The sequence below is a fragment of the Pseudomonas marincola genome (assembly GCF_900116605.1).
Taxonomy (GTDB): Bacteria; Pseudomonadota; Gammaproteobacteria; order Pseudomonadales; family Pseudomonadaceae; genus Aquipseudomonas; species Aquipseudomonas marincola.
This window is the reverse complement of sequence record NZ_FPBC01000013.1, coordinates 57,672-113,128: the sequence shown is the minus strand read 5'-3', so window position 1 is coordinate 113,128 and position 55,457 is coordinate 57,672. Positions and strand designations below refer to the sequence as shown.

General features: G+C 58.2%; 58 protein-coding genes and 1 pseudogene (2 of these 59 cut by a window edge). 31 read left to right on the top strand and 28 right to left on the bottom strand.

Translation table 11 applies throughout. The features are described from left to right. The 3 genes from BM395_RS18615 to BM395_RS18605 all read right to left on the bottom strand — a co-directional run. Nucleotides 1-337: the 5' portion of an acyl-CoA dehydrogenase family protein gene (locus tag BM395_RS18615; protein WP_090514736.1), read on the bottom strand. It extends 1,313 nt beyond the left edge of the window; 337 of the gene's 1,650 nt are visible here — the first part of the coding sequence; it begins with the start codon at nt 335-337; the stop codon falls past the left edge of the window. Continuing rightward, nucleotides 327-974: a TetR/AcrR family transcriptional regulator gene (locus BM395_RS18610; RefSeq protein WP_090514733.1), complete on the bottom strand. Its 648-nt coding sequence runs from the start codon at nt 972-974 to the stop codon at nt 327-329. Before BM395_RS18610 ends, BM395_RS18615 begins: the two co-directional genes overlap by 11 nt. 128 nt (nt 975-1,102) lie before the next feature. Further along, the gene (locus tag BM395_RS18605; protein WP_090514731.1) at nt 1,103-3,487 is read right to left on the bottom strand and encodes a hybrid sensor histidine kinase/response regulator; all 2,385 of its coding nucleotides are present in this window, start codon (nt 3,485-3,487) and stop codon (nt 1,103-1,105) included. Between the two features lie 240 nt (nt 3,488-3,727). On the opposite strand from BM395_RS18605, the gene BM395_RS18600 reads away from it, so the two are divergent. The 5 genes from BM395_RS18600 (at nt 3,728) to BM395_RS18580 (ending at nt 7,801) form a co-directional block, all read left to right on the top strand. Then, a complete protein-coding gene (locus BM395_RS18600; RefSeq protein WP_069900770.1) occupies nt 3,728-4,522 on the top strand; it encodes a hydroxymethylpyrimidine/phosphomethylpyrimidine kinase in 795 nt (264 codons plus the stop codon). Between the two features lie 13 nt (nt 4,523-4,535). Next, nucleotides 4,536-5,165: a thiamine phosphate synthase gene (thiE, locus tag BM395_RS18595; RefSeq protein ID WP_090514728.1), complete on the top strand. Its 630-nt coding sequence runs from the start codon at nt 4,536-4,538 to the stop codon at nt 5,163-5,165. A gap of 50 nt (nt 5,166-5,215) precedes the next feature. After that, nucleotides 5,216-6,505, top strand: coding sequence for a glutamate-1-semialdehyde 2,1-aminomutase (gene hemL / locus BM395_RS18590; protein ID WP_069900768.1), 1,290 nt, complete (start codon nt 5,216-5,218; stop codon nt 6,503-6,505). Then, on the top strand, nt 6,505-7,116 hold the full coding sequence (locus BM395_RS18585) for a hypothetical protein (protein ID WP_069900767.1): 612 nt from the start codon (nt 6,505-6,507) through the stop codon (nt 7,114-7,116). Before hemL ends, BM395_RS18585 begins: the two co-directional genes overlap by 1 nt. A gap of 139 nt (nt 7,117-7,255) precedes the next feature. Further along, on the top strand, nt 7,256-7,801 hold the full coding sequence (locus BM395_RS18580; protein WP_069900766.1) for a tetratricopeptide repeat protein: 546 nt from the start codon (nt 7,256-7,258) through the stop codon (nt 7,799-7,801). A 63-nt stretch (nt 7,802-7,864) separates the two neighbouring features. On the opposite strand, the gene BM395_RS18575 is transcribed toward BM395_RS18580, so the two are convergent. Continuing rightward, nucleotides 7,865-8,188, bottom strand: coding sequence for a DUF1820 family protein (locus tag BM395_RS18575; protein ID WP_090514726.1), 324 nt, complete (start codon nt 8,186-8,188; stop codon nt 7,865-7,867). A gap of 128 nt (nt 8,189-8,316) precedes the next feature. Between BM395_RS18575 and miaB the strand changes: the two genes are divergently transcribed. The 5 genes from miaB (at nt 8,317) to lnt (ending at nt 13,882) form a co-directional block, all read left to right on the top strand. Continuing rightward, complete coding sequence (gene miaB / locus BM395_RS18570) at nt 8,317-9,645, top strand: tRNA (N6-isopentenyl adenosine(37)-C2)-methylthiotransferase MiaB (protein ID WP_069900764.1); 1,329 nt, start codon at nt 8,317-8,319, stop codon at nt 9,643-9,645. A gap of 217 nt (nt 9,646-9,862) precedes the next feature. Next, nucleotides 9,863-10,867 carry a PhoH family protein gene (locus BM395_RS18565; RefSeq protein ID WP_069900763.1) on the top strand — a complete coding sequence of 335 codons (1,005 nt, stop codon included), beginning with the start codon at nt 9,863-9,865 and terminating at the stop codon, nt 10,865-10,867. Next, a complete protein-coding gene (gene ybeY, locus BM395_RS18560) occupies nt 10,860-11,318 on the top strand; it encodes an rRNA maturation RNase YbeY (RefSeq protein ID WP_090514765.1) in 459 nt (152 codons plus the stop codon). Before BM395_RS18565 ends, ybeY begins: the two co-directional genes overlap by 8 nt. Before the next feature lie 50 nt (nt 11,319-11,368). After that, nucleotides 11,369-12,208: a CorC family transporter gene (locus tag BM395_RS18555; RefSeq protein ID WP_069900762.1), complete on the top strand. Its 840-nt coding sequence runs from the start codon at nt 11,369-11,371 to the stop codon at nt 12,206-12,208. A 153-nt stretch (nt 12,209-12,361) separates the two neighbouring features. Next, nucleotides 12,362-13,882, top strand: a complete 1,521-nt coding sequence (lnt, locus tag BM395_RS18550; protein WP_090514723.1) for an apolipoprotein N-acyltransferase — start codon at nt 12,362-12,364, stop codon at nt 13,880-13,882. A gap of 3 nt (nt 13,883-13,885) precedes the next feature. Here the strand turns inward: lnt and BM395_RS18545 are convergent, their stop codons facing one another. After that, complete coding sequence (locus BM395_RS18545) at nt 13,886-14,662, bottom strand: YdcF family protein (RefSeq protein WP_090514720.1); 777 nt, start codon at nt 14,660-14,662, stop codon at nt 13,886-13,888. 113 nt (nt 14,663-14,775) lie between these two features. Next, nucleotides 14,776-15,219 carry a hypothetical protein gene (locus BM395_RS18540; RefSeq protein ID WP_090514717.1) on the bottom strand — a complete coding sequence of 148 codons (444 nt, stop codon included), beginning with the start codon at nt 15,217-15,219 and terminating at the stop codon, nt 14,776-14,778. Between the two features lie 339 nt (nt 15,220-15,558). Here BM395_RS18540 and leuS point away from each other — a divergent pair, with 339 nt between their 5' ends. The 5 genes from leuS (at nt 15,559) to BM395_RS18515 (ending at nt 21,533) form a co-directional block, all read left to right on the top strand. Continuing rightward, nucleotides 15,559-18,165 carry a leucine--tRNA ligase gene (gene leuS, locus BM395_RS18535; protein WP_090514715.1) on the top strand — a complete coding sequence of 869 codons (2,607 nt, stop codon included), beginning with the start codon at nt 15,559-15,561 and terminating at the stop codon, nt 18,163-18,165. A gap of 58 nt (nt 18,166-18,223) precedes the next feature. Then, entirely contained in the window at nt 18,224-18,841 is a 618-nt protein-coding gene (locus tag BM395_RS18530) for an LPS-assembly lipoprotein LptE (RefSeq protein WP_090514712.1), read from the top strand. Between the two features lie 20 nt (nt 18,842-18,861). Continuing rightward, the gene (holA, locus tag BM395_RS18525) at nt 18,862-19,908 is read left to right on the top strand and encodes a DNA polymerase III subunit delta (protein ID WP_090514709.1); all 1,047 of its coding nucleotides are present in this window, start codon (nt 18,862-18,864) and stop codon (nt 19,906-19,908) included. 98 nt (nt 19,909-20,006) lie between these two features. Then, the gene (arfA, locus tag BM395_RS18520) at nt 20,007-20,165 is read left to right on the top strand and encodes an alternative ribosome rescue factor ArfA (RefSeq protein WP_069900755.1); all 159 of its coding nucleotides are present in this window, start codon (nt 20,007-20,009) and stop codon (nt 20,163-20,165) included. A 72-nt stretch (nt 20,166-20,237) separates the two neighbouring features. Further along, nucleotides 20,238-21,533 (top strand): lytic murein transglycosylase, encoded by a 1,296-nt coding sequence (locus BM395_RS18515; RefSeq protein ID WP_090514707.1) that lies wholly within the window; start codon nt 20,238-20,240, stop codon nt 21,531-21,533. Between the two features lie 133 nt (nt 21,534-21,666). Here the strand turns inward: BM395_RS18515 and lipA are convergent, their stop codons facing one another. From lipA to BM395_RS18455, 12 genes are all read right to left on the bottom strand, one after another. Beyond that, complete coding sequence (lipA, locus tag BM395_RS18510; RefSeq protein ID WP_069900753.1) at nt 21,667-22,659, bottom strand: lipoyl synthase; 993 nt, start codon at nt 22,657-22,659, stop codon at nt 21,667-21,669. Continuing rightward, nucleotides 22,659-23,306 (bottom strand): lipoyl(octanoyl) transferase LipB, encoded by a 648-nt coding sequence (lipB, locus tag BM395_RS18505; protein ID WP_090514705.1) that lies wholly within the window; start codon nt 23,304-23,306, stop codon nt 22,659-22,661. Before lipB ends, lipA begins: the two co-directional genes overlap by 1 nt. Beyond that, entirely contained in the window at nt 23,306-23,584 is a 279-nt protein-coding gene (locus tag BM395_RS18500) for a DUF493 domain-containing protein (RefSeq protein WP_069900751.1), read from the bottom strand. The genes lipB and BM395_RS18500 overlap by 1 nt, the downstream gene beginning before the upstream one ends. A 64-nt stretch (nt 23,585-23,648) precedes the next feature. Further along, nucleotides 23,649-24,809, bottom strand: a complete 1,161-nt coding sequence (locus BM395_RS18495; RefSeq protein ID WP_069900750.1) for a D-alanyl-D-alanine carboxypeptidase family protein — start codon at nt 24,807-24,809, stop codon at nt 23,649-23,651. 125 nt (nt 24,810-24,934) lie between these two features. Then, the gene (locus BM395_RS18490; RefSeq protein ID WP_090514702.1) at nt 24,935-25,942 is read right to left on the bottom strand and encodes a septal ring lytic transglycosylase RlpA family protein; all 1,008 of its coding nucleotides are present in this window, start codon (nt 25,940-25,942) and stop codon (nt 24,935-24,937) included. Continuing rightward, nucleotides 25,942-26,952 carry a lytic murein transglycosylase B gene (mltB, locus tag BM395_RS18485; RefSeq protein WP_090514699.1) on the bottom strand — a complete coding sequence of 337 codons (1,011 nt, stop codon included), beginning with the start codon at nt 26,950-26,952 and terminating at the stop codon, nt 25,942-25,944. Before mltB ends, BM395_RS18490 begins: the two co-directional genes overlap by 1 nt. A gap of 17 nt (nt 26,953-26,969) precedes the next feature. Beyond that, nucleotides 26,970-28,073 carry a rod shape-determining protein RodA gene (gene rodA, locus BM395_RS18480; RefSeq protein ID WP_170827776.1) on the bottom strand — a complete coding sequence of 368 codons (1,104 nt, stop codon included), beginning with the start codon at nt 28,071-28,073 and terminating at the stop codon, nt 26,970-26,972. Nucleotides 28,074-28,107: 34 nt separating this feature from the next. Continuing rightward, nucleotides 28,108-30,012, bottom strand: a complete 1,905-nt coding sequence (gene mrdA / locus BM395_RS18475; protein ID WP_090514697.1) for a penicillin-binding protein 2 — start codon at nt 30,010-30,012, stop codon at nt 28,108-28,110. Nucleotides 30,013-30,025: 13 nt separating this feature from the next. Further along, nucleotides 30,026-30,493, bottom strand: a complete 468-nt coding sequence (gene rlmH / locus BM395_RS18470; protein WP_069900745.1) for a 23S rRNA (pseudouridine(1915)-N(3))-methyltransferase RlmH — start codon at nt 30,491-30,493, stop codon at nt 30,026-30,028. 12 nt (nt 30,494-30,505) lie between these two features. After that, nucleotides 30,506-30,877 carry a ribosome silencing factor gene (rsfS, locus tag BM395_RS18465; protein WP_069900789.1) on the bottom strand — a complete coding sequence of 124 codons (372 nt, stop codon included), beginning with the start codon at nt 30,875-30,877 and terminating at the stop codon, nt 30,506-30,508. A gap of 37 nt (nt 30,878-30,914) precedes the next feature. Continuing rightward, entirely contained in the window at nt 30,915-31,559 is a 645-nt protein-coding gene (nadD, locus tag BM395_RS18460; protein ID WP_090514693.1) for a nicotinate-nucleotide adenylyltransferase, read from the bottom strand. Then, a complete protein-coding gene (locus BM395_RS18455) occupies nt 31,552-32,820 on the bottom strand; it encodes a glutamate-5-semialdehyde dehydrogenase (protein WP_090514690.1) in 1,269 nt (422 codons plus the stop codon). Before BM395_RS18455 ends, nadD begins: the two co-directional genes overlap by 8 nt. Before the next feature lie 376 nt (nt 32,821-33,196). Here BM395_RS18455 and BM395_RS18450 point away from each other — a divergent pair, with 376 nt between their 5' ends. Next, nucleotides 33,197-33,913: a DNA-3-methyladenine glycosylase gene (locus BM395_RS18450; RefSeq protein ID WP_090514685.1), complete on the top strand. Its 717-nt coding sequence runs from the start codon at nt 33,197-33,199 to the stop codon at nt 33,911-33,913. Beyond that, nucleotides 33,910-35,229, top strand: coding sequence for a bifunctional DedA family/phosphatase PAP2 family protein (locus BM395_RS18445; RefSeq protein WP_090514682.1), 1,320 nt, complete (start codon nt 33,910-33,912; stop codon nt 35,227-35,229). The genes BM395_RS18450 and BM395_RS18445 overlap by 4 nt, the downstream gene beginning before the upstream one ends. 20 nt (nt 35,230-35,249) lie before the next feature. Here BM395_RS18445 and BM395_RS18440 read toward each other — a convergent pair whose 3' ends face one another. From BM395_RS18440 to BM395_RS18430, 3 genes are all read right to left on the bottom strand, one after another. After that, the gene (locus BM395_RS18440) at nt 35,250-35,840 is read right to left on the bottom strand and encodes an LON peptidase substrate-binding domain-containing protein (RefSeq protein WP_069900740.1); all 591 of its coding nucleotides are present in this window, start codon (nt 35,838-35,840) and stop codon (nt 35,250-35,252) included. Between the two features lie 69 nt (nt 35,841-35,909). Next, nucleotides 35,910-36,626: an LrgB family protein gene (locus tag BM395_RS18435; RefSeq protein WP_090514679.1), complete on the bottom strand. Its 717-nt coding sequence runs from the start codon at nt 36,624-36,626 to the stop codon at nt 35,910-35,912. Further along, entirely contained in the window at nt 36,623-36,985 is a 363-nt protein-coding gene (locus BM395_RS18430) for a CidA/LrgA family protein (RefSeq protein ID WP_090514676.1), read from the bottom strand. The genes BM395_RS18435 and BM395_RS18430 overlap by 4 nt, the downstream gene beginning before the upstream one ends. 245 nt (nt 36,986-37,230) lie before the next feature. Between BM395_RS18430 and BM395_RS18425 the strand changes: the two genes are divergently transcribed. From BM395_RS18425 to BM395_RS18395, 7 genes are all read left to right on the top strand, one after another. After that, entirely contained in the window at nt 37,231-37,686 is a 456-nt protein-coding gene (locus BM395_RS18425) for a MaoC family dehydratase (protein WP_090514673.1), read from the top strand. 149 nt (nt 37,687-37,835) lie between these two features. Beyond that, on the top strand, nt 37,836-39,500 hold the full coding sequence (locus BM395_RS18420) for a C13 family peptidase (protein WP_090514669.1): 1,665 nt from the start codon (nt 37,836-37,838) through the stop codon (nt 39,498-39,500). A 74-nt stretch (nt 39,501-39,574) separates the two neighbouring features. Next, nucleotides 39,575-40,216: an oxidoreductase gene (locus BM395_RS18415; protein ID WP_069900735.1), complete on the top strand. Its 642-nt coding sequence runs from the start codon at nt 39,575-39,577 to the stop codon at nt 40,214-40,216. 13 nt (nt 40,217-40,229) lie between these two features. Then, on the top strand, nt 40,230-40,580 hold the full coding sequence (locus BM395_RS18410) for a DUF5629 family protein (RefSeq protein ID WP_090514666.1): 351 nt from the start codon (nt 40,230-40,232) through the stop codon (nt 40,578-40,580). Next, nucleotides 40,577-41,188, top strand: a complete 612-nt coding sequence (locus tag BM395_RS18405; RefSeq protein WP_090514663.1) for a class I SAM-dependent methyltransferase — start codon at nt 40,577-40,579, stop codon at nt 41,186-41,188. The genes BM395_RS18410 and BM395_RS18405 overlap by 4 nt, the downstream gene beginning before the upstream one ends. A 65-nt stretch (nt 41,189-41,253) precedes the next feature. Further along, nucleotides 41,254-41,739 carry a YbaK/EbsC family protein gene (locus tag BM395_RS18400; protein ID WP_090514660.1) on the top strand — a complete coding sequence of 162 codons (486 nt, stop codon included), beginning with the start codon at nt 41,254-41,256 and terminating at the stop codon, nt 41,737-41,739. A gap of 57 nt (nt 41,740-41,796) precedes the next feature. Next, nucleotides 41,797-42,072 carry a peptide methionine sulfoxide reductase gene (locus BM395_RS18395; protein WP_090514657.1) on the top strand — a complete coding sequence of 92 codons (276 nt, stop codon included), beginning with the start codon at nt 41,797-41,799 and terminating at the stop codon, nt 42,070-42,072. Between the two features lie 3 nt (nt 42,073-42,075). On the opposite strand, the gene BM395_RS18390 is transcribed toward BM395_RS18395, so the two are convergent. The 3 genes from BM395_RS18390 to mpl are packed head-to-tail and all read right to left on the bottom strand — an operon-like array spanning nt 42,076 to nt 44,362. Continuing rightward, nucleotides 42,076-42,360, bottom strand: a complete 285-nt coding sequence (locus tag BM395_RS18390; RefSeq protein WP_090514654.1) for a YceK/YidQ family lipoprotein — start codon at nt 42,358-42,360, stop codon at nt 42,076-42,078. A 16-nt stretch (nt 42,361-42,376) separates the two neighbouring features. Then, nucleotides 42,377-43,009, bottom strand: a complete 633-nt coding sequence (ubiX, locus tag BM395_RS18385; protein WP_069900729.1) for a flavin prenyltransferase UbiX — start codon at nt 43,007-43,009, stop codon at nt 42,377-42,379. Continuing rightward, nucleotides 43,010-44,362, bottom strand: coding sequence for a UDP-N-acetylmuramate:L-alanyl-gamma-D-glutamyl-meso-diaminopimelate ligase (mpl, locus tag BM395_RS18380; RefSeq protein ID WP_090514651.1), 1,353 nt, complete (start codon nt 44,360-44,362; stop codon nt 43,010-43,012). Nucleotides 44,363-44,556: 194 nt separating this feature from the next. On the opposite strand from mpl, the pseudogene BM395_RS23640 reads away from it, so the two are divergent. From BM395_RS23640 to BM395_RS18370, 3 genes and pseudogenes are all read left to right on the top strand, one after another. Next, nucleotides 44,557-44,703: pseudogene (locus BM395_RS23640) on the top strand (phosphonoacetaldehyde hydrolase); the annotation flags it as partial. 126 nt (nt 44,704-44,829) lie between these two features. Beyond that, on the top strand, nt 44,830-46,350 hold the full coding sequence (exaC, locus tag BM395_RS18375; protein WP_090514648.1) for an acetaldehyde dehydrogenase ExaC: 1,521 nt from the start codon (nt 44,830-44,832) through the stop codon (nt 46,348-46,350). A gap of 196 nt (nt 46,351-46,546) precedes the next feature. Continuing rightward, a complete protein-coding gene (locus tag BM395_RS18370; RefSeq protein ID WP_069900726.1) occupies nt 46,547-47,002 on the top strand; it encodes a GNAT family N-acetyltransferase in 456 nt (151 codons plus the stop codon). A 58-nt stretch (nt 47,003-47,060) separates the two neighbouring features. On the opposite strand, the gene BM395_RS18365 is transcribed toward BM395_RS18370, so the two are convergent. Continuing rightward, nucleotides 47,061-48,680 carry a serine/threonine-protein kinase gene (locus BM395_RS18365; RefSeq protein WP_090514645.1) on the bottom strand — a complete coding sequence of 540 codons (1,620 nt, stop codon included), beginning with the start codon at nt 48,678-48,680 and terminating at the stop codon, nt 47,061-47,063. Between the two features lie 110 nt (nt 48,681-48,790). Here BM395_RS18365 and BM395_RS18360 point away from each other — a divergent pair, with 110 nt between their 5' ends. The 3 genes from BM395_RS18360 (at nt 48,791) to BM395_RS18350 (ending at nt 51,852) form a co-directional block, all read left to right on the top strand. Further along, the gene (locus BM395_RS18360) at nt 48,791-49,633 is read left to right on the top strand and encodes a M90 family metallopeptidase (RefSeq protein ID WP_090514642.1); all 843 of its coding nucleotides are present in this window, start codon (nt 48,791-48,793) and stop codon (nt 49,631-49,633) included. Nucleotides 49,634-49,711: 78 nt separating this feature from the next. Continuing rightward, nucleotides 49,712-50,239 (top strand): inorganic diphosphatase, encoded by a 528-nt coding sequence (gene ppa, locus BM395_RS18355; RefSeq protein ID WP_069900723.1) that lies wholly within the window; start codon nt 49,712-49,714, stop codon nt 50,237-50,239. A gap of 407 nt (nt 50,240-50,646) precedes the next feature. Next, entirely contained in the window at nt 50,647-51,852 is a 1,206-nt protein-coding gene (locus BM395_RS18350; protein WP_023443659.1) for a tyrosine-type recombinase/integrase, read from the top strand. Between the two features lie 189 nt (nt 51,853-52,041). On the opposite strand, the gene BM395_RS18345 is transcribed toward BM395_RS18350, so the two are convergent. Genes BM395_RS18345 through BM395_RS18335 form a run of 3 tightly spaced genes read right to left on the bottom strand, consistent with a single transcriptional unit; the run spans nt 52,042 to nt 54,820 of the window. Continuing rightward, complete coding sequence (locus tag BM395_RS18345; protein WP_090514637.1) at nt 52,042-52,722, bottom strand: hypothetical protein; 681 nt, start codon at nt 52,720-52,722, stop codon at nt 52,042-52,044. Then, nucleotides 52,719-53,846: a hypothetical protein gene (locus tag BM395_RS18340; protein ID WP_090514634.1), complete on the bottom strand. Its 1,128-nt coding sequence runs from the start codon at nt 53,844-53,846 to the stop codon at nt 52,719-52,721. The genes BM395_RS18345 and BM395_RS18340 overlap by 4 nt, the downstream gene beginning before the upstream one ends. Next, nucleotides 53,843-54,820: a PD-(D/E)XK nuclease domain-containing protein gene (locus BM395_RS18335; RefSeq protein WP_090514631.1), complete on the bottom strand. Its 978-nt coding sequence runs from the start codon at nt 54,818-54,820 to the stop codon at nt 53,843-53,845. The genes BM395_RS18340 and BM395_RS18335 overlap by 4 nt, the downstream gene beginning before the upstream one ends. A gap of 348 nt (nt 54,821-55,168) precedes the next feature. Here BM395_RS18335 and BM395_RS18330 point away from each other — a divergent pair, with 348 nt between their 5' ends. Beyond that, a protein-coding gene (locus tag BM395_RS18330; RefSeq protein ID WP_090514628.1) for a hypothetical protein crosses the window boundary here: on the top strand, nt 55,169-55,457 show its 5' portion. Its footprint extends 41 nt past the window's final position; 289 of the gene's 330 nt are visible here — the first part of the coding sequence; the start codon lies at nt 55,169-55,171; the stop codon falls past the right edge of the window.

Here is a 55,457-nt window from a genome sequence, read left to right as displayed (position 1 = left end):
CACGCGGTTCGGTCCACGGCGCAGATGGCAGACCATGCTCAATCGCCGCACTCATCAGTTGATGGTACGAGGGATGAAACTCAACCAGATCGATGCGGTGACCATAACGGTCATGGCTTTTGAACACGGGCTTGTTTTCGTTGGCGAGAAAGCCGGCGGCCATCAGCTCGCCACCGGCCAGCGCGCCATAAGCATCCAGCCGGTCGTGCGCCCACCCCGCACCAAAGCGCCGGGTCCACTCTTGTAACGGCAGGTCCACGCGGTACAGATTGGCGCCATCCAACGGAGGCACCTGATTGAACACTTCGTGGGTTTCAGCCTGTAATTCAACGCTCATGATAGGGCTCCTTGGCGCCAACGGCACGCAAACAAAAGGTGACTAAACTTTGGCTCACTTCGGCCAGTTGCAGGCTCTGCTGGCCGGCTTCGCGGGCCGAGCGGGCATTCGGTGACAGCGGGCCTACCAGTGATTCGGCAATTGCACCGACCAGGCAGGCGGCTGCCAGAGCGTAATGGCTGACGTCAAAAACGCCCTGCTCCGTGCCTTCGCGCAACAGATCAGTGAATAATTGAGCATAGGCTTCGCGGAAGATCAGACGCTGTTCATCGACCTCTGGCTCGACCGGTTCGGCGATTAGTGCGTAGGCCAGCTGTCGGCTGCTCCAGGCGCGGGCGGCGAATTGCTCCAAGCCATTAACCAGACGCTCGACCGGCGTGCCGCCGAGGGCGAGTGTCCGGTTGAGCGCGTTGATTTCATGCTGACTGGCGCGGGCAAACAGCTGGGCCGCCAGCTCGCCCTTGCTGCGAAAGTGGCGGTACAAGCTACCGGTAGCAACGCCGGCATCTTCGGCCAGAGCCTGCATGGTCAGCGCGGCAAAGCCACCCTCGGTGACGCGGGTGTGAGCGCACAGCATAATGCGCTCACGCAACGCTTGATCGCGGCTGATACGGTGCGCCGTGGTGCGATAGGCCATAATCTGAATCCTGATTCACTTAATGTCAGTGAATCAGGATTCAGATTAATGAGATAGCGGCATTTACGCCAAAAGACCCATCATCTGCGCCGCAAACTGCGCGCGATAATGCGCAATGTGACGCTGCGCTAGTAGGGGCGGGTCAACAGCCAGGCCTGCAAAAGCTGGCGCAATTGCTCGAAGTTAAGCGGCTTGGCCAAATAGTCACTCATGCCGGCGGCCAGACAGCGATCACGGTCGCCCGCCTGACTGTGCGCCGTCACGGCCAGCACAGGCAGCTCTTGGCACGCGGGCATTTGACGCAACGCCCGGCAAACGGCAAAGCCATCCATACCCGGCATCTGACAGTCGAGTAAGACCCCATCGATGCGCTCGCGACGCAGCACCTCCAGCGCTTCGGCGCCGCTGCCGGCAGTAAGCACCTGATAGCCCAATTTGAGCAGCATGCCGCGAATGACCAACTGGTTGATCGGATCATCCTCAACCACTAAGACTTTGCAGTGCTGCGGCTCGCGAATCGACGGTAATGTTTGCCGTGCATGCGGCGAAGCATTTTCTGCCGCCGGCAAATCCATCAGCACGTCCAGCGTGAAGCAGCTGCCGCGCTCGGCCTGCGGTTGATAACTGAGATGGCCCTTGAGCAAATCGGCCAGTTGCTGGCAAATCGACAAGCCGATGCCCAGTCCGCCGTATTGCCGGGTGAGCGAGCCGTCCTGCTGCCAAAACGACTGAAACACCTGCCCCGGCGTGTCTACTTCAATGCCGGCGCCGGTGTCGATCACGCGAAAACTCAACGCTTGCACCGACTCGTTGTTGGCCGGTGCTACGCCACGCACGACTGATAAGCAGACCGAGCCTGTGGCAGTGAATTTGATGGCATTGTCGAGCAGGTAGGTGAGCGCACGCTTGAGTTTGTCGGCGTCCCCTTCAAGGGTGTCGAGCAGCGTTTCATCCACGTCGAGCTTGAACTGCAAATTCTTCTCACTGGCCCTGCCGGCATGGAGTTGGTACAGCTCATTGAGCAGGCCGCGCAGACTGAACACGCGTTTTTTCAGGTGCAGCTTGCCGGCCTGGAGTTCGGTGTGCACCAGAATATCGTTGACCATGTGCATCATGTCGCGCGCAGAGGCGGCGGCAGTTTGCTGATACTGCTGAGCCTCGTTATCGAACTCCAGGGTTTTCAGCAGTTCCAGAGAACCGATAACGCCATTCATTGGCGTACGCAATTCATGCGTGACCGTCGCCAGAAACTCATCCTTGAGCCGGTTACTGGTCGCCAGTTGACTGTTCAACGCAGCCAGTTGTGAGGTCGACTGTTGAAGAATCCGCGCGCGCTCTTCCTTCAAGGTGTTGATGCGGTCAGCCAGCGCCAGAGACAACAACGCGACCTCCAGTGCCGAGCCAATCTGGCTCGCGTACATGGTCAGGAACACGTTGGGCAGGAAGCCCAGCACCATCAGGGTGTTGACCATGCCGCCGATTAGGAATGTCGACCAGGCCACGATGAAGTAACGCGCAACCCTCATGCCACGCAGCCCGGCAATGATACCGGCGGCGAAAATCACCACGATAAACACCAGCGACAGCCCCGTAGCCAACCGCAACGACAAGGCATAGCTGTTGGTGAGGGCCATGAACATCACACCGGCGCCGGCCAGCATCATGGTCATCAGACAACGATCCACCCAGCGACTGTGCAGCCGGGTTTGCAGAAAGCTGCGGGCGAACTGGCTGCCGAACAAGACCGCCGAGCCGATCAACAAGGGCGTGGAAATGTTGGCCCACCACGGATTATCGGGCCACAGGTACTGCACGCCAGCGCCATTTACCGACACCTGATACATGCCGAACGAGGCGATGTAGAGAATGTAATAGAGGTAGCTGACGTCGCGAACGCTGAAGAAGATGAACAGGTTGTAGATCATCATCACCAGCAGCACGCCGTAGATGATGCCCAGCACATAGATGTGCTCAGGTTGAGACTCAATAAAAGCGGTGGTCGACCACAGGGTCAACGGCACCTGAATCGAGCCCTGACTCTCGACCCGCAAGTAGTAACGGGTCGACTCGCCAGCTGGCAGGTGCAGCGCGTAGAGGTAATTGTGTTGTTTGATCTGCCGACTGCTGAACGGCAAGGCATCGCCACTGCGCTGCAGCAGGCTGTAGCCGCCCTGCTCGTCACGGCCATACAGGTCTACATGGTCGAGCGGTGGATACGCCAGCTCCAATAGCCAGGTACGATCTCTGACCACCTTCTGCGGCTGGTAATCCAGATCAATACGCAGCCAAAACACCGAACGCGAATACCCCGCATTCAGTACGTTTTTATCATGCGTTCGAAAACTTCCGGCCATGGCAGGCGAATCGATATCGTCGATCTTCAACTCGCCGCGCACATCTTCGAATACCGAAATTTGCGGGCCAAGGGTCAACGATTGGGTTGTCTCGTCAAAGACCACCGCACTGGCAAATGTTGGCAGAACCGCCAATAACAGCATCACGATAAAACGCATACAGCCCGTCACAGCCTAAATGAAAGTGATATCGCCGTGCGCAGGGGCACGGTAACTGGCCAAGGTCGGCAAAAGCCCGACACTCTAGCACAGCCTTTAGAGAGTTAAATGCGCATTGCTGCCTGCCGCGCCTGCGCTTTGATTTCAGGGCCAAACCACGGCCTTGTGCAGCCGCTGCCAAACAATTTGCTGATGCCTAAAAGGGCGCAAATCGTTTGATTAATGATAAGCTCGCGCTCCATGAAAACACCGACCTCACGCCCCGTAGTGCTTTGCGTGTCTGGCCATGACCCCAGTGGCGGCGCCGGACTGCAAGCCGATATTGAAGCCCTGCTCGCCCAAGGCTGTCACGCCGCGCCTACCGTGACCGCTCTCACCGTGCAGGATACCGTCAACGTATCTGACTTCCGCGTGCTCGACCGCGAGTGGGTTCTGGCGCAAGCAAACGCTGTGATTGCCGACCTGCCTGTTGAGGCGATTAAGCTGGGCATGCTGGGTTCGGTGGAGATGGTCGAAACCGTCCTCGAAATCAAAAACAGCCTGCCCAATGTGCCCATGGTCTGCGACCCGGTACTGCGTGCGGGCGGCGGCGGTGCGCTGGGCAAGGATGAAGTCGGCTACGCCATGCGCGAACGTCTGTTCCCGGCATCCCTGATCGCCACGCCGAATCTGCCCGAAGCGCGTATTCTCGCCGAGCTGCCTGAAGGCACAGCCGATGAGTGCGCTGAAAAACTTCTGCCCTTCATCAAGCACCTGCTGATCACCGGCGGTCACGGTGATGAGAAGGAGGTGCACAATCGCCTGTACTCACGCGACGGCAGCCAGCACACCTTTACCTGCCAGCGCCTGCCCGGCAGTTACCATGGTTCGGGCTGCACGCTGGCCAGCACATTGGCCGGACGCATCGCGCTGGGCGAGGAATTGGTCAGCGCCGTGAAGTCGGCACTCGACTACACCTGGCGTACGCTGCGTGATGCCGAGCAACCGGGCCATGGCCAATACATTCCGCGGCGCCTGCCATTGGATGCAAGCTGAAGGAGGGTATCTGATGAAACTGCAGGGACTCTACGCAATCACCGACAGCCAACTGCTGGCTGACGGCAAAATGCTGCCTTATGTAGAGGCTGCGCTGCGCGGCGGCGTGACACTGCTGCAGTACCGCGATAAATCCAGCGATGACGCCAAGCGTCTGCGCGAAGCCCAGGAGCTGCGTGATCTGTGTGAGCGTTACGGCGCCAACCTGATCATCAACGACGACGCCGAACTGGCAGCGCGCCTCGACGTCGGCCTGCATTTGGGCCAGGGCGATGGCTCACTCGCCGCCGCCCGCGCACTGCTCGGCCGCAAGGCGATCATCGGTGTGACCTGCCACGCGCAGGTCGAACTGGCGGAAATCGCCGCCACCGAAGGCGCCAGCTACGTCGCGTTTGGCCGGTTCTTCAATTCCAACACCAAGCCCGGCGCACCTGCCGCCAGCATCCAGACCCTGACTGAAGCCAAATCGCGCTGTCACCTGCCGATTGTCGCCATTGGCGGAGTGACGCAGGACAACGCCGGGCAATTGATTAGCGCCGGCGCCAGCATGATTGCCGTGATACACGCCCTGTTCGCAGCCGAGAGCAGCGATGAGGTCGAATCCCGTGCCCGCGCCTTCAGCGATCTGTTTGCCACTGTCTGATTAATTACGGGCGCCAACCGCGCCCTGCTCACACTTTTTGAGAGGCCATTATGTCCCGTTCGGAAACCCTGTTTGCCAATGCCCAGAAGCACATTCCTGGCGGCGTAAACTCACCGGTCCGCGCATTCAAAAGCGTCGGCGGCACACCGCTGTTCTTCAAAAGCGCATTGGGCGCCTACATTACCGATGAAGACGACAAGCAGTATGTCGATTACGTCGGTTCCTGGGGCCCGATGATCCTTGGCCACAGCCACCCGGAAGTGCTTGACTCGGTGCGCAGCCAGCTTGAACACGGCTTGTCATTTGGCGCGCCGACCGCCATGGAAACCGAAATGGCGGACCTGGTCTGCGAGCTGGTGCCATCCATGGAAATGGTGCGCATGGTCAACTCCGGCACCGAAGCCACCATGAGCGCTATCCGTCTGGCGCGTGGCTTTACCGGCCGCGACTCAATCGTCAAATTTGAGGGCTGTTACCACGGCCACTCCGACAGCCTGCTGGTAAAGGCCGGTTCCGGCGCACTGACTCAGGGCGTGCCAAGCTCTGCCGGCGTTCCTGCCGACTTCGCCAAACACACCCTGACGCTGCCCTTCAACAATATTGAAGCGGTTAAAGAGTGCCTGGAGAAATCGGGGCAGAACATCGCCTGCATCATCGTTGAGCCGGTTGCCGGCAACATGAACTGCGTACCGCCAGCCCCGGGCTTTCTGGAAGGCCTGCGCGAGCAGTGCGACAAGCACGGCGTGGTGCTGATTTTTGACGAAGTCATGAGCGGCTTCCGTGTATCCCTTGGCGGCGCGCAGGCGTATTACGGCGTGACGCCGGACCTGACCACGTTCGGCAAGATCATCGGCGGCGGCATGCCGGTTGGCTGCTTCGGCGGCAAGCGCGAGATCATGAGCCACATCGCCCCGCTGGGCCCGGTCTATCAGGCCGGTACGCTGTCGGGTAACCCGCTGGCAATGGCCGCAGGTCTGACCACTCTGCGCCTGATCAAGCGTCCTGGCTTCCATGACGAACTGACTGACTACACCAGCCGCCTGCTGGCGGGCCTCAAAGAGCGCGCACAAGCTGCCGGTATCGACTTTGTCACGACTCAGGCGGGCGGCATGTTCGGCCTGTACTTCTGCGACAAGCCAGACATCATCAGCTTTGAAGACGTCATGAGCAGCGACATCAATCGCTTCAAGCGCTTCTTCCACCTGATGCTTGAGGGCGGCGTGTACCTGGCACCGAGCGCCTTCGAAGCCGGCTTCACCTCCATCGCCCATGGCGACGCCGAGTTGAAGCTGACACTGGACGCGGCTGAAAAAGCCTTCGCGCAGATGCAGAACGACTAATGGGCGAAACCTCGCTACTGCTCGGCGCTGCACTGGCGCTGGTGTGTGCCAGCAGCGCGGTGGCAATTGGCCTGACGCGCAAGCTGCACACCGAAGCCGATCAGGCGGGACTGTTCTGCGCCCTGCTCGGCTTTGCCATTACAGCGGCGGCCGGTGCCAGCATTGCGCTGCCCGGCGCGCAGTCGGCGTTGCTCTGGCTGAGCCAGGCGGCGCAGTTTCTGGCGCTGCCGCTGATCGCCGCTGCCGCGCTGGCACTGAGCCGGAGCTGGACGTGGAGCCGGCCGAACTGGGGCCGTATCCTGCTCGGTCTGTGTGCATTCTTCGAGTTATTCCGGCAAATGCACCAGTTGGAGAACTACCGCCTGCTGATCAGCGTGATCAGCCTGCTGCTGATTGTCTATGCTGGAGCTGTACAGTGGCCGCGCCGAATGCCGGCATTGTTAGGTGTTGCCTCGGCCGGATTGCTGTTACTGGCCGGTTTGAGCGCCGCTAACCGGCTGAACCCGGGCCTGATCAGCGCTAACAATCTGACCTTGCTACTGCTGACACCGGCCTCTGCGCTGCTGGCGAGATTGTTAGTAATCCTTCCGGGACAGCGCAAACCGGAGTAAAACTAGGCAAGGACACGTAGGCTGAGCAGAAATATGGCAAAGGCTTTGTATCAACCGCCCCGCTTATTTCATAATGTGCTGCACAGCTCAATTTTCAGGCATTGCGCCTACCGCCTACCCTCGAGGTAATTGGATTTTCATGAAATGCTCCGGCCGCACCCTGGTACTGGGATGCTTGCTGCTTTTGCCTTTATACGCATCTGCAGACGGAAACTCTTTACTGATTCCGGCAACGGGCAGCTGCTCGCTTAATACGGCGCCTGAAGACCTGCCAAATGCCCTGACGGCGTGCCGTCAAGCAGCGCAGAACGGCGACCGCCAGGCTCAATTCGAACTGGGCGAGTATTTCTATGACGGTAAGCGCACCCCGCGTGACCTTTCGCAAGCACTCAACTGGTTCCAGCAGGCCTCGTTACAGGGGCACGCGCAGGCGCAATATCGTCTGGGCATGATGTTTTACCGCGGTGAAGGTGTGCCGGCGAATAACGTGCAGGCTTATATCGTTCTGAAAATGGCCGAGATCAATGGCTCGGACGACGCCATGGACAGCGCCGACCTGCTCTCTGAGCAAATGCAGCGCAAAGAACTCGAAACCGCCAGCCAGGTGCTGGGGCAGATCTTCCGCAATTATCTGCAAGAGTTGCAAAACCAGGCCGGAAGTTCACCCTTCGCGCCTCTGCCTTGAACCCTGAAACCCTGAAACCGACCGTTCAGGGTTTTCTGTCTACACGCCAACCAGCAAGCTGTGTTACTTCTCGGGCATCGGCATCGGGAACGGCATGACATTACTGCTCGCCTTGGCTTCGCTGATCTTCGGCGTGCCCAACCGCTCGACTTCATCGATGCGGATAATCGAGTGCATGGGCACAAAGCTGCGCACTACGCCATCAAACTGCGCCTTGAGCTTCTCTTCACTCGGATCAACCACTACCTGGGTGCGTTCACCGAAGATGAACTCTTCAACTTCAAGAAAGCCCCACAGATCACTCTGAAAGATCTGCTTGGCGTACATCTCGAAGACCTGTCCCTGATTGAGGAAAATGACCTTATAAATAGGCTCGCGCTTGCTCATGAGTGGCAGTCTAGACTGTGAAAATTGGAGGGCGCAAATCATAGCACAGCCATCGAGCAGTCAATGCTAGGAACACAACCCCATGGGCCTTATAATGTGCGGTTCGTCGAATCACTCTTTGAGCCCGCATGACCAAGAAGCTTTATATCGAAACCCACGGTTGCCAGATGAACGAGTACGACAGCTCGCGCATGATCGACCTGCTGGGCGAACATCAAGCCCTGGAAGTCACGAAACGTCCTGAAGATGCGGACGTGATCCTGCTCAACACCTGCTCCATCCGCGAGCGGGCCCAGGACAAGGTTTACTCCCAGCTCGGCCGCTGGCGTGAACTGAAACTGGAAAACCCCGATCTGGTAATCGGTGTTGGCGGCTGCGTGGCCAGTCAGGAAGGCGAGGCCATTCGTGACCGCGCGCCCTATGTAGACGTAGTGTTCGGCCCGCAAACCCTGCACCGTTTGCCCGAAATGATTAACGCTGCGCGCACCACCAAATTGCCGCAAGTGGATATCTCATTCCCGGAAATCGAGAAATTCGACCGTTTGCCAGAGCCGCGCATCGACGGCCCGACCGCTTATGTCTCGGTCATGGAAGGATGCAGCAAGTACTGCACATTCTGCGTTGTACCTTATACCCGTGGTGAAGAAGTCAGCCGCCCGCTACGCGACGTGCTATCGGAAATCGTTCATCTGGCTGAAAACGGCGTGCGCGAAGTCACCCTGCTCGGCCAGAACGTTAACGGTTATCGCGGCGAGACCAGCAATGGCCAGATCGCCGACTTTGCCGAACTGCTGTATGCCGTCGCGGCAATCGACGGGATCGACCGGATTCGCTACATGACCTCGCACCCGCTGGAGTTCTCCGATGCGCTGATTCAAGCGCATGCGGATATTCCAGAGTTGGTGAAGTACCTGCATTTACCGGTGCAGTCCGGTTCCGACCGGATTCTGGCGGCGATGAAGCGCAACCACACCGCGCTTGAGTACAAGTCGCGCATCCGTAAATTGAAGGCCGTGGTGCCGGATATTCTGATCAGTTCCGACTTCATTATCGGCTTCCCCGGCGAAACCGAAAAAGACTTCGAACAGACTATGAAGCTGATTGAAGACGTGCGCTTCGACTTCTCCTTCTCGTTCGTTTACAGCGCCCGCCCCGGCACGCCGGCTGCGGATCTGGCCGACGACACGCCCGAAGAGCTGAAAAAGCAGCGCCTGAAAATCCTGCAGGACCGCATCAGCCAGATCGGCTCGGAAAACAGCCGGCGCATGGTTGGCAGCGTGCAACGCATTCTGGTCAGCGACTACTCGCGCAAAGACCCGGGCATGTTGCAGGGCCGCACCGAGAGCAATCGGGTGGTCAACTTCCGCTGCGATAATCCGGGCCTGATCGGCCAATTCGTCGACGTCATGATTGACAGTGCTCAGCCCTACTCACTTCGTGGATCTCTGCTCAACTGACAAGAGTGCCCGACCGAACCTTTTGCGATCCGGCTGCAACAACGGATTTCACCCTACGCGGCAAGCAGGCCAGCGGTACTTTTCCGCCCGCTGCATGTCGCGTAGTCTGAATCTGCCCAGATCGCGAAAAGGCGCCTGCCATCTGCCGCTTTCGCGCGCCAGCTGGTAGGGTTATTCTTGACTCATCACCCAGCCGACTGGCGGCCAAAAGACGACCTTGAATACACCTATAGAACCTAATCGTTTTGTCCTCGAACCCTTTGAATCAGAGCGGTTCGCCAACCTTTGTGGCCAATTTGACGAAAACCTGCGCCTGATCGAAGAGCGCATGGCCATCGAGATCCGCAATCGCGGCAATCAATTCGAGCTGGTCGGCGAACCCGAGCAGACCAAAATTGCCGAGCAGTTGCTGCGGCGCCTGTACCGCGAAGCCAAATCCAGCGAACTGTCACCAGACACCGTGCACCTGTTCCTGCAGGAATCCGGTCTGGAAGAGATGGCGAACCCGGTGGCAACAGCCAGCGTAGCCTTGCGCACACGCAAGGGCATGATTCGCCCGCGCGGTATTAATCAGCAGGCTTACGTCAAATCGATTCTTGAGCACGACATCAACTTCGGCATTGGCCCGGCCGGTACGGGTAAAACCTATCTGGCAGTCGCCTGCGCAGTCGATGCGCTCGAACGTGAACAAATCCGCCGTATTCTGCTGGTTCGCCCCGCGGTTGAAGCCGGTGAAAAACTCGGCTTCCTGCCGGGCGACCTGTCGCAGAAAATCGATCCGTATCTGCGCCCGCTGTATGACGCACTGTACGAGATGCTTGGTTTCGAGCAAGTGGCCCGACTGATCGAAAAGCAAGTGATTGAAGTAGCGCCACTGGCTTACATGCGCGGCCGTACGCTGAATAACAGCTTCATCATTCTCGACGAAAGCCAGAACACCACGCTGGAACAGATGAAGATGTTCCTCACGCGTATCGGCTTCGGCTCAACCGCAGTCATCACCGGTGACATCACTCAGGTCGACTTGCCGCGTGGCACAAAGTCCGGTCTGACCCACGTGATCGAAGTGCTGCGCGATGTGCCTGGCATCAGCTTCACCCACTTCAAGCCCAAGGACGTGGTGCGCCATCCGTTGGTTCAACGCATTGTTGAAGCCTACGAGCGCTTCGATAGCCAGGCCGAAAAGAAATCGAGCGATGAGCGCAATAATGGCAATGCTTGAACTCGACCTGCAAATTGCCAGTGACGCGCCCGACCTGCCCAGCGAAGAGCAGTTCCGCAGTTGGTGCAGCGCTGCCCTCAAGCAGCGTACGGCAGATTCGGAGCTAACCATCCGTTTGGTCGATGAACCTGAAGGGCGTGAACTCAATCACACCTATCGCCAGCGCGATTACGCCACAAATGTGCTTTCATTCCCTGCAGATGTTCCAGATGAGATGCTCGACATCCCGCTGCTGGGCGATCTGGTCATTTGCGTGCCGGTAGTGGCGCGCGAAGCGGTCGAGCAGAACAAGAGCCTTGAGTCGCACTGGGCGCACCTGGTGATTCATGGCTGCTTGCATCTGCTCGGTTATGACCATATTGAAGACGATGAAGCGCTCGAGATGGAAAGTCTCGAACAAGTTTTAATGGCCGAACTGGGTCACCCGGACCCGTACGCCGACCATGATTGATACACCCATTGCATGATCTCCCACCTAGAAAGGATCCTGAGTAAAACGCCATGAGCGAAGACCGATCGAGCAACGAGCAAAAGACCTGGCTGGACAAGCTGACTCAGGCTTTTGCTCATGAGCCGAAAAACCGCCAGGAGCTCCTCGAAGTCCTTCGAGAAGCGCATCAAAACAAACTGCTCGACAGTGAGGCACTGGCAATCGTCGAAGGCGCCATCCAGGTCGCGGACTTGCAAGTTCGCGACATCATGGTCCCCCGCTCACAGATGATCAGCATCAAATCGACCCAGACGCCTAAAGAGTTTCTGCCCTCGATCATTGATGCCGCGCACTCGCGCTACCCGGTAATCGGCGAAAGCCTGGATGATGTCATCGGCATCCTGCTGGCCAAGGATCTGCTCCCGCTGATCCTGGTTGAAGACCAGCAGAGCTTCAACATCAAGGATCTGCTGCGTCCTGCCACCTTCGTCCCCGAATCGAAACGCCTGAATGTGCTGCTGCGCGAGTTCCGCGCCAACCACAATCACATGGCCGTGGTGATCGACGAGTACGGCGGTGTTGCCGGGCTGGTGACCATCGAGGACGTGCTTGAGCAGATCGTCGGCGACATCGAAGATGAGCACGATGTCGAGGAAGACAGCTACGTCAAACCACTGCCCAGCGGTGATTTCCTGGTCAAGGCACTGACGCCGATCGACAACTTCAACGAGGCGTTCGACACTGCGTTCTCGGATGACGAGTTCGACACCGTAGGCGGCCTGGTCATGAGTGCGTTCGGGCACTTGCCCAAGCGCAATGAAGTCACCGAGATCGGCGGTTTCCGCTTCCGCGTCCTCAACGCCGACAGCCGTCGGTTGCACCTGCTCCGGCTGACACCGCTCAGCCATTAAGCAGTTTGCTCTCTGCGCAGGTTCACCTGCGCAGAGACTGGCGCTGCGTCCTGCAGCCGCCCCGCTGAATACACATCTTTACACCCTCATGCTTGCTCTCGACTGCCCGATGGCGCTAGCCTCCTGCGGTCTTATTACTGCCAAGGATTAAACATGCGCTGGATCACCTCTGCTGGCTGGCCGGGCAACCTGATTGCACTGGCCGCAGGTGCCGCGACAACGCTGGCACTGGCGCCATTCAATATCTGGCCGCTGGCGATTGTGGTTATCGCACTGTTCTACCTTGGCCTGCGCACGCTGAATCCGCGTCAGGCGTTGTGGCGTGGCTGGTGGTTTGGTTTCGGCTTATACGCCGCAGGCACCAGCTGGGTATATGTCAGCATCCACCAATTCGGCGATGCCAGCCCGGCATTGGCCGGCGCACTCACGCTGGCGTTCGTCGCCGCACTCGGCGCATTTTTCGCCCTGCCCGCCTGGCTATGGGCTCGCTGGTTGCGTCGAGACGAAGCGCCACTGGCAGACGCACTGGCCTTTGCTGCGCTCTGGGTTGCGCAAGAAGCCTTTCGCGGCTGGTTCCTGACTGGTTTCCCCTGGCTTTATTCAGGCTACAGCCAACTCACCGGCCCGCTGTCGGGGCTGGCGCCTCTGGGAGGAGTCTGGCTGATTTCGTTTGCCCTGGCGCTAACTGCAACCTTGCTGGTCAATCTGTATTCACTGCGCACACGCCTGAGCTTTTTGGCGGCGGCGATTGTGCTGCTGGCCGCGCCTTGGGTCGCGGGCTTCAGCCTCAAGCATCACCAATGGACGACAGCGGTTGGCGAGCCACTGAAGGTGATGACCATTCAAGGCAACGTGCCGCAGAACATGAAGTGGGACCCGGAGCAACTGGATGCGCAACTTTCGCTGTACCGTGACCTGACGTTCCAGTCCAAACCCGCCGACCTGATTGTCTGGCCGGAAACCGCAGTACCGATTCTGAAAGAACGCGCCAGCGGTTATTTGAGCGTGATGGACACGTTCGCCAATGACCGCAATGCCGCACTGATTACCGGCGTACCGCTGCGCCAAGCCAATGCGCAGGGCGATCAGCGTTATTACAACGCGGTAACTGTGGTTGGCCAAGGCAGCGGCGACTATCTCAAACAGAAGTTGGTGCCGTTTGGCGAATACGTGCCGCTGCAGGATGTTCTGCGCGGCCTGATCGCCTTCTTCAACCTGCCCATGTCCGACTTCGCGCGCGGCAGCGCAGACCAGCAGCTACTGCAAGCCAAGGGCTACAGCATTGCCACTTACATTTGTTACGAAGTGGTATATCCCGAGTTCGCTGCGGGGCTGGCGGCGCAGAGCCAGCTGCTGCTGACCGTGAGTAACGACGCCTGGTTCGGTGACTCAATTGGCCCGTTGCAACACCTGCAGATGGCGCAGATGCGCGCACTTGAAGCGGGCCGCTGGATGATCCGCGCCACCAATAACGGCATGACTGGCTTGATCAACCCATTCGGCGAAATCACCCTGCAACTGCCGCAATTCAAACGCGCCGTCATGTACGGCCATGTGCAGCCTGTTGAAGGGCTGACCCCTTACCTGCAATGGCGCTCGTGGCCGCTGATCATTCTCTGCGGGCTGATCTTCGGCTGGGCGTTGCTCGCGGCTCGCATGGCTAAAACGGTTTAAGCGCTATTCATCGGGCTCGCTGGCGTAGACCAATGGGTACGCCAGCAGCCCGACAGCCTCGTTGAACAGCAGAGTGTTGCGCCATAGCGCCCTGCCATCCGGCAACCAGCCGCCCAAGGGCTCGCCGTTGGCCACACTGAAAAAGCCGAAAGGCGCCGGCACCACATCGAAACCGGCCTGCTCGAAACACCAGACCGCACGCTGCATGTGCCAGGCCTGAGTGACCAGAACAATGCGTTTAACCCCTTGCGGCTTTAACAGCTCAGCACTGCGCTGGGCATTTTCCCAGGTGGTGCGACTCTGGCCTTCTTGCCAGCGCGCCTGCAAACCGTAATCGACCGCCAACTGCTCAGCCATGATCTGCGCCTCGCTTGGCGGCGTGCCGTAATGCAGGCCGCCACTGGTGGCAATTGGCAGCGCGCTGGCTCGAGACAGCCGCGCCGCGTAGCGAACGCGTTCCTGCGCGAACCAACTTGACTGATCAGCGCCCCACGCCGGATCTCCACGCTGCCGACCGCCGCCCAGCACCACAATCGCATCCGCTCTTTCGCCCAGACTGGCCCATTCATCGGGCTGAATCGCCGGATGGCGCTCAATCCCGCGCGCCGACCACTCGACCACCACCGGCAAACTCATCAGCCAGATTCCGGCAAAGCCACCGACAAAGCAGGCAGACGCCAAACGCGGGGCGCGCCGACGCAACCACCAGGCAAGCAAGATCAGCAGCAAGAAGATGCCGGGCGGTAATAACAGATGCTTGAGAATATAACGAAACGCCATGCACACCTCCGAGATGCGCAAAGGCTATCAGGCGCAGTGCATCAACTCGAAGGAAAATTGCTCAGCGATTGCGCCAATAAAGGCGTGACGATTAATCCTGATAAACGCGTGCTTCAGCCGGTCTGATTAGCCCGAAACAGTTGCGAACCACACTCGCAGCACGCACGCACGCCGCCGGGCTGAAAATCCGCAGGAACCCCGCACATTGCACAACACAGCGGCTGCCGGCGCCGGGTGAAGGTTTTGCTGCGCAGCTCGACTTTACCCAGAGGTTTGCCAGCCAGCCCGTTGAGCCGCGATTTGCGCAGCGGCAAATGCTCAAGCATCGCCAACTCTTCGGCCGCCGCATGCCAGCCGCGCAACCAATTGAGGTCGTGATCCATGTACGCCTTGATCAGCTCCACCTCGGAGGGCGACAGGCCACGCAATTCCAGTTCATCGGGCGGCCCGGCCCGATGACCACGCAATGAATGCGCCTCGTCCAACGCCAGTTCAAGGCGCTGCAATAGCCGCTCATAGAGCCCGCCTCGCGCCTCGGTCTGTCGCAGTCCTGCCATTGGGTCACCTCATCATGAGCTAAACGTCTAAGTCCTAATCCAAGCTTAGCGCTCACCCTGCTGGCAGGTAGATGCTGCGACCAACGGCGGATTTCCGGATGTGACAGCGGCCCTTTGAGCAATCAGGTTTCCCACTATTGCGAGGGGTCATGTATGCTACGTCGTTTCCTGAACGAGTGATGTAATAGCGCCGTGCGCAACGGCCGTGTGAGGGTGCAACCGGCAAACCGCAGATCCGCTCTGCCAAATAGCCAGCTTGTCACAATCTCGCGGAGGCCGATCCGCCACAACTGCCTTTACGTCGCCCGTTAAAGCCCTCATTCCATAGCGCAAGTAGCCATGCACGAACAGTATCAGCCACGCGAAATCGAAGCCGCCGCGCAATCCCAGTGGGACGCGCAGAAATCCTTTGTAGTGAGTGAACAGCCAGGCAAGGAAACATTCTATTGCCTGTCGATGTTCCCCTACCCGAGCGGCAAGTTGCACATGGGCCACGTGCGCAACTACACCATCGGTGACGTGATTGCCCGCTACCAGCGTATGCAGGGCAAGAACGTACTGCAGCCGATGGGCTGGGACGCCTTTGGCATGCCGGCGGAAAACGCCGCCATGAAGAACAAGGTCGCGCCAGCCAAGTGGACCTACGAAAACATCGATTACATGAAGACCCAGCTCAAGAGCCTGGGCCTGGCCATCGATTGGTCGCGTGAAGTCACCACCTGCAAGCCTGACTACTACCGTTGGGAGCAGTGGCTGTTCACCCGCCTGTTCGAAAAAGGCGTGATCTACCGTAAGAACGGCAGCGTGAACTGGGACCCGGTCGACCAGACCGTTCTGGCGAACGAGCAGGTTATCGACGGTCGCGGCTGGCGCAGTGGCGCGCTGATCGAGAAGCGCGAAATCCCGATGTACTACTTCAAGATCACCGCTTATGCGGATGAACTCTTGACCAGTCTTGATGAACTGGATGGCTGGCCTGAGCAGGTCAAGACCATGCAGCGCAACTGGATCGGCAAATCGCGCGGCATGGAAGTCTGCTTCCCATACGATACTGCCAGCATCGGCAGCAGCGGCGAGCTGAAAGTCTTTACCACCCGCCCGGACACCTTGATGGGCGCAACCTATGTTGCCGTTGCGGCCGAACACCCGCTCGCCACTCAGGCGGCGCAGGGCAACCCGGAACTGCAGGCGTTCATTGATGAATGCAAGCGTGGCGGCGTAGCTGAAGCTGACATCGCCACTCAGGAAAAGAAAGGCATGCCGACTGCCTTGCTGGTCGAGCATCCGCTGACTGGCGAGAAGCTGCCGGTGTGGGTCGCCAACTACGTGCTCATGCATTACGGCGACGGCGCGGTGATGGCGGTACCGGCTCACGACGAGCGCGATTTCGAGTTCGCCACCAAGTACAACCTGCCGATCAAGGCAGTGGTTCGTACCAGCGCCGGTGACGAAACCGTAGCCCCGTGGCAAGAAGCCTATGGCGAGCACGGCGAGCTGATCAATTCCGGTGATTTCAACGGCCTCGACTTCGCTGGCGCTTTCGACGCCATCGAAGTGGCTCTGTTGAAAAAGAACCTGGGCAAATCCCGCACCCAGTTCCGTCTGCGTGACTGGGGCATCAGCCGTCAGCGTTACTGGGGCTGCCCGATCCCGATCGTACACTGCGATACCTGCGGTGACGTACCGGTGCCGGAAGACCAGTTGCCCGTCGTACTGCCTGAAGATGTAGTGCCAGACGGTGCAGGTTCGCCATTGGCGCGCATGCCTGAATTCTACGAGTGCAGCTGCCCGAAATGCGGCGCACCGGCCAAGCGCGAAACCGACACCATGGACACTTTCGTCGAGTCGTCCTGGTACTTCGCCCGCTACGCCTCGCCAAACTACACCGGCGGCATGGTTGATCCGGCTGCAGCCAATCACTGGTTGCCGGTTGACCAGTACATCGGCGGCATCGAACACGCCATTTTGCACCTGCTGTATGCGCGCTTCTTCCACAAGCTGATGCGTGACGAAGGCCTGCTCAACTCCAACGAGCCGTTCAAGAACCTGCTGACTCAGGGCATGGTTGTCGCGGACACCTACTACCGCACTACCGATAACGGCGGCAAAGACTGGTTCAACCCGGCCGACGTCGAAATCGAGCGTGACGCCAAGGGCAAGGTCACTGCGGCCAAGCTCAAATCGGATGGCCTGCCGGTTGAAATCGGCGGCACCGAGAAGATGTCCAAGTCGAAGAACAACGGCGTCGACCCGCAAGCCATGATTGACCAGTACGGCGCGGATACCTGCCGTCTGTTCATGATGTTTGCATCGCCACCCGACATGAGCCTCGAATGGTCCGACTCGGGCGTTGAAGGCGCGAACCGCTTCCTGCGCCGTGTCTGGCGTCTGGCTCAGGCCCACGTCAGTGCCGGTCTGCCGGGCGCCAAGCTGCAAGGTGAGCTGAGCGATGCACAGAAAGAAGTGCGCCGCGCCATTCACCTGGCCATCAAACAAGCGACTCAGGACATTGGCCAGCATCACAAATTCAACACGGCGATTGCTGCCGTGATGACGCTGATGAACGTGCTGGAGAAAGCGCCTAACAGCGCCGATCAGGACCGTGCGCTGATGCAGGAAGGTATTGAAACAGTAGCCCTGCTGCTGGCACCGATCACCCCGCACATCAGCCATGAACTGTGGCAGCAACTGGGCCAAGAAGGCGCCGCCATCGACGCACAATGGCCGCCGCTTGATGAATCAGCGCTGGTGCAAGACACCCTGACGCTGGTGATTCAGGTGAACGGCAAGCTGCGCGGGCAAATTGAAATGCCGGCCTCGGCCAGCCGCGAAGAGATCGAAGCACAAGCACGTGCCAATGAAGGCGTGCTGCGCTTTACCGAAGGCCTGAGCATCCGCAAAGTGATTGTGGTGCCAGGTAAACTGGTCAATATTGTCGCCAACTGATAAAGCTTGGCGCGCGTTTCAACACGCGCGCCAAGCAGCTTGTTTAGGGGATACAAAGATGCTGAAACGGAACCTGTTGGTCATTGTCTTGAGCACCCTCCTCGGCGCCTGCGGCTTTCAACTGCGCGGCACGGGTGTGGAGCACTATGCGCTTGACGAACTTAATGTCACCGCGCGCAATGCCTACGGCCCGCTGGCCAAAGATGTTGAGGAAATGCTCGAGAATAACGGCGTCAAGGTTCACGCGAGTGCGCCCTACACGCTGGTGTTGGCCAATGAGCGCGAATCACAGCGCACTGCCAGCTACACAAGCTCTGCGCGCAGCGCCGAAATCCAGCTGACCAGTGCGCTCGATTACGAGATCCGCGGCAGCAATGATCTGCTGCTGATGAACAACCAGCTCGAAGTCCAAAGCTACTTCGTGCAGGACGGCAACAACCTAGCAGGCTCCGATCAGGAATCCAGCCAGCAACGCGAAGAAATGCGCCGTGATCTGGTCCGCCAGTTGTCACAACGCCTGCAGCAAATCACCCCGGCCGAACTAGATCAGTTGCAGCAAACCGCACAAGCCAACGCTGAGGCCGAAGCACAAGCACTCGAAGCCTCCAAGCAGAAGCGCGCCGCACAGCCGCAACAGTCGCCAATCGAACTCAATGTGCCTGCAACCGCACCTTGAGGCGTGAGCCCTGATCGCAGATGAAACTGGCCCCGGCACAACTCGGCAAACACCTACAGGGCAACCTTGCACCTGTGTACGTAGTCAGCGGCGATGAGCCGCTGCTCTGCCAGGAAGCCTGCGACGCTATTCGCGCGGCAACGCGCGAGCAAGGCTTCAGTGAGCGCCAGGTATTCAATGCCGAGGCCAATTACGATTGGGGCAACTTGTTGCAGGCAGGCGCCAGCCTGTCGCTGTTTGCAGAGAAACGTCTGCTCGAACTGCGAATCCCCAACGGTAAACCCAGCGATAAAGGCGCAGCGCTGCTTGAGTATCTGGCCCGCCCCGCTGAAGACACCGTGCTGCTGATAAGCCTGCCCAAGCTCGACGGCAATACCCAGAAAAGCAAATGGGCCAAGGCGCTGATCGACGGCAAGGATGTGCAGTTCATGCAGATCTGGCCGGTAGACAGCAACCAGCTGGCTTCATGGATTCGCCAGCGCATGGCCCAAGCCGGGCTTAGCGCGACTCAGGAAGCGGTGGAGATGATTGCCGTGCGCGTCGAGGGCAACCTGCTCGCCGCCGCTCAGGAAATCGAAAAACTAAAACTGCTGGCTGAAGGCGATCAGGTCGACGCCAGTACCGTGCACGCGGCGGTTGCCGACAGCGCGCGTTTCGACGTATTCGGCCTTATCGACGCGGTGCTCAACGGCGAAGCCGCACATGCGCTACGCATGCTTGAAGGCCTGCGCGGAGAAGGTGTCGAGCCGCCGGTAATCCTCTGGGCACTGGCCCGCGAATTACGTGTGCTGGCGACCATTGCGCATCAGCACAGCCATCAGAATATCCCGCTCGACAAAGCGTTCAGCTCGGCACGCCCACCCGTTTGGGACAAGCGTCGCCCACTGGTTAGCAAGGCCTTGCAGCGCCACAGCGCCGAGCGTCTGGCTGGCATGCTGCAAGATGCTCAGCGCATTGACGCGCAAATCAAAGGCCAGGCTGCTGGCGATGCGTGGAGCGGGCTCAGCCTGCTGACACTCAGCCTGTGCGGCAAACGCCTGAGCATTAGTGGCGCCACAGCCTTCTGAAATTGGCCCGACACCAGCGCCACTACCTTACCTCTGGACAATAATTGAACAGCCGCGCATTATTCGCAGCTGTTCGATCCAGCCGTATGAGGACAATCATGGCTAAGAAAACCAGTAATGGCCGTCACCGCGCCAAATCAATCATCGCCCAGCCACTGTTTCGCAGCCAGCAGCAGAAACCGAAAAAAGGCAAAGGCAGTTACCAACGCGAAGCCTCCCAGCAAAACTGGGAGGCTTCATTCGTTATGGCTGCTTGAAATACCCGCTACAGACCGCATGCAGACGCATTCGTGATATCGTAGCTGCTCGCAAAACGTGCTGAGATCGCTATGCCAAATCTGTTTTTCCGTGGCCTGAGCCACACTGCAATAGTGAGCACAATGCTGCTCTTGGGCGCATGCTCCGAGGCCCCGGCTCAACCGCTGGCGGCATCGACTGGCGTGCAGCAGGAGAAAACGACTGCCAGCCCGACTATCAGTCGTGCTGAAGAACCCACACCGCAATTGAGCTTCAGCGAGTGGCGCGACCTGCTGCGCAGTGATGCGATGGCCGCTGGTGTTTCCCCGCAGGTATTCGACCGCGCCTTTGCCGGCATTACCCCGAACCCATCGGTTATCAGAGCCGACAGCAGCCAACCGGAATTCTCCCGTCCCGTGTGGGAATACATCGAAGGTGCGGTGTCATCACAGCGCGTCGATCAGGGCCGTAGCTTGCTGGCCAAAGAACGCCTGACCCTCGACAAGATCGAGCAGCGTTATCAGGTTAACCGTGAAACGCTGGTTGCGATCTGGGGCATGGAGAGCAACTTCGGCGGCAATATTGGCAACTTCAATGTGGTGCGCTCATTGGCGACCCTCGCCTATGAAGGCCGCCGCCAGGTGTTCTGGCGCAGCCAGTTGCTGGCCGTGTTGCAGATTCTCCAACATGGCGATGTCAGCCCGGAGAAACTCGTGGGCTCATGGGCCGGCGCGATGGGCCAGACCCAGTTCATGCCAACAACCTACAACGAACATGCAGTCGACTTTGATGGCGACGGCAAACGCGACGTCTGGTATTCCTCGGCAGACGCTCTGGGTTCCGCTGCCCATTACCTGCAACAGTCCGGCTGGAAATTCAATCAACCCTGGGGCTTTGAAGTTCGTCTGCCGAGCGAGTTCGATTATTCGCATGCAGCGCCAGAAGTCAGCAGAACCCTGAGCCAGTGGCAAACCCTTGGCGTACGCCCGGCGTTCGGCAGCATGCCGAGTGTAAACGCCGATGCCAAAGCCTCCTTGCTGTTACCGGCTGGCCATCGCGGCCCGGCATTTCTGGTGTTCAGCAACTTCCGCAGTATTTTGAGTTACAACAACTCGACCTCATACGCCTTGGCGATTGGCCTGCTCAGCGACGTCCTGCGCGGCGCACCGGGCATTCGCGCCACTTGGCCAAAGGATGACCGCCAACTCGGCCGCCACGAGCGTATAGAGCTGCAAGAGCTGCTGGCGCGCAAGGGCTTCGAGCCGGGCAAGGCCGATGGCATTATCGGCGCCAACACCCGCAAGGCCGTGCGTGAGTTCCAGCAACAGCAAGGCGAGCCCGCCGATGGTTATCCGAGCTTCGAGCTGCTGCAACAATTGCGCAAGTAACCAACAGCCTGACGGATAAGCCTCTGGTTTATCCGTCATTGCGCAGCGCACTTCAACCCTGCCCTACGCTGAATCACGGCCACAAAAAAGGCGACCCGAAGGTCGCCTTTTTTGTGGGGCTGGGACGCTCTGATCAAATCAAAGACGTTTTCTTGGCCTCTTTTGCTTCGTGCGCTTGCTGATCCGCATGATACGAAGAACGCACCAGCGGGCCTGAGGCGACGTTCTTGAAGCCCATCTTCAGGCCTTCTTCGGCAAACCAGGCAAATACGTCCGGGTGCACAAAGCGCTGCACCGGCAAGTGGTTGCGCGAAGGTTGCAGGTACTGGCCGAGGGTCAGCATATCGACGTCGTGTTCGCGCATGCGCTTCATGACTTCGATAACTTCCTCGTCGGTCTCGCCCAGGCCGAGCATCAGGCCCGATTTGGTTGGTACGCCAGGAACCAGTTCCTTGAACTTCTGCAGCAGGTCCAGCGACCACTCGAAGTCCGAACCCGGACGCGCGGCTTTGTACAGGCGCGGTACGGTTTCAAGGTTGTGGTTGAACACATCTGGCGGCTCGTTGGCGGTAATCGCCAGCGCGACGTCCATACGGCCACGGTAGTCGGGAACCAGGGTTTCAAGCTGCACGTTTGGCGACAGCTTGCGGATTTCACGCAGGCAATCCACGAAGTGCTGAGCACCGCCGTCACGCAGGTCGTCACGGTCTACCGAAGTGATAACCACGTATTTGAGTTTGAGGTCGGCAATCGCCACCGCGAGGTTCTTCGGCTCATCAACATCCAATGGCTTCGGACGGCCATGGCCGACGTCGCAGAACGGGCAGCGACGGGTGCAGATGTCACCCATGATCATGAATGTCGCGGTACCGCCCGAGAAGCATTCGCCGAGGTTCGGGCAGGACGCTTCTTCACAGACGCTGTGCAGCTTGTGCTTGCGCAGCAGTTGCTTGATCCGGTCGACTTCCGGCGAAACCGGAATGCGTACACGAATCCAGTCAGGCTTTTTCGGCAGTTCATCAGTCGGGATGATCTTTACCGGAATGCGCGCCATTTTCTCTGCGCCGCGCAGCTTTACACCTACCTCAACCTTGGCCGGTTTGCCGGCTGTTTCCACAGTGCTCATCAGTCAATTCCGCCCGCGAGGGTCTTCTGTTCTGCGTAGTCGAGGTGTTTGACGAGCTGGTCACGCAGCCGGGCACTAACCTCGGAGAATTCTATTGGTGTGTCGACACAGTCTTTCAACTGGGTCATCGCAAGCCCGGCATAACCGCAGGGGTTTATGCGCTGGAAAGGCTGCAGATCCATGTCGACATTCAGGGCCAGGCCATGAAACGAGCGACCGTTACGGATACGCAAGCCGAGGGATGCGATCTTCGCGCCGTCGACATAAACGCCAGGCGCATCTGGCTTGGCATAAGCCGTGACATTGTAACTGGCCAGCGTCTCTATCAGGCTTTGCTCGATACGGCTGACCAATTGGCGCACGCCCATGGTCGAGCGGCGAACATCCAGCATCAGGTAAGCCACCAGCTGGCCGGGGCCATGATAAGTTACCTGGCCACCCCGGTCGACCTGAACCACCGGAATGTCACCGGGAAACAGGACATGCTCGGCTTTACCCGCCTGGCCCTGGGTGAACACAGCATTGTGTTGCAACAACCAGATTTCGTCTGTCGTATCCGCGTTGCGGGTGTCCGTGAAGTGCTGCATGGCGTGCCACACAGGTTCATAGTCGAGCAGCCCCAGCTCGCGAAATCCGACCTGGCTCATCACAACACCATGTGTACGCGACCCGTCGCACGCAGGTCGACATGAATCGCCTGCAGTTGCTCAACGCCGGTCGCGGTGATCAGTACCTGCACAGAAATAAAGCGACCGTTGCGGCTGTCGCGCATCACGGCAGTGCTGGTATCAAAGTCAGGCGCGTGGCGCTGAACCACTTCAATAATCAGATCCAGGAATCCGTCGCCAGCATCACCAATCACTTTGATCGGATAACGCTCGCAGGGAAACTCGATTTTAGGTGCAGCAGTTTCAGTATCAGTCATGGCATCCAGAGGCTTGTGGCCCGTCCAGAGATGCGCGCACCGTGTAGGCGCGCGCACGCTAATATCAGTTGAACAATCCGTAGAAGAATAGACGAATGCTATCCCACACACGGCGGAAGAAGCCACCTTCGTCGACAGCTTCCAGCGCGACCAGATCTGCGCTGTGGACAACCTTGTCACCTTGTTTGACTTCAACTTTACCGATCACGTCACCTTGAGCGATGGGTGCCATGAGCTGCGGGTTGACCGTCATGCTGGCCTGCAGTTGATCAAGCTGACCTTTTGGCAGGGTCAGGGTCAGGTCTTTGGCCAGACCGGCTTTGATTTGACGCGCATTGCCTTTCCAGACGTCAGCTGCGGTCAGCTCAGCCCCCTTCTTGTAGAACGTGCGGGTTTCGAAGAAGCGGAAACCGTAAGTCAGCAGCTTCTGTGTTTCAGCAGCGCGAGCTTGTTCGCTGTTGGTACCGAATACCACGGCGATCAGGCGCATGCCATCACGTACAGCAGAGGCAACCAGGCAGTAGCCGGCTTCTTCGGTGTGGCCGGTTTTCAGGCCATCAACGGTTTTGTCGCGCCACAGCAGCAGGTTGCGGTTAGGCTGCTTGATGTTGTTCCAGAGAAACTCTTTCTGCGAGTAAATCTCGTAGTGCGCCGGATCTTCGTAAATGATCGCGCGAGCCAGACGGGCCATGTCGTGCGCCGACGAGTAGTGGTCCGGGTTAGGCAGACCTGTCGCGTTCATGAAGTGACTTTCGGTCATGCCCAGGGTTTTCGCGGTGTTGTTCATCATGTCGGCGAACGCGTCTTCGCTGCCGGCAATGTGCTCGGCCACTGCAACGCTGGCGTCGTTACCCGACTGGATAATGATGCCGTGCAGCAGGTCTTTCAGGGCAACCTGAGTGTTGACCTTGACGAACATCCGCGAACCGCCAGTACGCCAGGCGTGCTCACTGATGGTGACCGGGTCTTCTTCGCTGATCTGACCCTTGTTGATTTCCAGCGTCGCAATGTACGCGGTCATCAGCTTGGTCAGGCTGGCAGGCGGCAGGCGCTGATCACCCTGGTTCTCGACCAGAACCTGACCGCTCTCGGCGTCCATCAGGACATACGACTTGGCGGCCAATTGCGGAGACGCCGGAATGGCCATCTGGGCAGCCCAGACAGCTGGCGTGGTAAGCAGCAGGAGTGACAACAGGGCGCGGTGGGTAAAACGGGTGATATTCATCTGTCTCTCAAGGTTGCTGATGGTCGAACTGGCCCGAATGGGCTGATTTGAGTAACGCTGCAGCGCAGAGTCTGCGCTGCACAGGTCTTGCTTAGTCAGGCGAGCGGGCAATTAGTGCCCCGCCGCTACTCCGGCTTAACCAACCGGGGCTGGCCCAGGTTGGCCAAACGAATACTGTCCTGCATTTGTTCAGCCTCGCCCGGGCTGCTGATCGGCCCCAGGCGTACGCGGTGCAGTATCTTCTGGTTTTGCACCACTGAGCTGATAAACACGGGCGCAGCCACTGTTGTGCTCAGCTTGTCCTTGAGTAGCTCCGCAGCGTCCGGATTGGCGAAGGCTCCCACTTGGAGATACAGGCCAGAGGCTGCGACTGAAGCGTTTTTTTTTGAGTCAATCTCGACCGGGAGCGTGGCGGCAGCATGCTGTGTTACCGGCGGCGAGTATTGCTCGATCGGCTCGGCAGACACCTGAGCAATGGTCTTCGGCGTCGAAGGCTGAGTCGGCAGCGCCATCATCGACGGCGCGCGTTTACCCTGCTGAGCCCACCATTTTTCCGGGTCGATGCCTTCAACCTTGACCTGTGCGGTGCCTTTTTCGGCATAGCCGAGCTTTTTCGCGGCGGCAAACGACAAGTCGATAATCCGGTCAGAGTAGAACGGACCGCGGTCGTTAACCCGCACGATCACACTCTTGCCGTTTTCAAGGTTGGTGACGCGCACGTAACTCGGCAGCGGCAAGGTTTTATGCGCCGCACTCATGGCGTACAAGTCGTAGGTTTCGCCGTTGGCGGTCGCCTGGCCGTGGAACTTGGTACCGTACCAGGAAGCGGGGCCGACTGCCTTGTATGACGTCGAGTCGCTTAACGGGAAGTACTTCTTGCCGAATACCGTGTAGGGGCTGGCTTTGTAGGCACCGTTATGAACGGTGGGGACAGCATCCTGAATGCGCGAGATGTCGACATCCCACCAGGGCGCGCCGTCACGATGCGGGCGATTGTAGTCGCTCGGCCCCGACAACCCGCCGCCACTCGATACACTTGGCGCAGTGGGCTGCGGTGCACGGCTGGAAGTACAGCTCGCGACCAGCAATGTGGTCACCGCGAACGCCGCAAGCTTGTACCGACGTTGAGACATCAGTTGCCCCCCTTGGCTTCCACCAGCAGCTCTGCCAACTGGTTGACGGCCATTGCATACATCACGCTGCGGTTATAGCGCGTAATAACATAGAAATTCGGCAAACCCATCCAGTACTCATCCCCTGCAGCACCTTCAAGGCGGAAAGCCGTTACCGGCAATTCGTCGTCCAGCTTATCAGCGCTGGTCCATCCAAGGCTACGCAGTTCTGCAACATTCATCACCGGGTCGAGTGCCGGGGTCAGGCCCTGGTCGACTTTATCACCGCTGACGCTGGCTTTGCTGGCAACTGCCTCGCCTGCCAACCAGCCGTGCTGCTTGAAGTAACTGGCAACGCTGCCGATGGCATCGTCCGGGTCGGTCCAGATATTGATATGGCCGTCACCGTCAAAGTCGACCGCGTAGGCGCGAAAGCTGCTCGGCATAAACTGCGGCAAGCCCATTGCGCCGGCGTACGAGCCTTTCAGGGTCAGCGGATCGACCTGCTCTTCACGCGCCAGCATGAGGAACTCGCGCAATTCCTTGCGGAAGAACGGCGCACGCGCCGGGTAATCGAATGCCAGCGTCGACAAGGCGTCCATCACGCGGTAGTTGCCGGTGTTGCCGCCGTAGAAGGTCTCGACGCCAATAATCGCGACAATAAACTGCGCAGGCACGCCGTATGTCTGCTCGGCACGGGTCAGTGCGGCTTCGTGCTGACGCCAGAAGTCCACACCACGGGCGATCCGCGAGTCAGTGATGAAGATCGGCCGATACTCTTTCCACGGTTTTACCCGCTCGGCAGGCCGCGAAATCGCATCAATAATCGATTGCTTGCGATTGACCTGGGCAAATAGCGCCGTCAGTTGCTTGTTGGAAAATCCGTAATCGCGCGCCATCTCCGTGATGAACCCATCCACTTCGGGGGTTCCCTGGTAGTCCGCAGCAGCAACTTGCTGAGCCATACCAAACGCACCAACCAAACCTAGCCAATGCGCATGCCTAACAGCCCAGCGACGCAGTATTTGCATTAAATTATTAACCCCAATTAAACCTGTGCAATCCACTTACGGTGGGTGTGGATCGACATCAAAACCCCAAAACCTGACAACAACGTGATCAGCGAAGTCCCGCCATAGCTGATAAATGGCAATGGCACCCCCACCACAGGTAACAACCCGCTCACCATCCCGATGTTGACGAATACGTAGACGAAGAACGTCATTGTCCAAGCGCCGGCCATGAGCTTACCGAACAGCGTCTGCGCTTGCACGGTAATCACCAGCCCGCGGCAGATTAATAGGAGATAAACCAGTAACAGCAAGCAAACGCCGACCAGACCGAACTCTTCGGCAAGCACCGCAATAATAAAGTCGGTATGGCTTTCCGGCAAAAAATCCAGATGCGACTGCGTCCCCATCAACCAGCCTTTACCCAGCACACCGCCGGAACCGATCGCCGCTTTCGACTGAATAATGTTCCAGCCGCTGCCCAGCGGATCGCTCTCGGGATTGAGGAAGGTCAGTACGCGCTGCTTCTGATACTGATGCAGCACAAAGAACCACATGGCCACCGCCACCGGCACCAGCGCCGCGGCTGCGCCGAGAATCCAGCGCCACTGCAAGCCCGCCATGAACATCACGAAGGCGCCGGAAGTGACCACCAGCAGCGAGGTGCCGAGATCCGGCTGAACCAGAATCAACACCACCGGGACGCCGATTAGCATCAAACACACAAAAATATGCTTGAGACTCGGCGGCAGGCTGCGTTTAGACAGGTACCAGGCCATGGTCGCCGGCATGATGATCTTCATGAACTCGGACGGCTGGAAGCGAATAACCCCGGGAATATTGATCCAGCGCGTGGCGCCCATGGCGTTGTGACCCATGACATCCACCACGAACAGTAACGCCACGCCGCCAACGTAGGCCAGCGGCACCCAGCGCGCCATGAAGCGCGGCTCGATCTGGGCAATGATCACCATCGCCACCAGGCCGATACCGAATGACGACGCTTGCTTCATCAGCAGATCAATGTTCTTGCCGCTGGCGGAATACAGAATGAACAAGCTGCCCGTGGCCAGGATCAGCAACAGCAATAGCAGGATTCCGTCCAGGTGCATGCGCTGCAGCAGGCTCGCGCGGCGGCGCAGAACGTCTTCATCGGACAGGGTACGATCGAAACCATTACTCATTTTTGGTCTGCGCCTCTACCGCGGGAGCTGCAACTTGCGGCGCATATTCCGCCTTGAGCTGGCCGTTTTCATCCAGCAGCCAGGCGTCCATCACCTCTTTCATGACCGGCGCGGCAACACCCGAGCCAGATTCACCGTTCTCAACCATTACAGCCACGGCGATTTCCGGGTCACTTGCCGGCGCAAAACCGACGAACAAGGCGTGGTCACGGTGACGCTCTCGCACCTTGCTGCGGTCGTATTTCTCACCCTGTTTGATCGCTACAACCTGCGCCGTACCGCTCTTACCGGCGATCCGGTACACCGAGGCAGCACCGATTTTACGTGCCGTGCCGCGTGCGCCGTTGACGACTTCTTCCATGCCATGACGTGCGTAATCCCAATATTTGGGGTCGCGCAGCACAATGTCTTCGACTGGATTTTCATCCACAGGCGGTACGTCGCCGACAGTTTTTGCCAGGTGCGGACGAATCCACTTGCCCTTGCTCGCCACCAGCGACACGGCCTGCGCCAACTGCAAAGGCGTTGTTTGCATGTAGCCCTGACCGATACCCAGAATCAGGGTTTCGCCCGGATACCAGGCTTGGCGATAGCGCGAGCGTTTCCAGTCTCGCGAAGGCATCAAGCCTGCGGTTTCTTCGAACATATCCAGTGAGACACGCTGACCCAGACCAAATTTGGTCATGTAATCATGCATGCGATCGATGCCCAGCTTGTGCGCCAAATCGTAAAAATACGTGTCATTGGAGCGCATCAGCGCAGTATCCATGTCCACCCAGCCGTCGCCGTAACGGTTCCAGTTACGGTATTTGTGGGTGTTATTTGGCAACTGATAGAAACCCGGATCGAAAACCCGTGAGTTCGGCGTCACCACGCCTGCATCGAGCCCGGCAATGGCCATCATTGGTTTGATAGTGGAACCTGGCGGATACAGGCCGCGCAACACGCGGTTGAACAGCGGCCGGTCAATCGAGTCGCGCAGTTCCGCGTAGGCCTTGAAGCTGATCCCGGTCACGAACGGATTCGGATCGAAGCTCGGCTGACTGACCATCGCCAGAACCTCGCCGGTCTTCGGCTGAATCGCCACAATCGCGCCACGACGTCCGCCGAGGGCCTTTTCCGCCGCGGCCTGGAGTTTGATATCCAGGGTCAGAACAATGTCTTCGCCCGGTTTTGGGTCGGTATGGTTGAGCACCCGCAAAACGCGCCCCCGCGCGTTGGTTTCGACTTCTTCGTAGCCGACCTCACCGTGCAACTGGTCTTCATAGTAACGCTCGATACCGGTTTTACCGATGTGGTGAGTGCCGCTGTACTGCACCGGATCGAGCTTTTTCAGCTCTGTTTCGTTGATCCGGCCGACATAGCCGACCGAGTGAGCAAAGTGCTCGCCTTGCGGATAATGGCGCACCAACTGAGCCGATACATCCACGCCCGGCAACTGAAACTGGTTAATCGCAAGCCGTGCGATCTGCTCTTCGTTCAGCTCAAACAATACCGGCACCGGTTCAAACGGCCGCCGCCCTTGGCGCACGCGCTTCTCAAACAGCTCGCGGTCATCGGGTGTAAGCCCCAGCACGTCGACGATTACGTCGAGCACATGCTCCCAATCCCCGGCACGCTCACGTGTCAGGGTCAGGCTGAAACTGGGACGGTTATCGGCGATCAGAACGCCGTTGCGGTCATAGATCAGGCCGCGGTTAGGCGGGATCGGCTGAACATGCACACGGTTGTTTTCAGACAGCGTCGAGTGGTACTCGTACTGCACCACTTGCAAGTAATAGAGGCGGCTGATGAGCACCATGATCAGTGCCACAATCACTGCTCCACCGACCATCGCGCGCCGACGAATCAGGCGTGCGTCTTTTTCATGGTCCTTTAGGCGAATCGGTTGAGGCATCGGCGACTGCTGACTACTTGTGATAAGGGTGGCCGGACAACACTGTCCAAGCCCGGTAAACCTGTTCGCCAATCAGGATACGCACCAGCGGGTGCGGCAAAGTCAGTGGCGACAACGACCAACGCTGCTCACTGCGCGCCTGAACTTCAGGCGCGAGCCCTTCCGGCCCACCGACCATCAGGTTGACTGTGCGCGAATCGAGTCGCCATTTGTCCAGCTCAACCGCCAACTGCTCGGTGCTCCATGGCCGACCTTCGACCTCAAGCGTGACGATGCGTTCACCCGGCTGAACCTTGGCCAGCATGGCTTCACCTTCCTGGCGAATCATGCGGGCCACATCAGCATTCTTGCTGCGGGTGGTAAGCGGGATTTCGATCAGGTCCAGCGACAGCTCGGCCGGCATACGCTTGGCGTACTCCTGCCAGCCGTCTTCGACCCAACGCGGCATCTTCGAGCCAACAGCGATCAATTTGATGCGCACGGCAGTCAGCCCTTACTCTTGGTCAGCGTCGTGCTCTGGCGCGTGCTGTGCACGGCTCTGCTCTGCACCTTGCCACAGACGCTCAAGGTCATAGAACTGACGGGCAGTCGGCAGCATTACGTGCACCACGATATCGCCAAGGTCGAGCAGCGCCCACTCCCCGGTGTCCAGACCTTCGCTACCAATTGGACGAACGCCTTGTTCCTTGACCTTTTCCAGCACGTTGTCGACCAGCGACTTAACGTGACGGCTCGACGTACCGCTGGCGATGACCATGAAATCGGTGATGCTGGTCTTTTCGCGCACATCGATTGTGGTGATGTCTTGCGCCTTGATGTCTTCCAGCGCGGCAATGGCCAGTTTGACCAGTTCTTCGCTGCTGATATTTTGCTTCTTCATAGGTAACTCTTTTGCCTCATGTTCAGTTCGACGCACGGTAAAGTCCGTGCGTATTGATGTAGCTGAGTACCGCGTCGGGTACTAAAAAACGGACTGATTTGCCGCTGCCAAGCAGCGAGCGAATCAGCGTGGCAGACACTGCCAGAGGCGTCTGCCAGATAAACGAAATCTGCCCGCCGGGCCCGCTTAATGACTGCGGGTCACTGGTACTGCGTGCAGCCAACAGATCGCGCAGCGCCTCGGGTGGATCAATATCGGCATCCGGGCGCTGCAGCACCAGAATATGGCAGTGCTGCAACAACTCTTGCCAACGGTGCCAGCCTGGCAACCCACAAAAAGCATCCCAGCCCAGTAACAAAAACAGCTGATCGTCTGGCGCCAACTCCGCGCGAAACGACTCCAGCGTGTCGATGCTGTAGGAATACTGCTCACGCTTTAGCTCACGGTCATCGACCATAAGCGGCGCCAGCCCTGCAACCGCTTCGGCCACCATCGCCAAACGATCCTGGGGGCTAACCTGCGGTGTATCGCGATGCGGTGGACGAGCGCTGGGGATCATCCGCAGCTCATCCAGCCCCATAAATTCGGCAACTTCCAGCGCACTGCGCAAGTGGCCAATGTGCACCGGATCGAAGGTGCCGCCAAACAGGCCGATACGTTTAGGCATTCTGCCCGCGCAACTGACCGTCACCGATCACTACGTATTTTTCGCAGGTCAGGCCTTCAAGCCCGACCGGACCGCGAGCATGCAGTTTATCGGTAGATATGCCGATTTCCGCGCCCAAACCATACTCAAAGCCGTCGGCAAAGCAGGTCGGGGTATTCAGCATTACCGAGCTGGAATCAACTTCGGCAAGAAACTGCCGGGCCTGACCCTGATGCTCAGTAACGATTGAATCAGTGTGGTGCGAGCCGTAATGATTAATGTGTTCAATCGCCTGCTCCAGGCCATCAACCACACGAATCGACAGGATCGCATCGAGGTATTCGCTATTCCAGTCCTGCTCGGTAGCCGCAACCGCCTCAATCACCTCAAGCGTACGCGGGCAACCGCGCAATTCGACGCCCTTGGCGCGGAACTGCTCGGCCATGGCCGGCAGAAACTCGGCAGCAACGGTTTTATCGACCAGCAGCGTTTCCATCGCCCCGCAAATGCCATAACGGTAAGTCTTGGCATTGAAGGCAATCTGTTGCGCCTTGGCCAAATCAGCACCGGCAGCCACGTAAACATGGCAAATGCCGTCGAGATGCTTGATGACAGGCACCCGCGCATCACGACTGATGCGCTCAATCAGGCCCTTGCCGCCACGCGGCACGATCACATCAACAAACTCGGGCATGCTGATCAAGGCGCCCACCGCTGCACGATCAGTGGTCTCAACCACCTGAACAGCTGCGGCCGGTAATCCGGCTTCGGCCAAACCGGCCTGAATGCAAGTGGCAATCGCGCGATTGGAGTGAATGGCTTCTGAGCCGCCGCGCAGGATAGTCGCGTTACCGGACTTGAGGCACAGGCTGGCCGCATCGATGGTCACATTCGGGCGTGACTCGTAAATAATCCCGATAACGCCCAGTGGCACGCGCATCTTGCCGACTTGAATCCCGGACGGACGGTAGCTCATGTCGCGAATCGCACCGACCGGATCGGGCAAACCCGCAACCTGGCGCAAGCCTTCAATCATGCCGTCGATACGCGCTGGCGTCAGGGCCAGACGGTCCAGCAGTGCAGGTTCAAGCCCGTTCGCACGGCCTTTGGCCAAATCTTGCTCATTGGCTTCGGTGAGTGTTTGCCGGGCAGCATCCAGTGCGGCGGCAGCAGCCAGCAGCGCACGGTTTTTCTGCGCGGTCGAGGCGCACGCCACGACGCGCGAAGCACTGCGGGCTTCACGGCCAAGGCGGGTCATGTAGTCAAGCACGGACTCAGTCATGGTCTCGATAGGCCTGGCGGGAAATAAAGCGGCTGATTATAGCGGGGCCGAAGCCCCACGCACAGCAGTGCTGGGCGGATGGTCAACCACTGGAGCATTATTTTGTCGAAATAGTCGCCGAAAGCTCTGTTCAAGCGACTAAATCAGCGGAATTGGGGCCTTCATGAAGTTTTATCCAGCCTTGTCGCCCGCCAATTGCGCACACGTATTAACGACATTGCCAAGGGTAGAGTAAGAAATGCCGGCGTGCTGTCAGATCTCGCCACACTTTATAGTCGAACTCCCGATACGCCCCCGACTCAGATGAACCAACGCGCAATTGTTATGATCATGCCTGTTACACAGGCCCATTCACCGCCAGCCGAAACCCAAACGTATGCAGCCAACCCCAGCTCAGTCCTTTGCAGATGCCGAAACAAGGGCTTTACCCGATAGCTTTTTCGACCGCGATGCCTGCACCCTCGCCCAAGATTTACTCGGCAAAGTCATCCGCCATCTTCACGGCGACCTCTGGCTGAGCGCCCGCATCATTGAAACCGAGGCCTATTACTGCGCAGAAAAAGGCAGCCACGCATCGCTGGGCTACACCGAAAAACGCCGGGCGCTGTTTCTCGACGGCGGCCACATCTATATGTATTACGCCCGCGGAGGCGACTCGCTGAATTTCAGCGCTCAGGGGCCGGGCAATGCTGTGCTGATTAAATCCGCTTTCCCGTGGCTGGATGGCCCCGATGCCGACGCGCAGCTGGCCCGCATGCACAGCAATAATCCGGATGCGCGCGGCGGTGCGCGCCCCCTAGAGAAACTCTGCGCCGGGCAAACCCTGCTGTGCAAAACGCTCGGTCTCAAGGTGCCCGACTGGGACGCCAGGCGCTTTGATCCACAGCGTTTGTGGGTCGAAGATGTCGGCCAGCGCCCGCAACTAATTGTGCAAACCACCCGTTTGGGCATTCCACACGGTCGCGACGAGCAACTACCCTACCGTTTTGTCGACCACGGTTATGCTCGATACTGTACGCGCAACCCTTTGCGCCGCGGCCAAATGGAAGGCCGTGACTATATCTGCCTGCCATCAACGGAGCTTCATCAATGAGTCAATGGCTTGATAGCATCACCACTTGGCTGGCAGCCAACCCCCACTGGCTTGGCGCGGCGGTTTTCATCGTCGCCTGTACCGAGTGCCTGGCCATCGCCGGCATTATTGTGCCAGGTACCATTTTGCTGTTTGCCGTTGCGGTCATGGCCGGTAGCGGTGCGCTCAGCCTTGGTGAAACCCTACTGCTCGGCTTTGCCGGCGGTTTGCTCGGAGATGTGCTGTCTTATACGTTGGGCCGCTACTTCCATCAGGACATCCGCCGCCTGCCCGGTTTGCGCACTCATCCGCAGTGGTTGAGCGCCGCCGAGAACTACTTCCGCCGTTACGGTATCGCCAGCTTGCTTGTGGGCCGATTCATTGGCCCGCTTCGGCCGATGCTGCCAATGGTTGCCGGTATGTTCAACATGCCGGCGCTGCGTTTTTTCGGAGTCAGTCTGGTAGCGGGCGCAGGCTGGTCTATCGCCTATCTGATGCCGGGATGGGCAACCGGCGCGGCCTTGCGCTTGCCGCTACAAGAAGGGTTCTGGACCCAGGCGGCAATTGTCGGCGCCAGCCTGGCCTTGTTTTTGGGCGCCAGCATCCAACTCGCCGTGCGCGCTTCATCGCGCAGCAGCATGATTAACGCCGCGCTCAGCCTGTTGCTGTTGATTGCCCTGATGATCGGCTGGCCACACTTATCGGCCTTCGATAACGGCCTCATGACCCTGACGCAAGAAGTGCGTACAACCGGCTTCGATTCCATTGCCGTGTTCGTGACCCTGCTGGGCAACTTCGTTCCGCAACTGGTTGCCGGTTGCGCGCTGGTCGTCCTGCTGTTGGTCACCAAGCAATGGCGCGCCGCGCTGTTTGCCGGCACCACCCTGCTGGGTACCGCCGCCTCCAATGGCGCGCTCAAAGAATGGTTTGCCCGTACCCGCCCGGAAATATTGCTGGAGCCGCTGCAAACCTTCAGTTTCCCCAGCGGCCACAGCTCGGCGGCGTTTGCCTTTTTCCTGACGCTTGGAGTTTTGGCCGGACGCGGCCAACCGGCGCGCTCAAGGCTCAGCTGGATGCTGGTGGCCGGTTTGGCTGCATTGTCTATCGCGCTGTCGCGAATCTATCTGGGCGTTCATTGGCCGAGCGATATTCTCGCTGGCGCAATGCTCGCAACCACCTGGTGCGCATTGAGCCTGAGCATCTACCGGTTCATCGGCCCGGTGCCAGCACTGCCGCCGCGCGTGTGGTGGCCTGTTTTGGTGGTATGTCTGGGGATTCTCGGCGCGTACGCCGTATTCAATCTGAGCGACAGCCTGCTGACATATCGCTATCTCTGATCAACCTGAGCAAGGGCGACTCAAGCGTTGAGGTCGCCCTGTAACTGATCAATCATTTCCTGCAGTACCAGCAAGCGCTCAGAAGGCGAGTCGAGCGCAAGCAATTGCAGTTTCTGCTCGGGCAGCAACGGCAGCAGATAGCCCAGTTGATTGGCCAGGTCCGACTGCCCACTGGCCTCGTCGCCCATGCCGAGCGAGTCAACCAGCGGATGCTGAGCCAGGGCGCTGAGCAATGCGGCCAAATCCGCATGCTCCTCACCAAGCGCCAAATCGGGCTCATCTTCGAGCCATTGGGCATCGGCCACAGTTAGCTGATCCGGCAATACCGAGGCATGCTGCACACGAAAACGCCGACCGCCTTCCACGCGAATACCCAGCAAGCCGTTGGGCTGCTGTTGAAAGTCCCGCACCAGCGCTTCACAGCCAATTGCCGAGAAACGCGGCGCGGCGTCGCCCACTTCTTCGCCTTCGACGATGCACACCACGCCAAAGCCTGCCGATTGCTTCATGCAGCGCCCGATCATGTCGAGATAGCGCGCCTCGAAAATCTGCAAATCCAGCTTACAGCCGGGAAACAGCACGGTGTTCAACGGAAACAGTGGCAAATTCATTTAGCTGTCCTTAAGCAAAAACAGAAGCCCCGAGGGACTCCACGGCAAATCGGTTCGCGGCACGCTGGCTCAACTCCAGAAAACCACGGCCAGCGGCAGCAGTACCGCAGTCAACATGCCCATCAGGCTCATGGCCAACGCGGCAAAGGCTCCGCATTCCTCGCTTTCCTGCATGGCGCGCGAAGTTCCTACAGCGTGAGCGGTTATCCCCAGCGCCAAGCCCATGGCGGCCTGATGCTTGACTCGGCATAGCTTCAACAGCGTCGGCCCGAGAATCGCGCCTGCCACCCCGGTGAGCATCACAAATACTGCCGCCAACGCCGCCGTACCGCCGATCTGATGCGCCACCAACATGGCAATCGGTGAGGTAACTGATTTGGGCGCCATACTCATTAGCATGATTTTTTCAGCGCCGAACAACCATGCCAGGCCGATACCCAGAACGGTCGCAACCGTACCGCCAACCAGCAGTGTCAAAACTGTTGGCCAGAACAGCTGGCGTATCCGGCGCAGATTCAGGTACAGCGGAATGGCCAGCGCTACAGTCGCCGGGCCAAGGAAGATAGTCAGCGCTTCGGCACTGGCTTTGTAGTCGTAGTAACTCAAGCCGCAGAGCAACAGCACAGCGATCAGCAACAGCATCGACACCAATACCGGCTGCAAAAAAACCCAGCGGGTTTTCTCATAAGCGGCCATGGCAATCTGATAGGCACCCAAGGTAATACCCGCGCCAAACAGCGGGTGATGAGTCACAGCGTCCCAGGCGCCGATCCAGTCCAGAGTCATGCGTCACCCCGCTGGCGTTGCTGACGCTCAATCAACCGCTGCATGAACCAGCCGGCAAACACCATCGACAGCACCAGCGATAACACCAGCGCACCGACCACCGCCCAGAAATCCGCAGCAATGGCATCGGCATAAACCATCACCCCAACTGCCGGCGGCACCAGCAGCAGTGGCAAGTACTTGAGCAAGCTGCTGGCGGCCACGCTGAGCGGCTCGGCCACTTCGCCGCGCAGCAGCAGGTACACGAACAACAGCATCATGCCGATGATCGGCCCGGGCAACATGTGCAGCACCAGAACATTCAGCGCCGTGCCGAGCAATTGGCACAGCACCAGCCAAGACAAACCACGTAGCAACATCAAACATCTCCAGATAAGTGATGACATGCATCACTGCAGTGCCGACGCGCAGGCTGCATATTGCAGCACTGAATGCGCAATCGGCAGCTCATAGTGCTGACCATTATAGGCCGATGCTGCCAAGCTCTATACCTGATCATTCAACAACTCATTGCTTGCTTGACCGTCACAGTCTGGCGTGATGATCTTGGGCTGAGGGATTTAAGCCCCGCACCCATAAAAGACTCGTCTCCCATGGAGGGACTATGCCGTTAGTACCTGTCGCTGAGTTGGCCAACTATGTTGGTAAAGAATTAGGGCGTTCTGAATGGATGAATATCGATCAGGAGCGAATTAATAAATTTGCGGATTGCACGGGCGACCACCAGTTCATCCATGTCGACCCGGAAAAAGCCAAGCAAACGCCGTTTGGCGGCACCATCGCTCACGGCTTTCTGACGCTCTCACTGATCCCGGTGCTGATGGAAAGCATTCTGGTGCTGCCGCAGGGCCTGAAGATGGTGGTCAATTACGGCCTGGACAGCGTGCGCTTCATTCAACCTGTTCCGGTTAACTCCAACGTGCGCTTGGTCGTGACCATGACCGAAGTGACCGAGAAAAAACCTGGCCAATGGCTGGTCAAGGCCAATGCGGTGCTGGAAATCGAAGGTCAGGAAAAACCGGCCTATATCGCTGAGCCTCTGTCGCTCTGCTTCGTCTGAGCCACTCGCTCAAGCATTAGGCGCCAACCAGCGCCTAATGCTGAAATGACATGCGGCAAAAGCACGCTGAGCTTTTTTCAGTGCCGCCCTCTGCCACACCGCGACGAATGCGGCATACTCAGGCAACTGCCAATTCGCGGACCTGATTCATGCGCGCCCTTGTTAGCTGCACCTCCCTAAGCCTCGTGATGCTGCTCGCGGCCTGCGACAACGGTACGCCGTGGTTGCCGCCAGACGCGACCTTACCTGACGGCAGCCACTACCACGGCAAAATTGTCGATGGCTTGCTGCAAGGTTCGGGGCGCCTTGAATACCGCAACGGCGACTGGTTCGAGGGAAACTTCAAAGACGGTTTGTTTGACGGCCAGGGCGAATGGCAAAGCGCTGATGGTGAGCATTACACCGGTACTTTCAGGAAAGGCGAATTCTCCGGCAACGGCCACATCGAGCGCCGCGACGGCAGCATCTACACCGGCGGTTTTCGCAATGGCCAGTATTCCGGGCTGGGCAAACTCGAAGAGGCTGACGGCAGCAGCTACCTTGGCAATTTCAGCAATGGTTTGGCCGAAGGTCAGGGCGTGCGCAGCGAAGTCGACGGCACGCAACTGACCGGCACGTTCAAGGCCGGCAAGTTAACGGGCTTGGGCACCCTTAAAACCAACGAAGGTGACCTTTACAGCGGCCAGTTCGAAGACGGCATGTTCGCCGGACAAGGCCGTTTCAGCAATTCGCTGGGCGATACCTGGAGCGGGCAATTCACCGACAACAGCCTCAATGGCCTGGGCCGATACAAAGGCACAGATGGCGCTGAATACTCGGGCGAGTTCAAGGACTGGCAATTTCACGGTCAGGGCGAATTGCATCTGGCCGACGGTCGCCAATACAAGGGCAGCTTCCGCTACGGCGAATATGCCGGCAATGGCACATTGACCGAAAAAGACGGCAGCCAGCAGAAAGGCTACTGGCAAAATGGTCAGCGAGTCCGCGATGCAGCCGGCAAGCCCCTGCCCGATCCACTGGAAACCGGCTTGCTGAAACAGGGCAAACTGCTCGATAACGCACTGGCAAACGTGCCACCTTCGACCCCGGCGATCGAACTGTATACCTTGGTGCTGGCGGGAGATGGCAGCCAGAGCGTGTTCATGCGCGAGGCCGACTATGTGACCGACTTGCTCAAGCAACGTTTCGCGGCGCGCGGTCAGATCGAACTGGTTAATCATCGCGATCACCTGGCCGACCGCCCGCTGGCCACTCGGGAGAACCTGCGCCTGGCGGTTGAAACACTGGCCAAACGCAGCGGCCCCGAAGATCTGCTGTTTATCTACATGACCAGCCACGGCTCGCGCAGCCATCGCCTGAGCCTTGAACAGCCGCGCATTGAGTTGCGTGATTTGTCGGCGAACGAGTTGGCGACAATACTTAAACCACTCAAGCAGCGGAACAAGGTCGTGGTTATTTCAGCTTGCTACTCCGGTGGTTTCATTACCCCCTTGCAAGATCAATCGACCCTGATCATGACCGCCGCACGCAAGGATCGCGTGTCATTCGGCTGCTCGGATGATAACGACTTCACCTACTTTGGCCGCGCCCTGTTTGCTAACGCGCTGAACCAGACTGATGACCTGGAGCGTGCGTTCGAGCTGGCCAAAAGCGAAGTGAGCCAGCGCGAAAAGGAGGATAACTTCGACCCCTCCGAACCGCAGATTGCGCCGGCAAAAGCGGTTACCCGACAGTGGCAAAAAATGCGCGCTATCCAGGCAGAGCGAGCCCTTAACTCCCCGACTGAAGCAGCAGCAAAATCTGTGAAGCACTGAACATTGCGACTTAAAACGACGAAGTTTTCCTCCAGCCTGATAAGCTCAATGGTATCTACGGAGAGTTCGAGACCATGTATTTGACGCCCCAGAATATTTTACTTGCCGGTGCCACCGGCTTGACTGGTGAACACCTGCTGGACCGATTACTAAACGAACCCACTGTTGAGCGCGTCCTTGCCCCAACGCGCAGGCCACTGGCTGAACACCCGCATCTGGAAAACCCGGTAGGTGAATTGCTCGATTTACTGCCACAGCTGGACGGTAAAGTTTGCACCGCCTTCTGCTGCCTTGGCAGCACCATCAAACAAGCCGGCTCGCAACAAGCGTTCCGCGCTATCGACCACGACCTGATTGTTGCTTTCGCCGCACGGGCACGCGAGATGGGCGCAAGGCATTTGCTGGTAATCAGTGCGTTGGGCGCCGATGCTGACTCTTCGGTGTTCTACAACAAGGTCAAGGGTGAAACTGAAGAGTCGCTGAAAGCACAAAACTGGCCGCAGCTGACAATTGCGCGGCCATCGCTGCTGCTCGGCTCGCGTGATGAAGCACGGCTTGGCGAGCAACTGGCGGCGCCTGTTATGCGCTGGGTGCCCGGCAAGTATCGCGGGATCGAAGCGACCGTGCTGGCACGTGCGATGTGGCGTCTGGCGCTGGAAGAAGACGCCGGTGTGCGCATTATCGAGTCCGACCAACTACGCAAGCTTGGCCGCTGAGCCGGAGAATCTCATGAGCGTTACCCATAACAGCCTGATTGAAGCACTCGCCTCGGCAGACATGCTGGAAATCGACGGCCTGTATGCATGGCAATTCAATCTGGACAATGAGCTGCTGGCGCAAGTCAGCGCGGGCTCGGCCTCCAGCGACAGCCAAAACCAACCTCTGCTGACACTTGAATGCATCGACGGCCGTGATCGTCGCCACTGGAGCTTCTCGTTGAGCCAGATTTCGGCGGCGAAGTTCGATGGGCAAACCGACAGTTGGACCATCAGCAATGGCGAGGGCGAGCACCACCTCAAATGCTTTGCGGCCATCAGTGGCAACAATGACGACGACGATGATGACGCTGTAGACGAATGAAACTCTACGACCGCTATATTCTGCCGCACCTGATCGACTTCGCCTGCGGCATGGGTGAAGTCATGAAGATGCGCTCTCTGATCGTGCCGCAGGCGCATGGCCGGGTGCTGGAAATTGGCATTGGTAGCGGACTAAACCTGAGTTTCTACAACCCCGAAACCGTCACGGCGGTGGTCGGTGTCGACCCGTCTGCCGACATGCAGAAGCTGGCAAAAGAACGCGCTGCAAAGCTGACAATTCCGGTTGAAATGATTGCCCTCGAACTGGGCCAGATCCAGGCGCCGGATGCCAGCTTCGACAGCATCGTCTGCACCTTCACCCTGTGCACAATTCCAGATTCGGTCGCCGCGCTCAAAGAGATGCGTCGGGTGCTCAAGCCAGGCGGTCGTTTGCTGTTTTGCGAGCATGGCCTGGCGCCGGAACCCGAGGTTGTACGCTGGCAGAATCGCCTCACACCCATCTGGAAACCACTCGCCGGTGGCTGCCACCTCAACCGCGATATTCCCAAGTTGATCGCCGATGGCGGCTTCACCATCGGCCAGATCGACATGCGCTACCTCCAAGGTCCCAAAGCCATGACCTACGTGTATTCCGGCTGGGCTGACTAAACCACAGGGTTGACGCTAACGCGCCAATCTTTGAGCATGGCCAGCGAACCAGATGGAGCCTTGCAATGAGCCTCGAATCCGTGCGCAGCTTTCTCGCCGAGAATGCCCCCGACATCACCATTATCGAACTCGACACCAGCACCGCGACGGTCGCCCTCGCAGCAGAGGCGCATGGCGTTGAGCCCGGACAAATTGCCAAGACCCTGGCATTTCGAATCGGCGAGCAAAATATTCTGGTGGTCGCTCGCGGCGACGCCCGCATCGATAATCGCAAAATGAAACACGCCTTTGGCAACAAAGCCAAAATGCTCGACGCCGATACCGTGGTCGAGATGACCAGCCATCCGGTGGGCGGCGTCTGCCCGTTCGGTTTGGCAAGTGATGAATTGGTGGTTTATTGCGACGAGTCGCTGCGTGCATTCAGCGAAGTGCTGCCGGCTGCAGGCTCGGTGAACAGCGCAGTGCGCATTTGCCCGGAACGCATGGCCAAGCTGGTAAATGCCCGCTGGGTGGATGTCTGTCAGTCACTTGCTGAAACACCCGCCGTGTAATTTTTTGCCGCCATGTTGCTCTACAGGCCTCAAAGTTTTTCGCAGTGAGGCCACACCATGCACCGCAACCTACTGGCAAAGATTCTTAGCTTGCCGACCGGTTTCAGCAGAGCACGCTTTCGCGGGCGCACTTACAGCGTCAGCAAGATTGTTTACAACGACGGGCTGAGTTTCAAAGTGTATGCCGAAGAACTCGGCGGCAAAGATTTCATCAGCTTCAATTACTATCAGGTCGGCTCAAACGCCACCCTCAAACCCTGCGAAATGCCGGAGGCCAAGGTCGAGCAGTTTCTCAATGAGCTGAGCCTGACCGAGCCGAGCATGGCCGTGTGAGCATTACAGCCCGCCGGTAACACTCAGGCCAACACCCAACGCGGTGGCGATGGACAGCGGCAGCAACAAGGTATCGAGCAACGCGCTGGCAGGCAGGTCCAGCGCTGCATACTCAGGCGCTTCTGCGCCGTAGCGGTCTACCGGGCAGCAGCCGCCATTGATGGCATACCAATCCAGTCGAGTACCGGCATAGACCACGGGCGCGTTGAGTTTGGCAGCATCGAGCGTGCGCACCGTGGCGCACCCGCTCAATTGCAGCACCAGCAGCGCCAAAACAACTTTAGCCATACCTGAGCGGCCAGCTCTAGCCCTCATCGGATACCTGATGATGCTCGCCCCAGCGTGGCAGCATGTCTTGCGGTACGCCGAGACAATTGAGAATGCGTGCGACGACAAAGTCGATCAAATCATCAATGGTTTGCGGCTGATGATAAAAGCCGGGCGCAGCAGGCAAAATGGTTGCGCCCATATTCGACAGCTTGAGCATATTCTCCAGATGAATGCTGGAGAACGGCGCCTCGCGCGGCACCAGAATCAACTGCCGACGCTCTTTCAGGGTCACGTCTGCGGCGCGCTCAATCAGGTTATTGCAGGCGCCCGTTGCAATGGCCGACAAGGTGCCGGTCGAACAAGGCACCACCACCATCGCACTCGGCGAACCAGAACCGGACGCGACGGGCGCCATCCAGTCCTCTTTGCCGTACACCCGGATTTGCCCCGGCGCGGCCCCGGTGTATTCGCTCAAAAACTGCTGAATGGCCTGCGGCTTGGCAGGCAGGCACACATCTGTTTCAGTCGCCAGAACCAACTGCGCGGCCTTGGAGATCAGAAAATGTACCTCACGGTCTTCCTGCACCAGGCAATCGAGCAGACGCAGACCATATTGCGCGCCAGAGGCGCCAGTCATGGCCAGGGTAATTCGTTCAGGTCCGAGCATTTAGCCCTCCAACGCTTTAGCCAGTTTGCCGTGCAAGCCGCCAAACCCGCCGTTACTCATCACCACCACTTGAGTGCCAGGCGCAACCTGCGCCTTGACACTGGCGATAATCGCCTCAAGTGAATCACAGACCTCGGTCGGCACTGTCGAGCTGGCAACCGCCGCAGCCAAGTCCCAGCCCAGATTCGCCGGCGCATACCAATACACCTGATCGGCCTGAACCACCGAAGTTGGCAAGCCTTCGCGGTGAGCGCCGAGCTTCATCGAGTTCGAGCGCGGCTCGATAATCGCAATCAACTTTTGCCCGCCGATTTGCTTGCGCAGGCCATCCAGCGTGGTGGCGATGGCCGTCGGGTGATGGGCGAAATCATCGTAGATGGTCACGCCGTTCACTTCAGCGACCTTCTCCATGCGCCGCTTGGCATTCTTGAACAGGCCCAGCGCCGCAATACCCAACTCCGGCACCACGCCAACATGGCGCGCCGCTGCCAGCACAGCCAAGGCATTGGCCACGTTGTGCTGGCCGGTGAGCTGCCAGTCGACAAGACCTTGCACCTTGCCGGCGAATATCACCTCAAAGCGCGAGCCGTCTTCACTGAGCAGATTGGCTTGCCACTCACCGCCGGCTCCCGTGGTTTGCACCGGCGTCCAGCAGCCCATGTCTATAACGCGCTGCAACGCGGTTTCGCTGGCCGGATGAATAACCAGGCCTTCACTCGGAATAGTGCGCACCAGATGATGGAACTGGCGCTCGATGGCCGCCAGATCAGGGAAGATGTCCGCGTGATCAAACTCAAGGTTGTTCAGAATCGCGGTGCGCGGGTGGTAATGCACGAACTTCGAACGCTTATCAAAAAACGCACTGTCGTATTCATCCGCCTCAATGACGAAGAACGGCGTATCGCCGAGTCGCGCCGAAATACCGAAATTCTGCGGCACACCGCCAATCAAGAAACCTGGGCTCATGCCCGCATGCTCCAGCACCCAGGCGAGCATACTGCTACTGCTGGTTTTACCGTGGGTACCGGCCACAGCCATCACCCAGCGGCCTTGCAGCACATGATCGGCAAGCCATTGCGGGCCGCTCACGTAGGGCAGGCCCTTGTTGAGCACATATTCAACTGCAGGATTACCGCGCGACATGGCGTTGCCAATCACCACCAGATCAGGCGCCGGCTCAAGCTGCTGCGGGTCGTAGCCCTGAGTCAGCTGAATGCCCTGAGCCTCAAGCTGGGTGCTCATCGGTGGATAGACGTTGGCATCGGAGCCGGTGACATGATGCCCCAGCTCCTTGGCCAGAACCGCCAACGAACCCATGAATGTGCCGCAAATGCCCAGAATATGAATATGCATGAATAACCCAAACCTCAAAAAACGGACCGCATAAGCCCGACAAAATCTCGCCGCAGGTTAGCACAGCGCCAGCCTGTGCGAAGCGTCTCAACTGCTCAGAACGTGCACCTTGGCAAAGGTTGCCAGCGCGCTGCAAAAAGACTGCATCGCGCAAGGTTATTTGATGCGGGCAATCAAGCTGACGCCGCGCAGAAAAACTGAACCAAGCGCGTGCCCGTATCGTCCAGATGTTTGAGGGCTCACGCCCGCATTATCTGATCGACACCCTCAATGAGTTGCCTCAAGTGCTCGATGAAATTAATGCACGTCTCAAGCGTGGGGAAACGCCGCAAAGCGTCTAACCTTGAACGATGCAGCGCGGCCTTTACTGCCCAGTCAACCGCCGGCTGCATCGGCTTTTTAATTGCAGGGGAGCTCAGCACCGCTGCAAACCTGAACATAACGGAACAACCAGAGAGGTCCGCATCATGATTTACGCCAAACCCGGTACGCCAGGCGCTGTCGTTTCATTCAAGACCCGCTATGGCAACTTTATTGGGGGTGAGTTTGTTGAGCCTGTAAACGGCCAATACTTCACCAACACATCTCCTGTCACCGGTGAGGTGATTGCCGAGTTCCCCCGTTCAGACAAAGACGACATTGAGCGCGCACTGGATGCGGCCCACGCCGCTGCTGACGGCTGGGGTAAAACCAGCGCCCAGGCGCGCTCGCTGATTCTGCTGCAGATTGCCGATCGTATCGAAGCCAATCTGGAAAAGCTCGCCATCGCGGAAACCTGGGACAATGGCAAAGCCGTGCGCGAAACGCTGAATGCCGACGTGCCACTGGCCGCTGACCACTTCCGCTACTTTGCCGGCTGTATCCGCGCGCAAGAAGGCACAGCCGCCGAAATTGACGAACACACCGCCGCCTATCACTTCCACGAACCCTTGGGCGTTGTAGGGCAAATCATCCCGTGGAACTTCCCGCTGCTGATGGCCGCCTGGAAACTGGCCCCGGCCCTGGCTGCCGGTAACTGCGTGATTCTCAAGCCCGCCGAGCAGACGCCGCTGTCGATTTGCGTGTTCGCTGAACTGGTCGCCGACTTGCTGCCAGCGGGCGTACTCAACGTTGTTCAGGGTTTTGGCCGGGAAGCTGGCGAGGCATTGGCCACCAGTAAGCGCATTGCCAAAATCGCCTTCACCGGCTCGACGCCGGTAGGCTCGCACATCATGAAATGCGCAGCCGAGAACATCATTCCGAGCACCGTGGAGTTGGGCGGCAAGTCGCCCAATATCTTCTTCGAAGACATCATGCAGGCCGAACAGACCTTCATCGAAAAGGCCGCCGAAGGTTTGGTACTGGCCTTTTTCAATCAGGGTGAAGTGTGCACCTGCCCGTCTCGCGCACTGGTGCAGGAGTCTATCTACGAGCCGTTCATGCTTGAGGTGATGAAGAAGATCAAGCAGATCAAGCGCGGCAACCCTCTGGATACCGACACCATGGTCGGCGCGCAGGCTTCCGAGCAACAGTTCGATAAAATCCTCAGTTACCTCGACATTGCGCAGAAGGAAGGCGCGCAACTGCTCACGGGCGGCGCCGTCGAGAAACTCGAAGGTGATCTGGCAACCGGTTATTACATTCAGCCGACCTTGCTCAAAGGCCGCAATGATATGCGCGTCTTCCAGGAGGAGATCTTCGGGCCTGTGGTCAGCATCACCACGTTCAAGGATGAAGCCGAAGCGCTGGCAATCGCCAACGACACCGAATTCGGCCTTGGCGCCGGTGTATGGACGCGCGACATCAACCGCGCCTACCGCATGGGCCGTGCGATCAAGGCGGGCCGGGTTTGGACCAACTGCTATCACTTGTATCCGGCGCATGCTGCGTTTGGCGGCTACAAGAAGTCTGGCGTTGGCCGTGAAACCCACAAAATGATGCTCGACCATTACCAGCAAACCAAAAACCTGCTGATCAGCTACGACATCAATCCGCTCGGTTTCTTCTAACCGCGCTCTCCTTGCAGCCGGGTCACTCTGGCCCGGCTGCAACCTGAAGACAAAATCAAACGCTTGCTTGGATTGCGCTTTCAAAAAGCATTAGGCAGCATCAGCTTTATGCACGGGCATAGCATTTGCTTCATTTGCCGGGTTACGTCCTGCAAAAGTGCTAACTCAATCGTCCAACAGAAAGCCGAGGATCATCATGCGCATAGTCCAAGCCACGCTGGAACATCTGGACCTGCTCACCCCGCTGTTCGTTAAATACCGTGAGTTCTACGGCGAACTGCCCTTCCCCGATTCCTCGAAGGCGTTTCTCGAAAAACGTCTGCGCCGCAAAGAGTCCGTTATCTATCTAGCCCTTGCCGATGAAGAAGACAAACTGCTGGGCTTTTGCCAGCTTTACCCCAGCTATTCTTCGCTAGCGCTAAAGCGTGTGTGGATTCTCAACGATATCTACGTGGCCGAAGACGCCCGCCGCCAGTTGGTTGCGGATCGTTTGCTGCAAACCGCCAAGAACATGGCTAAAGAAACCAACGCAGTGCGCATGCGCGTATCCACCAGCCTTGATAACGAGGTGGCGCACAAGGTTTACGAGTCGATTGGTTTCACTGTCGATGAGCAGTTCAAGAACTACACGCTGCCCATCAGCAAGGATTGAACAGCACTGCCCGGCGGCTGACTCGGCCAGTCCGGGCACTGATGCAGCGCAGCCGTTTTTAATGGCCGCTGACACTCACCCACAAACCCACCGCCAACTGCACAAACAATACCCCCAACAAGGCGTAGCGCCAGACTGGCAGGGCTTTGTAGCGCGCGGTATCAACTATTGGCTCGTGCTTGAGTGGCTGCAGCAAACCTTGCTGAAACTCCGACAGCGCATCGAATCGCGCAGCCGGAAGCGGCGCCAGCGCCCGCGCCAAGACGCCATCCCAGCCTTGCGGCAAATGCGCGGCGAATTGGCTAAGCGGCACGTAACTACTCGCGCCCGCACCGTCCGGCCGGGCAATCTCCGGCCACTGCCCGGCAACCATCCAGTAAACCAGTGAAGCCAGCGCGAACTGATCGGCACGGCCATCTAGCGTGCGACCCGCGCGCACTTCCGGTGCCAGCGGCATTGCCTCAACTGGCAAGGCCTGACGCGCCACACCCGGTAAAATCGCCGCCCACTCAGGCAGCAACACCACATGCATGTGCGCATCAATCAGGATATTGCGCGGTGCCAGCCAAAGCCCCTGCATACCGCGACGTTGCAGCGCGCGCACCGCATCCAGCAGTTGCCCGAAAATGCTCATGACCTGACTGTGCGTCAGCGGCCTGCGCGAGTTGACCCAGTCAAACAGGCTGACAGCGCCTTTGGCCGGCGCCTCATAAACATTAAACGCATGCAGGCGCGGCTCACGCGCCGATAAAACGCGGGGCAGACTCGGCGCCAAGCAGCGGCGTAATACCCATTCACGCTGCCAAAACGCCTCATCCGCTGGCCCCTCAGCCAACCACACAATCGCCCGGCGGCCATTACAATCCTCGGCATTGAATACCCGGCCAGCGGGGCCAAAAGCGCATTCATCCAGAAGCGTCCATCCATCCAGCATCTGTCTCGTAGCGCCTGCTACAGCTGGCCAGTGAGCGACCGCGACGTCTTCAGCACGGCTTTGCCCAGCCTGCGGCAGCATCAACGCAGCAGCGCCTGGCGCATTGAGCAAAGGCTGCAGTAAATCCTGCAACTCGCTTTCAGGCGTTTGTTGCTCGGCGTCTTGCATGGCCTTGAAGCGATTGCACAGCGTTTCCAGATCGGCGACACCGAACAGCGGCTGGGGCGCCAGCAATATCATCTCGCCGCAGTTGAGCGGCAAACTGTGCTGCACCAGCGCCAACTCGGCCTGCATGCCCAACTGCAATCCATCATGCCCGGGTAAGCTGTGCAATTGGCTGTCACGGTAACGCAGCAGCCCGACTGCACCCGCTTGCAGAAACTGTGCGTGACCGGCTTGCAGCAAAAGCATGCCGACATTGAATTGCGCGGTCATGCGCCCAGCTTGGCGCAGATGAAACAACTGCAAATTCAGAGCAGCCAGCACCTGCCGCGCAGCCTGGGCCTCGCTCCATGTTTCAGGTGTGCAGCGATAGTCAGCAAACAGAGCGTCGAGATAATGCTCGACGTTACGCACCACATCAGTGCATTCGCGCGCCCATAACAGCACCACAATCAGCACAGGTGCTCGCCCTTGCCTGCCGGCCATCCACTCCATGCGCACGCGCGCAGCCTGCGCAGGCAGGTCGATACCGTGGCCATGCAGGAGCGTAACTGCAGGGTGATCCATGCGTTCTATCGACATCGGTGCACCTCCCTGAATATTGCCTGCCTGCGACATTGCAGCCTTTGTGCCGCCTTGCCGCAAATGGCACCGCGCTATATGGTGAAACTCCCCAACCCGGATTAATTGCCATGTGGTTGTTCAGTGACTTGCGCCGCCGACACATCCTCAAGAACAACCCGGTTGAGCCGCAGACATGGGCCGAGGTACTCAAGCGCCTGCCGATTCTGGACGGTCTGGATGCCGAGCAACTGCAGTGCCTGCGCGACCGCGCGGTGGTGTTTCTGGATCAGAAACACCTCAATTACCTGCCCGGAGTTGAGCTAAGCAAAGTTGACCGGCTAACGCTTGCCGCGCAGGCAGAATTGCCTTTGCTGGCGCTCAGCGAAGATTTGAACTGGTATCAGGGCTTCCATGAAATTCTGCTCTACCCGGATGACTTCCTCAGCCCCCAGCGCAACCGCGACGCCAGCGGAGTGGTTCATGAGTGGCAAGGCACACACAGTGGCGAGGCGTGGCTGCAAGGCCCGATTATCCTGTCGTACCCGGGCGTGCGCAGCAGTGGCGGCTGGCTGGCTTACAACCTGATCATCCATGAGCTGGCGCATAAGCTCGACATGCTCAATGGCTCTGCCAACGGCCATCCGCCATTGCATGACAACATGCATATCGAAACGTGGGCAGAGGTTATGCAAACCGCGTTCAATCACCTCAATCAGCTTTTGGATAACCATCCGCACTCACCGCCGCCCATCGATGCTTACGCGGCAGAAAACCCTGCCGAGTTTTTTGCCGTGTGCAGCGAATACTTCTTTAGCGGCCCGGATCTGCTTCACTCGGCCTATCCAAAGGTCTATGAGCAGTTCAGCCTGTTTTATCGCCAAGACCCGCTGGCACGCTTGAAATCGCTGCATGCAGCCGATCCGCATTACCATACGCAGGTAAACCGCAGCGGTCACACGACCAACGGCTAATCCGGACGCCATAGCAACGCGCCGCGAATATGCCTATAATCGCGCCACTTTTTTTCGCCGATTCCTGGGAGTCGCAACATGAGCTATAGCAAGATTCCGGCTGGTAAAGACCTGCCAAACGACATCTACGTCGCCATTGAGATCCCGGCCAACCACGCGCCGATCAAATACGAAATCGACCACGACAGCGACTGCCTGTTCGTTGACCGTTTCATGGCCACCCCAATGTTCTACCCAGCCAACTACGGCTACATCCCGAACACCCTGGCCGACGACGGTGACCCGTTGGACGTGCTGGTCGTGACACCGTACCCAGTAGCGCCAGGCGCTGTAATCCGTGCGCGCCCGGTTGGCGTACTGCACATGACCGACGAAGCCGGTGGCGACGCCAAACTGATCGCCGTACCGCACGACAAGCTGAGCCAGCTGTACGTCGACGTCAAGGAATACACCGACCTGCCAGCCCTGCTGCTGGAGCAAATCAAGCACTTCTTCGAGAACTACAAAGACCTCGAAAAAGGCAAGTGGGTCAAGGTTGAAGGCTGGGGCGACGCAGAAGCAGCCCGCGCTGAAATCACCAAAGCTGTTGCCGCTTACAAGCACTAAGCAACAACTGAAAAAACCGGCTCCAGAGCCGGTTTTTTTGTGCCTGCAATTCGGCGGACCTCAAAACAAAGTGCGCTCACCCCAGCCGTTTGATCAGCAACCCCCGATCAAGGGTGTTCAGAACAGGCCCAGTTTGCTAAAGTCACCGCCCTGCCAAACCCAAGGGTTTGCGCCACAGCATACGGCGGTAGCGATTCATCAAAAATGATTCGATACCGCCCCCTAAAAGCCGGCCACAAGCCGGCTTTTTTATTGCCCGAAGAAATCCAACAAGATCCTACAGCCCTAGTAAATAAGCGGCTTACAGCTTAGCATCCATCCCAAGACATCCAGTAGCCACCTATAAAATCCGCGACCAAGGTGTGGGTCAGAGTGTGGGTTGAGGGGTGTGGGTTTGAGGAGGAGCAATGGGTAAGCTAACCAGCAAGACAGTGGAGTCGATCGCCAAAGCTGCCACGCCAGGAAAAACCAACGATGGCGACGGCCTGTACTTCCAGGTATCCAAGAGCGGCGGCACAAGCTGGATCTTTCGCTACAAGCTGGACGGCCGAAGCCGCGAAATGGGGCTAGGCCCCTTCCCTGCCGTCACACTCGGCCAAGCCCGACAGTTGGCCGCCGACCAACGCAAGCTCCTAGCCTCCGGAAGCGACCCACTCGCAGCCCGCGACGCGGCAAAAGAAGCCAAGCGCGAGGCCGAACGCCAAGCCGCAGCACGTCGCATGACGTTCGAGGATCTCGCTCGCGAATACCAGCAGGCACACGGCGGCAGCTGGTCTGAGAAATGGCGGAAAGGCTGGCTACGCAAACTGGAGCTCTACGCTTTTCCAACCATGGGCAACCTGTCTGCTGACATCATCAGTACCGAGCATGTGCTTGCTGCATTGCAACCCATCTGGGCAACCAAGACCCGTACCGCTGATGAAGTCCGGGGCCAGATCGAGCAAATACTGGATGCAGCCAAGGCTCGGCGCTTACGCGAGGGGGACAACCCTGCCCGCTGGCGCGGACACCTGGACAACTTGCTGAGCAAGGCAGAGAAGAAGAAGGCCAGGCAGCGCCAGCACTTCCCAGCACTGCAATGGAAAGACACTCCGAAGCTGATAGCCGCTCTAGCCAACATCGATACACGTGACGCCATCGCAACCAGGCTGCTGATTCTGACCGGTGCTCGTTACCACATGATCCAACATGCTCAATGGTCCGAGTTTGACCTCGAAGCTGGCACCTGGGCACTTCCGGCTGAGCGCATGAAAATGCGAAAACCTTTCGTCATCCCACTGTCGCCCCAGGTAGTCGAGATGCTAAAGACCATGAATAAGACTCATTCAATCTATCTTTTCCCTGGGCAAGGGAAGAACGGCGTCATGCATGGCAACGCAGTTCGCAACCTACTGCACAAGCTAGGGCATGCAGACATCACGAGGCACGGCTTTCGATCGACCTTCCGGGACTGGGCAAACGAATGCACCAACTACCCGCGAGAGGTTTGCGAACTTGCGCTTGCGCATGACGAACGCGACCAGACCGAGGCAGCCTATTCACGCTCCGATCTTCTGGAGAAGCGCAGAGCTCTGATGGCAGACTGGGCAGATTTCTGCACAAGCCTGCAATGAGGAGGTTCGCATCAAGGGACTACATCGAACGCAGACGCCCGATGATGACCTGATGGAGTGAGCACATTCAGGGCGTAGCTACCGGTAACCTTTCGATGTCAGCGATTAAGGAAAATCAGTACAGAAAAGTTATTTCAATACGCGGATCAAGGTAGCCCCTTTGCAAGAGCGCGCAAACGACAGGGAAAGTCAGCCAATACGGCGAGGAAAGGACACGCGCAGCTGACGTAATAGATCGCTTGGTAGCACTGCTGGTAGCTTCGCGGTGCCGCTGCTAGATAGCTGGATGGTGACCGTCTTGTGCTGATCCGAAAATTTCACTTGGACTTTTTCTAGTACATGCTTTCGGCCTGACAATAGGAGATCGGTGGCTTCGCGTACATCTTTCACTCCCTTGAGCAGTATTTTACCCGTTACTCCCTCGCCTATTTCGACGTCCGAGACCTGGAGCGAGTTGACGGTAACCTCCTGATCCAGATTGCCCTGTAGAGCCGAAACCCACTCAATCAAATTGACTGTAGGGGGAGTCACTACCAGGTTGAAATTGCAGGCCTCAAGCAGACGGCTGATCAGCTCTTTGAGACTGCGCTGATAGTTTCTTAGCTCGATATGTGGGGGTGAATTGAATAGGGTGAATTCCGTCGTCCGGTATCCAACCCGATTAAGCACCTCCTCACCACCAAAAGGGGTGGAGATCACCTCTTGGTAGTTGTACTTCTCGATGTAGCGCCCCTCGATGAAGTCATCCCGGATTCGCTCGATAACGAAGCCATCCATGCTCTCCTCGGTAAATGGCATGTCGATGAGCTTCTTGCCTACCGCTCGAATCGATGAGGGCCACTGAGCATCCAGCCATCTCACCCTGTTCATGCCGGCTCTCCTTGCGCTTCAGCGCCCGTTTGAGCGTGCGCCCTGAGTTCTGTTATGACTTTCGCAGCCGTTTCTTCGATGACACCCAGGTAAAGTTCCTTGTCCTCGGCACTGACCGGCCGGATCGTCTTGGTGTACTGGAGCTCGACGATCCGGTAGGCACCTCGGACAAAGTACTTGAAGCCTTTTCCTTGCACCGGATCCTCGAAGGCGGCCTCAAATTCCACCATGGGCTGTGGTGCCTTGTTCAGTACCGAGCGCCAGATGATTGATGTGATGAAGAAGCCTTTCCGAGTCAGGCTCTGGTACTCCTCGGACGCAAGCAATGTCTCGCCCTTCAGAGCGACATTTTTGACCAGGGCCAAGGCCTCCTGTTTAGCCTCCTCTGCGTCTTGGTCATCGTCCAGGTCGAGCTCGTCCTCTTCTAGCTCCTGGGGAAGGCGCTCAACCTTTACGCTGGTGACATTCTTGAGCGTGAAGCCCTTGAGATTACTGATCAAGGACGTAAAGAACTCTGTCCGCAGAGCAGGGGACTGAAACTCGCCGAGCTCGATACGAATGGAGGGAATCTCGGCCTTGGCTTTGGTATCCAGCTTGTCCTTAATTTTGGAGTACATGGCCTTCACACGGTCATTGGCAGGCATCCGAATGACCGTCTTGTCTGCCGAGACGTGGAACTCGATAGCAGCCTCTTTTGGCGTACGCTGGACGAGCCGAGTTTTGCCGTAGTCGACATCCGAATACTTGATGTGCGCAACCAACTGGCTGCCGTCCTTGATCTGCTGGGTAACCCTTTCGTCCTCAGGTGACTCCTCAATGTATTCCCGGAGTACCTCCCTGATCCCTTCCACGGTCAGTGCTGTAGGCAACGTCACCGAAGTGAGCTTCTCCTGTCGACCGGTATGCTCACGCTGTTCCAGTAGCGTGTTCAGATCATGATAGTCGTGAGGGAGGAGCGAGATGGCGCTTACGAGGTCATCCCGGCAATCCTTCGGCGAATAGAAAATCCCTCTGTCCTTCGCAAGCTCGAGCAGAACCTTCTCGTTGATTTTCTGCTTGGCTGACATCAAGGCATCGTAGATTTCCTTATCCGTCGCACAGTACTGAAGCGCGTTTTTGCTCATTGCCGGGACAGCTCCAGTTCACAAAAGGTTGTGCGTACATGCTCAAGCTTGCCGAAATCAATAGCATCCAGAATCTGTCGAAGGTCATCTCCACCCTGATAGTCAGAGATGTACTGGTCTTTGGCCTTGGCGAAATTGGCCGAAGCATTGAGGTGAGGGTCAACTAGTCGAATCGTGACCGCTGTTTCCGCCTCGATCACCTGGTAGTGCATCAGGTACTCAATGAGGTAAAGAAATTCATCCGTGGTAATACCCCTCTTGCGCATAAAGACCACGAAGCCTTTCCTGCTCCCTTTCTTCGGATTCACGTAAGACATGATGATCCAGGGGGCAGTCAGCATATCCAGGGTCGCTGCTTTCGCATTCTCGAGCTGAACGTTCTTTTTCCGAACGAGATGGGGATAGTAAAACTTGCAGTGATCCCGCTCCGGCAGCAGGCCTGCCCCACCGCGAAGGTGGATAATCTCGTGATGAACGTTGTTCAGCCAGTAAATATCCTCAGGGCCGAGCACAACGATCTTGGAGCCTTTCGGAATGTCCAGGTCGTCGCACTTCAGCTTTTCAAGGATCTTGGCGAACTCTTTGTCGTACTCGTTGTCGTGGTTGTAGACGAAAAGCAGCCCTTGGATATTTGCCGAAACATTCGGATGGATGTAGGTATCGCTAAAGTCTTGGCTGATTTCCGCACATCGCAAACTCTTGGCCAAGCTCTCGATTGCATCTCGAATGGTCTGAGTTTTGATGGTGCCCTTCGCGTAGCTCTTGAGATCACAATTCACATAGGTGCGTGACTGCGAGTATGGCTCGTCGTACCAAAAGACAACATCAGAGGGGTGAGTTTTGACCTCGTGTGTTTCCTGATTCTCGCACGGCCAATTGATGTTGGTGTGCTCCATGCGCCCCCACAGGAACTCAGTGAAGATCCCTTTCGACAGCTTCTCCGCCATCTTCGCGATATTTATCGTCTCGGCCATGATTCCCTGAGCCCTTTAATGTTGGTCAACGCGAATCTGACAACCATGATGGCATCAGTGATGGCGCAGTAAACACTATGGCTGATGCACCGACAAGGCTGTCATCTGCTCACCCTTGGCCCAGCCTTTCAGTACTTATTTCTTCGATGGAAAACGTCCACAGCATTGGGAACGATCCCGTAATGTCATCAGGATCGCCGCCCCATCTGTGATGCGATCGAGCGATTCAGAGGGTGAGCGTCATCCACAGCGGCCTCACCTCTGCAGCCTAGCGAAAGAACAATTCGATTCGAAAAAATCTCAGCCCTACATAACTGCCATGACATAGCCACCAAGGAGGATCTCCCCATGTCATTGCAGTGCCCTCGCTGTCACTCCCCAAAAGTCGCTTCCTTCCATCACGCCATGAAAGTCGGCGCCGCCATCGGCACCGTGGGCGGTGTTGCGCGGGGCGTCAGCGCTGCCCTGGCAGGTGGCCAAGCTGGCGCAGCACTCGGCCTAATCGCCGGCCCTGTCGGCATCACACTCGGTTCTGTATCTGGCGCCATTCTCGGCGGCCTGGCCGGAGGCGTGGGTGGTTGTGCGCTCGGCGCTCAGCTCGGCGAGTCACTCGACCGTCACGTCCTGGCTCACAACC

What these genes read in the sequence shown, in the direction of transcription:
- BM395_RS18605 (WP_090514731.1), bottom strand. Translation starts at nt 3,487, where the DNA reads ATGCGTTTTATCGTGATGCTGTTATTGGCGGTTCTGCCAACATTTGCC.
- lipB (WP_090514705.1), bottom strand. Translation starts at nt 23,306, where the DNA reads ATGAGCCAGGTCGGATTTCGCGAGCTGGGGCTGCTCGACTATGAACCT.
- BM395_RS18490 (WP_090514702.1), bottom strand. Translation starts at nt 25,942, where the DNA reads ATGTCTCAACGTCGGTACAAGCTTGCGGCGTTCGCGGTGACCACATTG.
- BM395_RS18540 (WP_090514717.1), bottom strand. Translation starts at nt 15,219, where the DNA reads ATGGCAGGACTGCGACAGACCGAGGCGCGAGGCGGGCTCTATGAGCGG.
- BM395_RS18420 (WP_090514669.1), top strand. Translation starts at nt 37,836, where the DNA reads ATGCGCGCCCTTGTTAGCTGCACCTCCCTAAGCCTCGTGATGCTGCTC.
- nadD (WP_090514693.1), bottom strand. Translation starts at nt 31,559, where the DNA reads ATGCCTAAACGTATCGGCCTGTTTGGCGGCACCTTCGATCCGGTGCAC.
- arfA (WP_069900755.1), top strand. Translation starts at nt 20,007, where the DNA reads ATGGCTAAGAAAACCAGTAATGGCCGTCACCGCGCCAAATCAATCATC.
- BM395_RS18575 (WP_090514726.1), bottom strand. Translation starts at nt 8,188, where the DNA reads ATGAGCAAGCGCGAGCCTATTTATAAGGTCATTTTCCTCAATCAGGGA.
- leuS (WP_090514715.1), top strand. Translation starts at nt 15,559, where the DNA reads ATGCACGAACAGTATCAGCCACGCGAAATCGAAGCCGCCGCGCAATCC.
- BM395_RS18445 (WP_090514682.1), top strand. Translation starts at nt 33,910, where the DNA reads ATGAGTCAATGGCTTGATAGCATCACCACTTGGCTGGCAGCCAACCCC.
- thiE (WP_090514728.1), top strand. Translation starts at nt 4,536, where the DNA reads ATGAAACTGCAGGGACTCTACGCAATCACCGACAGCCAACTGCTGGCT.
- hemL (WP_069900768.1), top strand. Translation starts at nt 5,216, where the DNA reads ATGTCCCGTTCGGAAACCCTGTTTGCCAATGCCCAGAAGCACATTCCT.
- BM395_RS18435 (WP_090514679.1), bottom strand. Translation starts at nt 36,626, where the DNA reads ATGACTCTGGACTGGATCGGCGCCTGGGACGCTGTGACTCATCACCCG.
- lipA (WP_069900753.1), bottom strand. Translation starts at nt 22,659, where the DNA reads ATGAGCACTGTGGAAACAGCCGGCAAACCGGCCAAGGTTGAGGTAGGT.
- mltB (WP_090514699.1), bottom strand. Translation starts at nt 26,952, where the DNA reads ATGCAAATACTGCGTCGCTGGGCTGTTAGGCATGCGCATTGGCTAGGT.
- BM395_RS18350 (WP_023443659.1), top strand. Translation starts at nt 50,647, where the DNA reads ATGGGTAAGCTAACCAGCAAGACAGTGGAGTCGATCGCCAAAGCTGCC.
- BM395_RS18360 (WP_090514642.1), top strand. Translation starts at nt 48,791, where the DNA reads ATGTGGTTGTTCAGTGACTTGCGCCGCCGACACATCCTCAAGAACAAC.
- BM395_RS18365 (WP_090514645.1), bottom strand. Translation starts at nt 48,680, where the DNA reads ATGTCGATAGAACGCATGGATCACCCTGCAGTTACGCTCCTGCATGGC.
- BM395_RS18455 (WP_090514690.1), bottom strand. Translation starts at nt 32,820, where the DNA reads ATGACTGAGTCCGTGCTTGACTACATGACCCGCCTTGGCCGTGAAGCC.
- ubiX (WP_069900729.1), bottom strand. Translation starts at nt 43,009, where the DNA reads ATGCTCGGACCTGAACGAATTACCCTGGCCATGACTGGCGCCTCTGGC.
- holA (WP_090514709.1), top strand. Translation starts at nt 18,862, where the DNA reads ATGAAACTGGCCCCGGCACAACTCGGCAAACACCTACAGGGCAACCTT.
- BM395_RS18600 (WP_069900770.1), top strand. Translation starts at nt 3,728, where the DNA reads ATGAAAACACCGACCTCACGCCCCGTAGTGCTTTGCGTGTCTGGCCAT.
- ppa (WP_069900723.1), top strand. Translation starts at nt 49,712, where the DNA reads ATGAGCTATAGCAAGATTCCGGCTGGTAAAGACCTGCCAAACGACATC.
- BM395_RS18610 (WP_090514733.1), bottom strand. Translation starts at nt 974, where the DNA reads ATGGCCTATCGCACCACGGCGCACCGTATCAGCCGCGATCAAGCGTTG.
- BM395_RS18555 (WP_069900762.1), top strand. Translation starts at nt 11,369, where the DNA reads ATGAGCGAAGACCGATCGAGCAACGAGCAAAAGACCTGGCTGGACAAG.
- BM395_RS18345 (WP_090514637.1), bottom strand. Translation starts at nt 52,722, where the DNA reads ATGAACAGGGTGAGATGGCTGGATGCTCAGTGGCCCTCATCGATTCGA.
- BM395_RS18405 (WP_090514663.1), top strand. Translation starts at nt 40,577, where the DNA reads ATGAAACTCTACGACCGCTATATTCTGCCGCACCTGATCGACTTCGCC.
- BM395_RS18340 (WP_090514634.1), bottom strand. Translation starts at nt 53,846, where the DNA reads ATGAGCAAAAACGCGCTTCAGTACTGTGCGACGGATAAGGAAATCTAC.
- ybeY (WP_090514765.1), top strand. Translation starts at nt 10,860, where the DNA reads ATGCTTGAACTCGACCTGCAAATTGCCAGTGACGCGCCCGACCTGCCC.
- exaC (WP_090514648.1), top strand. Translation starts at nt 44,830, where the DNA reads ATGATTTACGCCAAACCCGGTACGCCAGGCGCTGTCGTTTCATTCAAG.
- BM395_RS18440 (WP_069900740.1), bottom strand. Translation starts at nt 35,840, where the DNA reads ATGAATTTGCCACTGTTTCCGTTGAACACCGTGCTGTTTCCCGGCTGT.
- BM395_RS18370 (WP_069900726.1), top strand. Translation starts at nt 46,547, where the DNA reads ATGCGCATAGTCCAAGCCACGCTGGAACATCTGGACCTGCTCACCCCG.
- mpl (WP_090514651.1), bottom strand. Translation starts at nt 44,362, where the DNA reads ATGCATATTCATATTCTGGGCATTTGCGGCACATTCATGGGTTCGTTG.
- BM395_RS18585 (WP_069900767.1), top strand. Translation starts at nt 6,505, where the DNA reads ATGGGCGAAACCTCGCTACTGCTCGGCGCTGCACTGGCGCTGGTGTGT.
- miaB (WP_069900764.1), top strand. Translation starts at nt 8,317, where the DNA reads ATGACCAAGAAGCTTTATATCGAAACCCACGGTTGCCAGATGAACGAG.
- BM395_RS18545 (WP_090514720.1), bottom strand. Translation starts at nt 14,662, where the DNA reads ATGGCGTTTCGTTATATTCTCAAGCATCTGTTATTACCGCCCGGCATC.
- BM395_RS18415 (WP_069900735.1), top strand. Translation starts at nt 39,575, where the DNA reads ATGTATTTGACGCCCCAGAATATTTTACTTGCCGGTGCCACCGGCTTG.
- lnt (WP_090514723.1), top strand. Translation starts at nt 12,362, where the DNA reads ATGCGCTGGATCACCTCTGCTGGCTGGCCGGGCAACCTGATTGCACTG.
- BM395_RS18430 (WP_090514676.1), bottom strand. Translation starts at nt 36,985, where the DNA reads ATGTTGCTACGTGGTTTGTCTTGGCTGGTGCTGTGCCAATTGCTCGGC.
- BM395_RS18335 (WP_090514631.1), bottom strand. Translation starts at nt 54,820, where the DNA reads ATGGCCGAGACGATAAATATCGCGAAGATGGCGGAGAAGCTGTCGAAA.
- mrdA (WP_090514697.1), bottom strand. Translation starts at nt 30,012, where the DNA reads ATGCCTCAACCGATTCGCCTAAAGGACCATGAAAAAGACGCACGCCTG.
- BM395_RS18495 (WP_069900750.1), bottom strand. Translation starts at nt 24,809, where the DNA reads ATGAATATCACCCGTTTTACCCACCGCGCCCTGTTGTCACTCCTGCTG.
- BM395_RS18450 (WP_090514685.1), top strand. Translation starts at nt 33,197, where the DNA reads ATGCAGCCAACCCCAGCTCAGTCCTTTGCAGATGCCGAAACAAGGGCT.
- BM395_RS18515 (WP_090514707.1), top strand. Translation starts at nt 20,238, where the DNA reads ATGCCAAATCTGTTTTTCCGTGGCCTGAGCCACACTGCAATAGTGAGC.
- BM395_RS18395 (WP_090514657.1), top strand. Translation starts at nt 41,797, where the DNA reads ATGCACCGCAACCTACTGGCAAAGATTCTTAGCTTGCCGACCGGTTTC.
- BM395_RS18500 (WP_069900751.1), bottom strand. Translation starts at nt 23,584, where the DNA reads ATGACTGATACTGAAACTGCTGCACCTAAAATCGAGTTTCCCTGCGAG.
- BM395_RS18530 (WP_090514712.1), top strand. Translation starts at nt 18,224, where the DNA reads ATGCTGAAACGGAACCTGTTGGTCATTGTCTTGAGCACCCTCCTCGGC.
- BM395_RS18425 (WP_090514673.1), top strand. Translation starts at nt 37,231, where the DNA reads ATGCCGTTAGTACCTGTCGCTGAGTTGGCCAACTATGTTGGTAAAGAA.
- BM395_RS18400 (WP_090514660.1), top strand. Translation starts at nt 41,254, where the DNA reads ATGAGCCTCGAATCCGTGCGCAGCTTTCTCGCCGAGAATGCCCCCGAC.
- BM395_RS18410 (WP_090514666.1), top strand. Translation starts at nt 40,230, where the DNA reads ATGAGCGTTACCCATAACAGCCTGATTGAAGCACTCGCCTCGGCAGAC.
- BM395_RS18390 (WP_090514654.1), bottom strand. Translation starts at nt 42,360, where the DNA reads ATGGCTAAAGTTGTTTTGGCGCTGCTGGTGCTGCAATTGAGCGGGTGC.
- BM395_RS18580 (WP_069900766.1), top strand. Translation starts at nt 7,256, where the DNA reads ATGAAATGCTCCGGCCGCACCCTGGTACTGGGATGCTTGCTGCTTTTG.